50 protein-coding genes and 3 tRNA genes are annotated in these 50,173 nt (G+C 61.9%); 23 read left to right on the top strand and 30 right to left on the bottom strand.

Annotation, left to right across the window (positions count from 1 at the left end; genetic code table 11):
* Positions 1–28 precede the first annotated feature (28 nt).
* The 4 genes from VIM61_06795 to VIM61_06780 form a co-directional block, all read right to left on the bottom strand.
* Positions 29–376, bottom strand: coding sequence for a septum formation initiator family protein (locus VIM61_06795; GenBank protein ID HEY8900100.1), 348 nt, complete (start codon positions 374–376; stop codon positions 29–31).
* A 6-nt stretch (positions 377–382) separates the two neighbouring features.
* Positions 383–1,663, bottom strand: coding sequence for a phosphopyruvate hydratase (gene eno, locus VIM61_06790; GenBank protein ID HEY8900099.1), 1,281 nt, complete (start codon positions 1,661–1,663; stop codon positions 383–385).
* A gap of 58 nt (positions 1,664–1,721) precedes the next feature.
* On the bottom strand, positions 1,722–3,596 hold the full coding sequence (locus VIM61_06785; protein HEY8900098.1) for a GreA/GreB family elongation factor: 1,875 nt from the start codon (positions 3,594–3,596) through the stop codon (positions 1,722–1,724).
* Positions 3,597–3,694: 98 nt separating this feature from the next.
* The gene (locus VIM61_06780; protein HEY8900097.1) at positions 3,695–4,822 is read right to left on the bottom strand and encodes a fatty acid desaturase; all 1,128 of its coding nucleotides are present in this window, start codon (positions 4,820–4,822) and stop codon (positions 3,695–3,697) included.
* Between the two features lie 341 nt (positions 4,823–5,163).
* On the opposite strand from VIM61_06780, the gene infA reads away from it, so the two are divergent.
* Complete coding sequence (gene infA, locus VIM61_06775; protein ID HEY8900096.1) at positions 5,164–5,382, top strand: translation initiation factor IF-1; 219 nt, start codon at positions 5,164–5,166, stop codon at positions 5,380–5,382.
* A gap of 29 nt (positions 5,383–5,411) precedes the next feature.
* On the opposite strand, the gene mpl is transcribed toward infA, so the two are convergent.
* The 4 genes from mpl to VIM61_06755 form a co-directional block, all read right to left on the bottom strand.
* On the bottom strand, positions 5,412–6,785 hold the full coding sequence (mpl, locus tag VIM61_06770) for a UDP-N-acetylmuramate:L-alanyl-gamma-D-glutamyl-meso-diaminopimelate ligase (protein ID HEY8900095.1): 1,374 nt from the start codon (positions 6,783–6,785) through the stop codon (positions 5,412–5,414).
* 84 nt (positions 6,786–6,869) lie between these two features.
* Entirely contained in the window at positions 6,870–8,012 is a 1,143-nt protein-coding gene (locus VIM61_06765) for a sulfite reductase subunit alpha (GenBank protein ID HEY8900094.1), read from the bottom strand.
* 67 nt (positions 8,013–8,079) lie between these two features.
* Complete coding sequence (locus VIM61_06760) at positions 8,080–9,021, bottom strand: CNNM domain-containing protein (GenBank protein ID HEY8900093.1); 942 nt, start codon at positions 9,019–9,021, stop codon at positions 8,080–8,082.
* Between the two features lie 5 nt (positions 9,022–9,026).
* Positions 9,027–10,301, bottom strand: a complete 1,275-nt coding sequence (locus VIM61_06755) for a hemolysin family protein (protein ID HEY8900092.1) — start codon at positions 10,299–10,301, stop codon at positions 9,027–9,029.
* Between the two features lie 99 nt (positions 10,302–10,400).
* Here VIM61_06755 and VIM61_06750 point away from each other — a divergent pair, with 99 nt between their 5' ends.
* Positions 10,401–10,853 carry a DUF309 domain-containing protein gene (locus VIM61_06750; protein HEY8900091.1) on the top strand — a complete coding sequence of 151 codons (453 nt, stop codon included), beginning with the start codon at positions 10,401–10,403 and terminating at the stop codon, positions 10,851–10,853.
* On the opposite strand, the gene VIM61_06745 is transcribed toward VIM61_06750, so the two are convergent.
* Positions 10,850–11,134, bottom strand: coding sequence for a DUF2917 domain-containing protein (locus VIM61_06745; protein ID HEY8900090.1), 285 nt, complete (start codon positions 11,132–11,134; stop codon positions 10,850–10,852). The genes VIM61_06750 and VIM61_06745 overlap by 4 nt on opposite strands.
* Before the next feature lie 89 nt (positions 11,135–11,223).
* Here VIM61_06745 and VIM61_06740 point away from each other — a divergent pair, with 89 nt between their 5' ends.
* The 6 genes from VIM61_06740 to VIM61_06715 all read left to right on the top strand — a co-directional run bounded on the left by VIM61_06740 (position 11,224) and on the right by VIM61_06715 (position 17,241).
* Positions 11,224–12,654, top strand: coding sequence for a PLP-dependent aminotransferase family protein (locus tag VIM61_06740; GenBank protein ID HEY8900089.1), 1,431 nt, complete (start codon positions 11,224–11,226; stop codon positions 12,652–12,654).
* A 64-nt stretch (positions 12,655–12,718) separates the two neighbouring features.
* Positions 12,719–13,855 carry an ABC transporter substrate-binding protein gene (locus VIM61_06735; GenBank protein ID HEY8900088.1) on the top strand — a complete coding sequence of 379 codons (1,137 nt, stop codon included), beginning with the start codon at positions 12,719–12,721 and terminating at the stop codon, positions 13,853–13,855.
* Positions 13,856–13,867: 12 nt separating this feature from the next.
* The gene (locus VIM61_06730; GenBank protein ID HEY8900087.1) at positions 13,868–14,797 is read left to right on the top strand and encodes a branched-chain amino acid ABC transporter permease; all 930 of its coding nucleotides are present in this window, start codon (positions 13,868–13,870) and stop codon (positions 14,795–14,797) included.
* Positions 14,797–15,765 (top strand): branched-chain amino acid ABC transporter permease, encoded by a 969-nt coding sequence (locus VIM61_06725; protein ID HEY8900086.1) that lies wholly within the window; start codon positions 14,797–14,799, stop codon positions 15,763–15,765. Before VIM61_06730 ends, VIM61_06725 begins: the two co-directional genes overlap by 1 nt.
* Positions 15,762–16,538, top strand: a complete 777-nt coding sequence (locus tag VIM61_06720; protein ID HEY8900085.1) for an ABC transporter ATP-binding protein — start codon at positions 15,762–15,764, stop codon at positions 16,536–16,538. Before VIM61_06725 ends, VIM61_06720 begins: the two co-directional genes overlap by 4 nt.
* Entirely contained in the window at positions 16,531–17,241 is a 711-nt protein-coding gene (locus VIM61_06715; protein HEY8900084.1) for an ABC transporter ATP-binding protein, read from the top strand. Before VIM61_06720 ends, VIM61_06715 begins: the two co-directional genes overlap by 8 nt.
* Before the next feature lies 1 nt (position 17,242).
* On the opposite strand, the gene VIM61_06710 is transcribed toward VIM61_06715, so the two are convergent.
* The 6 genes from VIM61_06710 to VIM61_06685 are packed head-to-tail and all read right to left on the bottom strand — an operon-like array spanning position 17,243 to position 23,181.
* Positions 17,243–17,674, bottom strand: coding sequence for a universal stress protein (locus tag VIM61_06710; protein ID HEY8900083.1), 432 nt, complete (start codon positions 17,672–17,674; stop codon positions 17,243–17,245).
* A gap of 4 nt (positions 17,675–17,678) precedes the next feature.
* The gene (locus VIM61_06705) at positions 17,679–19,055 is read right to left on the bottom strand and encodes an Nramp family divalent metal transporter (protein HEY8900082.1); all 1,377 of its coding nucleotides are present in this window, start codon (positions 19,053–19,055) and stop codon (positions 17,679–17,681) included.
* A gap of 22 nt (positions 19,056–19,077) precedes the next feature.
* Complete coding sequence (locus VIM61_06700) at positions 19,078–20,037, bottom strand: metal ABC transporter permease (GenBank protein ID HEY8900081.1); 960 nt, start codon at positions 20,035–20,037, stop codon at positions 19,078–19,080.
* Positions 20,034–21,506: a metal ABC transporter permease gene (locus tag VIM61_06695; protein ID HEY8900080.1), complete on the bottom strand. Its 1,473-nt coding sequence runs from the start codon at positions 21,504–21,506 to the stop codon at positions 20,034–20,036. Before VIM61_06695 ends, VIM61_06700 begins: the two co-directional genes overlap by 4 nt.
* Positions 21,503–22,279 (bottom strand): metal ABC transporter ATP-binding protein, encoded by a 777-nt coding sequence (locus tag VIM61_06690; protein ID HEY8900079.1) that lies wholly within the window; start codon positions 22,277–22,279, stop codon positions 21,503–21,505. Before VIM61_06690 ends, VIM61_06695 begins: the two co-directional genes overlap by 4 nt.
* A complete protein-coding gene (locus VIM61_06685; GenBank protein HEY8900078.1) occupies positions 22,276–23,181 on the bottom strand; it encodes a zinc ABC transporter substrate-binding protein in 906 nt (301 codons plus the stop codon). The genes VIM61_06690 and VIM61_06685 overlap by 4 nt, the downstream gene beginning before the upstream one ends.
* A gap of 116 nt (positions 23,182–23,297) precedes the next feature.
* On the opposite strand from VIM61_06685, the gene metF reads away from it, so the two are divergent.
* Together metF and mntR are read left to right on the top strand one after the other, a co-directional pair.
* A complete protein-coding gene (metF, locus tag VIM61_06680; GenBank protein HEY8900077.1) occupies positions 23,298–24,179 on the top strand; it encodes a methylenetetrahydrofolate reductase [NAD(P)H] in 882 nt (293 codons plus the stop codon).
* 47 nt (positions 24,180–24,226) lie between these two features.
* A complete protein-coding gene (gene mntR / locus VIM61_06675) occupies positions 24,227–24,673 on the top strand; it encodes a transcriptional regulator MntR (protein ID HEY8900076.1) in 447 nt (148 codons plus the stop codon).
* Here the strand turns inward: mntR and VIM61_06670 are convergent.
* A complete protein-coding gene (locus VIM61_06670; protein HEY8900075.1) occupies positions 24,665–24,973 on the bottom strand; it encodes a hypothetical protein in 309 nt (102 codons plus the stop codon). The two genes, mntR and VIM61_06670, sit on opposite strands and share 9 nt — an antisense overlap.
* 171 nt (positions 24,974–25,144) lie before the next feature.
* Here VIM61_06670 and VIM61_06665 point away from each other — a divergent pair, with 171 nt between their 5' ends.
* The 4 genes from VIM61_06665 (at position 25,145) to VIM61_06650 (ending at position 28,133) form a co-directional block, all read left to right on the top strand.
* The gene (locus tag VIM61_06665; GenBank protein ID HEY8900074.1) at positions 25,145–26,149 is read left to right on the top strand and encodes a GTP-binding protein; all 1,005 of its coding nucleotides are present in this window, start codon (positions 25,145–25,147) and stop codon (positions 26,147–26,149) included.
* Between the two features lie 3 nt (positions 26,150–26,152).
* Positions 26,153–27,094, top strand: coding sequence for a permease (locus VIM61_06660; protein ID HEY8900073.1), 942 nt, complete (start codon positions 26,153–26,155; stop codon positions 27,092–27,094).
* The gene (locus VIM61_06655) at positions 27,091–27,915 is read left to right on the top strand and encodes a TIGR03943 family protein (protein HEY8900072.1); all 825 of its coding nucleotides are present in this window, start codon (positions 27,091–27,093) and stop codon (positions 27,913–27,915) included. The genes VIM61_06660 and VIM61_06655 overlap by 4 nt, the downstream gene beginning before the upstream one ends.
* A gap of 145 nt (positions 27,916–28,060) precedes the next feature.
* A tRNA-Ala gene (locus VIM61_06650) sits at positions 28,061–28,133 on the top strand.
* Positions 28,134–28,581: 448 nt separating this feature from the next.
* Here the strand turns inward: VIM61_06650 and VIM61_06645 are convergent.
* Together VIM61_06645 and surE are read right to left on the bottom strand one after the other, a co-directional pair.
* Positions 28,582–28,734: a hypothetical protein gene (locus VIM61_06645; GenBank protein ID HEY8900071.1), complete on the bottom strand. Its 153-nt coding sequence runs from the start codon at positions 28,732–28,734 to the stop codon at positions 28,582–28,584.
* 236 nt (positions 28,735–28,970) lie between these two features.
* Positions 28,971–29,873: a 5'/3'-nucleotidase SurE gene (surE, locus tag VIM61_06640; GenBank protein ID HEY8900070.1), complete on the bottom strand. Its 903-nt coding sequence runs from the start codon at positions 29,871–29,873 to the stop codon at positions 28,971–28,973.
* On the opposite strand from surE, the gene VIM61_06635 reads away from it, so the two are divergent.
* Together VIM61_06635 and VIM61_06630 are read left to right on the top strand one after the other, a co-directional pair.
* Positions 29,826–30,734: a diacylglycerol kinase family protein gene (locus VIM61_06635; protein HEY8900069.1), complete on the top strand. Its 909-nt coding sequence runs from the start codon at positions 29,826–29,828 to the stop codon at positions 30,732–30,734. The two genes, surE and VIM61_06635, sit on opposite strands and share 48 nt — an antisense overlap.
* An 88-nt stretch (positions 30,735–30,822) precedes the next feature.
* On the top strand, positions 30,823–31,488 hold the full coding sequence (locus tag VIM61_06630) for an HAD family hydrolase (GenBank protein HEY8900068.1): 666 nt from the start codon (positions 30,823–30,825) through the stop codon (positions 31,486–31,488).
* Positions 31,489–31,579: 91 nt separating this feature from the next.
* On the opposite strand, the gene VIM61_06625 is transcribed toward VIM61_06630, so the two are convergent.
* Together VIM61_06625 and VIM61_06620 are read right to left on the bottom strand one after the other, a co-directional pair.
* Positions 31,580–33,310: an EAL domain-containing protein gene (locus VIM61_06625; GenBank protein HEY8900067.1), complete on the bottom strand. Its 1,731-nt coding sequence runs from the start codon at positions 33,308–33,310 to the stop codon at positions 31,580–31,582.
* 6 nt (positions 33,311–33,316) lie between these two features.
* Entirely contained in the window at positions 33,317–34,000 is a 684-nt protein-coding gene (locus VIM61_06620) for a DUF4410 domain-containing protein (protein HEY8900066.1), read from the bottom strand.
* Positions 34,001–34,056: 56 nt separating this feature from the next.
* Here VIM61_06620 and VIM61_06615 point away from each other — a divergent pair, with 56 nt between their 5' ends.
* Together VIM61_06615 and VIM61_06610 are read left to right on the top strand one after the other, a co-directional pair.
* Entirely contained in the window at positions 34,057–35,370 is a 1,314-nt protein-coding gene (locus tag VIM61_06615) for a sodium:proton antiporter (protein ID HEY8900065.1), read from the top strand.
* A 4-nt stretch (positions 35,371–35,374) separates the two neighbouring features.
* Positions 35,375–35,968, top strand: a complete 594-nt coding sequence (locus VIM61_06610) for a riboflavin synthase (GenBank protein HEY8900064.1) — start codon at positions 35,375–35,377, stop codon at positions 35,966–35,968.
* Here VIM61_06610 and VIM61_06605 read toward each other — a convergent pair.
* Positions 35,965–36,465, bottom strand: coding sequence for an OB-fold nucleic acid binding domain-containing protein (locus tag VIM61_06605; protein HEY8900063.1), 501 nt, complete (start codon positions 36,463–36,465; stop codon positions 35,965–35,967). The two genes, VIM61_06610 and VIM61_06605, sit on opposite strands and share 4 nt — an antisense overlap.
* A 98-nt stretch (positions 36,466–36,563) precedes the next feature.
* Between VIM61_06605 and VIM61_06600 the strand changes: the two genes are divergently transcribed.
* Complete coding sequence (locus tag VIM61_06600; protein ID HEY8900062.1) at positions 36,564–37,475, top strand: adenylate/guanylate cyclase domain-containing protein; 912 nt, start codon at positions 36,564–36,566, stop codon at positions 37,473–37,475.
* Positions 37,476–37,478: 3 nt separating this feature from the next.
* On the opposite strand, the gene VIM61_06595 is transcribed toward VIM61_06600, so the two are convergent.
* The 3 genes from VIM61_06595 to VIM61_06585 all read right to left on the bottom strand — a co-directional run bounded on the left by VIM61_06595 (position 37,479) and on the right by VIM61_06585 (position 40,526).
* Positions 37,479–39,401: an ATP-binding cassette domain-containing protein gene (locus tag VIM61_06595; protein HEY8900061.1), complete on the bottom strand. Its 1,923-nt coding sequence runs from the start codon at positions 39,399–39,401 to the stop codon at positions 37,479–37,481.
* A complete protein-coding gene (locus tag VIM61_06590) occupies positions 39,383–40,045 on the bottom strand; it encodes an OmpA family protein (protein ID HEY8900060.1) in 663 nt (220 codons plus the stop codon). The genes VIM61_06595 and VIM61_06590 overlap by 19 nt, the downstream gene beginning before the upstream one ends.
* A gap of 73 nt (positions 40,046–40,118) precedes the next feature.
* Positions 40,119–40,526: a YkvA family protein gene (locus tag VIM61_06585; GenBank protein ID HEY8900059.1), complete on the bottom strand. Its 408-nt coding sequence runs from the start codon at positions 40,524–40,526 to the stop codon at positions 40,119–40,121.
* A 60-nt stretch (positions 40,527–40,586) separates the two neighbouring features.
* Between VIM61_06585 and VIM61_06580 the strand changes: the two genes are divergently transcribed.
* Positions 40,587–41,315, top strand: coding sequence for a hypothetical protein (locus tag VIM61_06580; protein HEY8900058.1), 729 nt, complete (start codon positions 40,587–40,589; stop codon positions 41,313–41,315).
* A gap of 42 nt (positions 41,316–41,357) precedes the next feature.
* Positions 41,358–41,429: transfer RNA gene (locus VIM61_06575), tRNA-Cys, on the top strand.
* A 299-nt stretch (positions 41,430–41,728) separates the two neighbouring features.
* On the opposite strand, the gene VIM61_06570 is transcribed toward VIM61_06575, so the two are convergent.
* Positions 41,729–41,819 (bottom strand) — tRNA-Glu (locus VIM61_06570).
* Between the two features lie 12 nt (positions 41,820–41,831).
* Between VIM61_06570 and VIM61_06565 the strand changes: the two genes are divergently transcribed.
* Positions 41,832–43,328: a site-specific integrase gene (locus tag VIM61_06565; protein ID HEY8900057.1), complete on the top strand. Its 1,497-nt coding sequence runs from the start codon at positions 41,832–41,834 to the stop codon at positions 43,326–43,328.
* Positions 43,329–43,852: 524 nt separating this feature from the next.
* Here the strand turns inward: VIM61_06565 and VIM61_06560 are convergent.
* Both VIM61_06560 and VIM61_06555 read right to left on the bottom strand, forming a co-directional pair.
* Complete coding sequence (locus tag VIM61_06560; GenBank protein ID HEY8900056.1) at positions 43,853–44,125, bottom strand: hypothetical protein; 273 nt, start codon at positions 44,123–44,125, stop codon at positions 43,853–43,855.
* Positions 44,126–44,805: 680 nt separating this feature from the next.
* Entirely contained in the window at positions 44,806–45,633 is an 828-nt protein-coding gene (locus tag VIM61_06555) for an endonuclease/exonuclease/phosphatase family protein (protein ID HEY8900055.1), read from the bottom strand.
* Between the two features lie 420 nt (positions 45,634–46,053).
* On the opposite strand from VIM61_06555, the gene VIM61_06550 reads away from it, so the two are divergent.
* Positions 46,054–46,377 (top strand): helix-turn-helix transcriptional regulator, encoded by a 324-nt coding sequence (locus VIM61_06550; protein ID HEY8900054.1) that lies wholly within the window; start codon positions 46,054–46,056, stop codon positions 46,375–46,377.
* Between the two features lie 355 nt (positions 46,378–46,732).
* Here the strand turns inward: VIM61_06550 and VIM61_06545 are convergent, their stop codons facing one another.
* From VIM61_06545 to VIM61_06535, 3 genes are all read right to left on the bottom strand, one after another.
* Positions 46,733–47,239: a hypothetical protein gene (locus VIM61_06545; GenBank protein HEY8900053.1), complete on the bottom strand. Its 507-nt coding sequence runs from the start codon at positions 47,237–47,239 to the stop codon at positions 46,733–46,735.
* A gap of 1 nt (position 47,240) precedes the next feature.
* Positions 47,241–49,940, bottom strand: coding sequence for a hypothetical protein (locus tag VIM61_06540; GenBank protein ID HEY8900052.1), 2,700 nt, complete (start codon positions 49,938–49,940; stop codon positions 47,241–47,243).
* Positions 49,941–49,947: 7 nt separating this feature from the next.
* Positions 49,948–50,173, bottom strand: a 226-nt coding sequence (locus VIM61_06535; GenBank protein HEY8900051.1) for a hypothetical protein, incomplete at its 5' end; no start/stop codon positions are given.

Here is a 50,173-nt window from a genome sequence, read left to right as displayed (position 1 = left end):
AGCGGCGGTCGCGGACCGCCTCAAAAAATTACTTTGCCGCGGGAGCGGGTTCCTCGAGCCGAAGGATGGTCTCGCCTTCCTTCATCACACCCAGGCGATCCCGCGCCAGCGTTTCCACGTAGGCAGGATCCTCGTTCAGCCATTTCTCCTCCCGCTGCTGCTGCAAAAGGAGGAGTTTCTGGCCTTCCAGATCCTTCTCGAGGCCGGCCAGAGTCTCGCGCATCTCGGTGATGCGGCGAAGCTCCGGCACGAAGGCCAGCACGATCATCACGATCGTGCCGAGCCCGATGAGGACGATGAGGAACCGATTGACCGCGCGCCAAAAGTCCGTCTCGCGACGTTGCCGGATCTGGGCTCTGGCGTGGGCGGTCCTCATCGAATCCTAGAACTTCCCTCCGTAAATCGCGTTGGCGCCGAGTTCCTCCTCGATGCGGAGGAGCTGGTTGTATTTCGCGACGCGATCGCTGCGGCTGGCCGAGCCGGTCTTGATCTGGCCGGCATTGGTCGCCACCGCGATGTCCGCGATGGTCGCGTCTTCGGTTTCACCCGAGCGATGGCTGATGACTGCCGTGTATTTGTTCTCCTTCGCGAGCTCGATGGCGTCGAGCGTCTCGGTGAGGGAGCCGATCTGGTTCACCTTCACGAGGATGGAGTTCGCCGTGCCGGAGTCGATGCCCTTGCGGAGGAAGTCGACGTTCGTCACGAAGAGATCGTCGCCGACGAGCTGGACCTTCGAGCCGAGCTTGTCGGTGAGCTTCTTCCAGCCAGTCCAGTCGTTCTCCGCGCAACCGTCTTCGATGGAGACGATCGGATATTTCGCCACGAGGCCCTCGTAGTAGGCCACGAGCTCATCGGCGGAGCGCTTGGAGCCGTCCGATTTCTTGAAGACGTATTTGCCGGAGGTCTTGTCGTAGAACTCGGAGGAGGCGCAGTCGAGCGCGACAAAGATGTCCTTGCCGAACTTGTAGCCCGCGGCCTTCACGGCCTTCGCGATGGAGTCGAGCGCGTCTTCCGCCGAGGTGAGCGCGGGGGCGAAGCCGCCCTCGTCACCGACCGCCGTGGAAAGGCCGCGGCCCTTGAGCACGGACTTGAGCGAATGGAAGATTTCCGCACCGGCGCGAAGCGCCTCGGAGAACGAGGCCACGCCCTTCGGGATGACCATGAATTCCTGGAAGTCGATCGGGGCGTCGGAATGCGCGCCGGCGTTCAGGATGTTCAGCATCGGAACGGGAAGAACCTTCGCGTTCGGTCCGCCAAGATACTTGTAAAGCGGCTGGCCGAGCTGGGCGGCGGCGGCCTTCGCAGTCGCCAGCGAGACGCCGAGGATGGCATTCGCGCCGAGTTTCTTTTTGTTCGTCGTGCCGTCGAGGGCGATCATCGCCTTGTCGATGGAGATCTGATCGAGGGCATCCATGCCGACGATTTCGGGAGCAATGATCTTGTGAACATTGCCGACCGCCTTGGTCACGCCCTTGCCGAGGTAGCGGGTCTTGACCGCGTCGCGCAGTTCCCAGGCCTCGTGCTCGCCGGTGCTTGCTCCGCTGGGAACCGCCGCCCGACCGAGCGCGCCTCCCAGAGTTTCGACATCGACTTCGACGGTGGGATTGCCACGGGAATCGATGATTTCACGGGCGCGGACGGAGATGATGGTGGTGTCTGACATGGGATGGTTGAAAGAGACGCGTCGGAAGCTATGGATTGGTTTCGAGGCCGAACTGCGCCTATGCCGGAGCTTGCTGGGAAGAACCCAGCAATTCAAGGTTTTTGAAGGCTTCGATGCTCTCGATCCGCATGAGTCGATCTCCCTTCTCGGTCGGCACTGCGACGGTCTCGCCGGCGGCATGGCCGATCAGCGCGACGCCGATGCCGGCCTGATACGAAACGATCCCCTTTTCGGGGGCGCCGTCCCAGGCGCCGAGGATGTGATAGGCCTCGCGCTCGCCGGTCGCGGGATCGACCAGCGCGACGGTCGTGCCGATGGCGACCTTCGAAGCGTCGACGTCCTCGAAATTCGTGCCGCGGGAGAGTTCGAGCTCGCGCTCCATCTCGGACTTCCGACGAAGAAGCACGCGCTGCTGCTCCTTCGCGCTCTTGAACTCGAAATTCTCGCGAAGATCGCCGTAATCGCGTGCGATGCTGATGTCGCGGGTGTTCTGCGGGATCTGGCGATTGATGAGATCCTCGTATTCCTCGCGGCGACGGTCGAGGCTGGCCCACGAGACCACGAGACTCGCGGTGCGTTCTTCCTCCTGCTGCTCGCCGGTGATCATCGCCTGAACGTCGGGATACAGCTTGATGATGCGCGCGAGGAGCGAGCGCTTGTTGAGATCGTCGAAGACGGTCGTGAGCTTCAGCTTGCGCACGGAATCGCGCACGACCACGGCGTCGGCATCGGCGAAGAGATCGGCGATGAGCGATTTGTCATCCATCACGAGATCGTGCAGCTTCGTGCCGCGCGTGATTTCGCTGAGAAGGACATCGTCCTCGAGCGCCGCGATGATCGCCCCAAAAAGCCCGATGTTGAAAAACTCGGGATAGCCCGCGCCGCGCTCCTTGCAGAGCCAGAGCAGGATTTCCGGCGAGATCGAGCGCTCCCGCAGCCACTTGTCGATGGCGGCGGCGAAGGCGGCCTTTTCGCTCTCGAGTTCGAACAGGCGCGAAATTTCCTGGGCAAGGCGCGGCGTGCCCTTGAGGGCGAGCGCGAGAGCGCGCTCCTGCCAGCGTTCCTCGAAGGCGGCCTTGAAGTGCGAGAGCACGCGGCGGTGTTTCGACGCCGGCAGCGCGGTGAAGAGTTCCGCAAGCCGGGACGCCTCCGTGCGGAGGATGTCCGCAATGACGGGCGCGTCGGGCCCGGGCTGCAGCGCCTCGTGGCGTTCGCAGATCTCGTCGCGAGCGAGGAGCATTTCGACCGCCTGCACGGCGTGAAGCTTCTGCCCCTTCTTCGCGGCGTCCTCGACCTGCGCGGAGAGAACCTTCATCTCTTCGACTTCCTTGACGAGATCGTCGAAGCCCTTGAGCACGGCGTCGAGCGCGAGCACCTGATCCTTCGGATGACGCGCGGCGCGGAAGCTCTCGATGAGTTTGGCGCCCTGGTTCACCGGCGCATCATGCAACTCGATCGGTTCGCCCTTCTTGCCGGGAAGATGGACGTGCGGATCGGCCTTGAGCTTCTTTCTGGCGGCGTCGAAGAATTTCTTGAAGGCCGCGGCATCCATGGCCAGCGGCACGAAATCCGCGGTGATCTGCTCGACGGTCGCCTTGCCGCCGTGATCGCGAAGGACGTCCTTCACCAGACCGGCGGGATCCTGCGCGGCGCGGGTGCGAACGGCCTCGGGATTCGACGCGGCCTGCGCGCGAACGGCATCAGGCGGAATCGCGGCGAGCGTTTGCGCCGCGTATTCGAGTTGCATCGGGTGGCCCTTCTTCGAGCCGAAATCGATGAAAACCTGGCCGGTGAGGAGATTCCACTCGGCGATGCGGCCGAAGCCCCAGCTCTTGTGCAGGCAGTAGGCGCCCGGCTGTAAATGATTCAGTTTCGCCGCGACCTCCGGCGTGATTTTTCCCGCTTCTACGACTTTCTGCAGTTCCTCGTTCATGAAAAGACTCCCAAATTAGGAGGAGCCCGGCCACTGGCGAGGAAATATTCGCCACACCATCATTCCGGGACGGCGTGGCGAAGGACAAATCCCCGAAATCAGGCCTCGTGGGCGTAGCGCAAATGGCGGAGCGCTTCGCGCAGACGCTGCGTGGCGTCGTCGAGTTCGCGCTTGAGTTCGCGGCGATGTTCGCGCGAGAGCTCGTGGCGACGCTCGGCGGCGGCGCGCCATTCGCCCATCGCTTTTTCCCAATGGGCGATAGCCTCGTGCAGACGCTCCTGCGCGCTGTGAAGCAGAGCCTGGAGCGACTCGCCGACCGGCGTGCCGCGCTTCTCGAGCTTTGCGGCGAGGCGCCGCTGCTGCTCGACGATCTGCGCCTTGAGGATCTTCTCCTCGTCGACGGTGCGGAGGTTGCGCACGAGACCGAGCTTGTTGAGCGTCCAGATCGCCCACTTGGTGGGGTCATACTGCCAGGGCTTCACGCCGTTGCGGTAGTCGTATTGGAACTCGTGGTGATAGTTGTGATAGCCCTCGCCAAAGGTGAAGAGCGCCATGAAGAAGCTGTCGCGGGCGCTGACCTTGCTCGAGTAGGGCCGGTCGCCGATCCAGTGGCAGAGCGAGTTGATGCAGAAGGTCATGTGGTGCACGGCAACCACGCGAGCGACGCCGGAGAGCAGGAACGCGCCAAGCGCGGCCGAGCCTCCCCCGACAAGATATCCAACGAGGGTCGGCAGACCGAAGCTCATGAGGAAGGCGAGCGGGACGTAGTGACGGTGCTGCCACATGGCAAGCTTGTCCTTCTGCAGGTCGCGCACCCAGGTGAGCGGCGTATCGGGACCGGTGCGGAAAAGCAGCCAGCCGATGTGGGCATGGAAAAGGCCCTTGGAGATGTCGTAGGGATCCTCGTCGTGATCGACATGCTTGTGATGTCGGCGGTGATCCGCCGACCAGGCGACCGCGGAACCTTCGAAAGCCGCGGCGCCAAAGAGGAGCGTGAAGAGTTTGACCGACCAGTTCGCCTGGAAGGTGAGGTGCGAGAAATACCGGTGGTAGCCGAGCGTGATGCTCATCCCGGTGGCAAAGAAAAAGAAGATGAACAGACAGAACTGGAAGAGATCGAGACCGTGTGTCCAGAGATACCAGGGCACCACGGTGAGGGTCGCCAGGAGGGTCGTCCCCAGAAAGAGAGTGTTTTGCCAGCGGAAGTAGCCCCAGGGAATACGCATGAAAGAAAAAAGGAGATGGAGGTTGGCAGTTGTCTTTGGTGGTTGCTTTCTCGCGAACGAACTGCCGTAAGGCGCAAGAGCGGACGCAAGGTGGTCTGTAGGGACCTTCTTGTCAATGTCGGGAACACCCCCTCCCGTTTTTCGGCAAACCCTGCGCAACAAAGCAGTTGCCAAACTGACAAAATCGGCGAGAGTGCCTGTCTCGACGGTTTGGGTCAGAGCGCTGCACATCGTGCGGCGAGGCGTTGGGGCGGGATCGCTCCTCCCGCTTTCGAAACGAATTCGACCGACCCGCGGCCACTCGGAAAAACCCTTTGGGCCGTGCCGTCGCGACATCCTCTATGGCTCAAGAACAAGCAATCGAAGTCGAAGGCAAGATTACGTCCGTCCTCGCGGGCACGATGTTTCATGTCGAACTCGCGAACAAGCACACCGTCCTCGCCCACATCTCGGGCAAGATGCGCAAGCGCTTCATCCGCCTCACGAACGGCGACCGCGTGAAGATGGAAATGTCCCCCTACGACCTCAGCAAGGCCCGCATCGTCTACCGTCTCGGGTAGTTCGTCCCGGCGGTCGGGGACCGCCGAGATTACAGGCGCTCCAGCAATTTTGCGTGGATGCCGTCGAAGCCGCCATTGCTGAAGACGACCACAACGTCGCCTTCGGCTGCCAGCGGCTTCAAGCGCGCGACAATGGCATCAGCCGTCGGTTCGTAAAACGCCGGCCGCCCCGTCGCTGCAATATCCGCCACGACCCGTTCGGGATTCAGGCGATCCGTCTCGGGAATCTGCTCGAGCCGCGCGATCTGCGCGATGAACACGCCGTCAGCCTCGACGAAGGCCGCGGGCAGGGATTCCTGGAACACGGCCCGACGCGTCGTATTCGACCGAGGCTCAAAGATCGCCCACAGGCGGGATCCCGCATAGCGCTGACGCAAGCCGGCCAGCGTCTCGCGAATGGCCGTCGGATGATGCCCGAAATCGTCGATCACGGTGATGCCGCGCACGACTCCGCGCACTTCCTGGCGCCGCTTGATGCCCGCAAACGTGCGCAACGCCTCGCGAATTTTTTCCAGCGGCACGCCGTAGAAATGCGCCGCGCTTGCGGCCATCGCGGCGTTGCGAATGTTGAAGTCGCCAAGCAGCGGAATCTCGAAGCGCTCGCCGAACAACTCGAAGATCGTGTGGGCGCCGTGGTGCTCGACGTTGCGGATCTGGTTCGCCGCGTTCGGCGAGAAGCCGACCTCGACGATCGGCGCAGGGCAGGTCCTGGCGACATCGAGGCAGTTCGGATCGTCGGCGTTGAGCAGGACCATGCCCTCGCTGGGCACGATGTTCAGCAGCCGGCGGAAGCTCGTCTTGATCTCGTCGAGATCGCGGAAGATGTCCGCGTGATCGAACTCGATGTTGTTCACGATCACGAGCTCCGGCATGTAGTGCACGAACTTCGAGCGCTTGTCGAAAAATGCGGTGTCGTATTCGTCACCCTCGATCACGAAGTATTTCGAATCGCGAAGGTTGCAGCCCGTGCCGAGATTCGCGGGAATGCCGCCGATCAGCCAGCCGGGCTCGAGGCCAGCGTGCTCGAGGATCCAGGCGAGCAGCGAGGTCGTCGTCGTCTTGCCATGCGTGCCGGTGACAACAAGGTTGTGGCGACCGCGAAGAAAATACTGCTTCAGCGTCTCGGGAAGCGAGAGGTAGCTGAGTTTGCGATTGAGGACGGCCTCGACGGCGGGCTTGCCGCGCGTCATCGCGTTTCCGACGACGACGAGATCGGCGCTGGCCGGGATGTCTTCCGGTGCGAATCCCCTGGTGATCGTGATGCCCTGTTCCTCGAGGAAGGTGGACATCGGTGGATAGACGTTGTCGTCCTGTCCGGTGACGGTGAATCCGCGCTCGCGCATTCCTGCGGCGACCGCCCCCATGGCCGTGCCGCAGATGCCGAGAAAATGAATGTGTTTCACAACTTAGACAGAATTTACGGAATTAACGGAATGCGGGGAGAGAAAACCCATTCCCTCAATTCCGTTAATTCTGTCCAAAAAAACTCAATACACGTCCTTGCGGTAACGCTTCGCTTTCTTGAGGGCGTCGATGTATTCGATCGCCTGCTCGGGCGTCTTGCCGCCGGCCTTCTGCACGACCTCGTGCAGCGCGGCGTCGACATCCTTCGCCATGCGCGACGCGTCGCCGCAGATGTAGAAGATGGCGCCCTTCTCGAACCAGTCGTAGAGCTCCTGCGCGCGCTCGAGGATGCGGTGCTGCACGTAGATCTTGAAGTCCTGATCCCGCGAGAACGCGGTGTCGAATTTCGTGAGCACACCGTCGGCCTGGTATTTCTCGAATTCGTCGCGGTAGAAGAAATCGCTCGACGAGCGCTGCTCGCCGAAGAAGAGCCAGTTCTCGCCGGTCGCGCCGGAAGCCGCGCGCTCCTGGATCATCGCGCGGAACGGCGCGATGCCCGTGCCGGGCCCGACCATGATCATGTTCGTCGCGGGATCCTCTGGCACGCGGAAGTGCTTCGCGGTGTGGTAGAAGACGGGAATCGCGCCCTCACCGTCGGAGCGTTCGGCCAGGAACGTCGAAGCCACACCGCCACGGGGACGGTTGAAGGCGTTGTAACGCACCACGGCAACGGTGAGGTGGACGTTTTCGCCGACGACCTTGCGCGACGAAGAAATCGAGTAGAGGCGCGGCTGGAGCTTGCGCAGGTAGCTCACGAATTCCAGCGGCTCGAACTTCGCCGCGGTGAACTCGAGGAGCGGATCGAGGACGTCACGGCCCCAGAGGTATTCGTCGAGATTCGTCTTGAAGGCGGGATCGAGGAGGTCCTTGAGGAACGTGGCCGAGGAATCCTTCTCCGCGATGGCGCCGAGGAGCTTCTTGTCCGGCGCGGTGATGATGTAGCTCTCGGAAAGCGCCTTCCGCAGCGGCATCTCGACCTTGTCGGCGCTCGGCACGACTTCGTCACCACTGAAACCGAGGGTCTCGAGCAGCTTCTCGACGAGCGCGGGGTCATTTTTCGGGAAAACCCCGAGGGAGTCGCCGACTTCGTAATCGAGGCCCGACCCGGCGAGCGAAATCTCGAAATGCCGCGTGTCCTTCTCCGATCCGCCCAGCGTGAGCTTGCGGTTGACCGTCATGGTGGCGGGGAAGGGATTTTTGCGCGAATAGAGACCGTCGGTGGACATGATCGGGGAGTAAATGGCAACCGCCCGCGCGAGGCAAGCCGACTCCGCCCGATTTCCGCCGGGATTTTTACCGGGCGCCGCCGAGCAAGCGCTGCACGAGGTGTTCGCTCGTCAATTCCCCGATCGGGCGGCGGGCCGCATCGAGCACCACCGCCAGGGGCAGGCGGGCCGCGCGGAGCCGCTGAAGCGCCTCCATGGCGCGCTCGTCGCGGTCGACCGTGACGACGCGGCGCATGGAGGATTGCACCCGGCCGGTGCGAACGCCGTCGAAGAGCAGATCGATCACCCGCACGATGCCGCTCACGGCGCCGTCGGGCTCGACGACGAGAAAGCGGCTGGCGTCGAGGCTCGAGGCCTGTCGCAGGAGATCCGCGACGAGCGTATCGGGGCCGACCTGCGGCACGCGATCGAGCGGCAGCATGAGATCGCCAGCCTTGAGCGGCCGGAAATCCACGATGTGCTCGATCATGAGCCGTTCCGCGGTGGAACGCAGGCCGAGCGCCTCCGTATTCTGCATCGTGCGCTTGAGAGCCTCGATGGAAACGATGCGTCCGCTCTCGGCCTCGCGGCTCGCGCGCAGGAACGGCCGGAGCAACATCATGCCCGGCTTCACCACCGGCGCGAGCAGCCAGTCGGCCACCGTGAGAATGCGAGCGAAGACGACCAGCGTCCGATACGGGAATCGCCGGAAAAACGCCTTCGGCAGGAACTCGAGTCCGAACACGAACAGGGGCAGCGCCACCAGGAGCGCGACCACGGCGCCGAGCGGCCCAAGGCCATCCGTGAGCTGCATGTAGAGCACCGTGATGGCCACGACATTCGCGCCGTTGGTGATGAGCACGACCGTCGTCATCAACCGCTCCATGTGCCGGAGCAGATCGTCGAGTTTTTGCGCCGCCTCCTCGCCGTTGAGGGCATGGTGGCGCAGCCGCACGCGATTCACCGACAACACGCCGGATTCGATGCCCGAGAAAACAAACGACACGAGCAGGCAGAGCCCGAAGATCATCCAGATCATACGCCCTCCCCTCCTCCGGCTCCCGCGGACGGAACCCGCTCGATGAGCACCTCGCGCACGCGCTTGCGGGTGGCCCGGCGCACGGTGAATCGCCAGTCCTCGACGAGGAACGACTGCCCGGGCGGCGGCACGTTTCCAAAATGCTCGACCACGAGGCCGCCCACCGTCTCGATGTCCTTTCCGCCCAGCTCGATGCCGATCTGCTCGGCGACATCGTCGATGCCCGCGCCACCTGCGGCGAGCAGGCGATCTTCGCCGAGACGCTCGATGTAAAGTTCGTTTCGCGCGCTCGGCCCAGCCTCGCCGAGCAACTCCTCGGTGAGATCCGAGAGCGTCACGAGCCCCTCGATGCCGCCATATTCATCGAGCAGGATGGCGAGGTGCTGGCGGTGATTCAGGAATCCGCGCAGCAGGTCGAGCGCCTTGGTCGTCTCCGGCACGAACGACGGCGGCAGCAGCCGCTCCGTGTAATGCGACGCGCTCGGGTGAAGCAGGAAATCCTTCACGTTCAGCAGGCCAAGGATGTCGTCCGGCGTCTCGCCACGCACCGGCACGAAGCGGTAGCGCTTGCGGCGGACCGCCTCCGCCGCCTCGGCATTGGTGAGATTGTCGGGCAGCGTGAAGGCGTCGACGCGCGGCGTCATGCAATGCCGGGCCGACTCGCCCCGGAGCTTCATCACCTCGCGCAGCAGCCGGCTCTCGACCTCGTCGAACGTTCCCTCCTCGCGCCCAATCTTCACGAGCGTCTCGAGCTCCTCGTCGGTGAGATATTTCAACGGCGCGACTTTCCGCGGCACGATGCGACGCACGACCGCCTCGCTCAGCCGCTGAAGAAAGGCTGTGGCGGGTTCCAGCGCCGGCAGCAGCGCCTTCACGAAGGGCAGGCCGAGCCGCGTCGTGCGCACCGGCGCCGCCAGCGCGACGAGTTTCGGGAGGAGATCGCACAGCACGACGACCACACCGAATCCCACGCCGAGCATGCCCCAACCCGAGAGCGTGTCCGCATACCCGAGCATCTCGACGAGCACGAGCAGGAGAACGAGCAGCGGCAGGTTCATCAGCGTGTTCGCCAGCAACAGCGTGTTCGCCAACTCGTCCGGATGCCGGATCAATTTTCCAAAAAGCTCGGCGCGACCGGCGTCGCGGAGGCGCAATTTGCGCCGGCGCTCATCGTTCATCGAGAAGATCGCCATCTCGACGGCCGACAGCCCCGCCGAGGCCACGGCGAGAAGAATTCCAAGCACAAGCACCCCCCAGGCCCAGCCATTCATGGGCGATCTCCTTGTTGCGACGCCGGGCCGCATGGAAGTTGGGAGCGAAAAGAATTCTGCAAACCCCACGAGATAGCACATACTTTGCCCCGCCGACGCATGAAAAAATTCGATCGCATGGAGGAGTTCGTCACCTCGCTGCACACCGGCGAGGCCACCGGGCTGCACCCGTGCTACGCCGGCTACTTCACCTGCTTCAATCGCGGCGAGTATTACGAAGCGCACGATGTCCTCGAGCACCTCTGGCTCCAGTGTTCGGACGAAAACGAGCTTTTCTACAAGGGCCTCATCCAGCTCGCGGGCGGCTTCGTCCACCTCCGCAAGCATTACGAGCACCCCTCCCACGCGAAGCATGGCCGCCGCCTCCCGCCGGCTTCACGGCTTTTCGATCTCGCGGCGGCAAACCTCGCCCCCTACGCCCCGCAGCATCTGCATCTCGACGTGGATACCGTGCTCGGCCTCGCCCGCGGCACCGCCGAAGCGATCCGCGCCTCCGGCTGCACCGTGAATCCCTGGAATCCCGACGCCCTCCCCGAGCTGAGGCCCGTCTAGGCCCCAAGCCGCACGCGAGAGTCTTCCAGAGCCTCCACCAGCACGCGCGAATGCCGCGCAAATTGCCGCGACTCGCCGGCGTGCAAGATGATGTCGCCCGAAACCGTATCCGCGGTCACCCAGACACATCCTTCCTGACAGCGAGCGTGTCCGCCGGCCGGGATCTCGGCATGGATCAACCCGCCCCGGGCCAGGCCGCGCGCTCCCCGGGCCACGGCCGCATGGCGCAGCGCAGCCCAGCTCCGGGTTCCCTCTTCGGTCGGCAGTTCAAAAGTGCTCATGGAACCATCCTCGTTGAAATAAAAAATAAATACAGATTCAGAATTCAGAATCTTTCATATATACAGATTTCAGATCTGAAATCTGTGCCATGCCCGGAAAACCTCGCTTCCTCCACCAATCTCTCACCGACAAGATCGGCCACATGATCGAGTCCGGCACGCTGCGCGCCGGCGAACGCGTCCCCTCCGTGAGACGCACGGCCACGGCGCACGGCGTCAGCCTCACGACCGCGGTGCGCGCCTATCTCGAGCTGGAGAACCGCGGCCTGATCGAGGCGCGGCCGAAATCCGGATTTTTCGTGCGGAATCGCTGGCAGGACCGCATTGCCCTGCCCGCGGCGACCCTGCCGGCGCTCCGCGCCAACGCCGCGGAGGACAAGAAAATCCTCAATCTCATCTTCGAGGCCGCCTCGCGGCCGGACATCATTCCGCTTGGCGCCGCCTGCCCGAGCCCGGAGCTGCTGCCGGTCGCCCGGCTCTCGCGCCTGCTTTCCCGCGCCGCCCGCGAACGTGGCGCCGAGGCGATTTCCTATGCCATGCCGCCCGGCTACGAGCCTCTTCGGCGCCACATCGCCCAGCGCAGTTCCGACTCCGGCTGCGCGCTCGGCCCAGAGGAGGTGATCATCACGAACGGCTGCATGGACGCCCTGAACCTCGCGCTCCAGGCCGTGGCGAAACCCGGCGACACCGTCGTGGTGGAGTCGCCCGTTTACTACGGCATCGTCGAGCAGCTCGCGAATCTCGGCCTGAAAGCTGTCGAAATTCCGACCGATCCGAAGACCGGCCTCGACCTCGACGCGCTCGAAACGGAGTTGAAAACCACGCGCCCCGCCGCGGTGCTCGTCGTCTCGAATTTCAGCAACCCGCTCGGCAGCTGCATGCCGGATTCGCACAAGGAGCGCCTCGTCACCCTGCTGGCGAAGCGTGAGATCCCCCTCATCGAGGACGACATCTACGGCGACCTCGTTCATCACGGCAATCGCCCCCGCACCGCGAAGAGCTACGACCGGAAGGGCCTCGTGCTGCTCTGCAGCTCGTTCTCGAAGACGCTCGCCCCCGGCTACCGCGTCGGCTGGATCTGCCCCGGCCGGTGGTTCGAGGACATCAAGCGCCGCCAGTTCGCCTCCACCGTCTCCGCCACCGCGCCCACGCAGCTGGCAATCGATTCGTTTCTCACCGAGGGCGGCTACGACCATCATTTGCGCGCCATTCGCCGCACCTATGCCTCGCAGGTCGCCCGTGTCAGCGAGGCCGTCGCCGAGTGCTTCCCCGAGGGCGTGCGCATCACCCGGCCCGAGGGCGGCTTCGTTCTCTGGGTGGAAATGGACCGCCGCGTGGACGCCGTCCGCCTGCACCGGGAATCCCTCGCCGAGAACGTCAGTATCGTGCCCGGTCCGATTTTCTCCACCGCGCGCTGCTACGGGAATTTCATCCGTCTGAGCTGCGGCTTCCCCTGGTCCCGGAAGATCGACCAGGCCATCGCCATCCTCGGGCACCTCGTCAAGCGACAGATGGGCTGAAAGTTTCCCGCCGACTGGCACTTAACCGTTGATCTGTCGCGGGCGACTTCCTACGTTCCGCGCAATGAAACAGACGTTCGTCGTCGCCACCCTCCTCGCCGCCGCGCTGCTCGCCGGCTGCAAGAAAACCGGCCCGAAAGCCCCCGCCAACGAGATCGTCGTCGGTGAATTCGCCGCCCTCACCGGCGGCACCGCCAGCTTTGGCCAGTCTTCTCACAAGGGCACGCAGATGGCCATCGACGAGATCAACGCTGCCGGCGGCCTGCTCGGCAAGAAGGTGAAACTCGTCACCGAGGACGATCAATCCAAGGCCGGCGAGCCCGCCACCGTCGTCCGCAAGATGATCTCCCGCGACGGCATTGTCGCCCTGCTCGGTGAGGTCGCGTCCTCCCGCTCGCTCGAGGCCGGCCCGATCGCCCAGCAGAACAAGATCCCCATGATCTCCCCGGCATCGACGAATCCCAAGGTCACCCAGGTCGGCGATTATATCTTCCGCATCTGCTTCATCGATCCCTTTCAGGGCACCGTGCTGGCAAAGTTCGCCCTGGCGAAAGGCTGGAAGAACGTCGCCGTCCTCACCGACGTGAAGCAGGATTACGCCGTTGGACTCGCCGAGTTCTTCAAGAAATACTTCACCGCGAACGGCGGCACGATCGTCAGCGAGCAGAGCTACAGCTCCGGCGACAAGGACTTCAAGGCGCAGCTCACCTCCATCGCCGGCACGAATCCGCAGGCCATCCTCGTCGCGGGCTATTACAACGAAGCCGGCCTCATCGCCAGCCAGGCCCGCGAGCTCGGACTCAACGTCCCGCTCCTCGGCGGCGACGGCTGGGACTCCCCCTCGCTCGTCGAGGTCGCCGGCGCCGCGATGGAAGGCAACTTCTTCTCGAACCACTTCTCCGCTGAGGACCAGTCGCCCGTCATCCAGGAATTCATCAAACGCTTCAAGGCCAGGTATAAAGAGGAACCCGACGCCATGGCCGCGCTCGGCTACGACTCCGCGATGATCCTCGCGAATGCGATCAAGACTGCCGGCACGACCGACTCGAAGCCGCTCCGCGACGCCATCGCCGCTACGAAAGATTACCCTGCGGTCACCGGCTCCATCACGCTCGACGCCGAACGCAACGCGAACAAGCCCGCCGTCATCCTCACGATCAAGGACGGCAAGTTCCGCTACGTCGAGACCGTGAAGCCCTGAGCCGAGCCGCGCGTGAACTGGGAAAATCTCGGGCAGCAACTCATCAACGGGCTTTCCCTCGGCTCCATCTACGCCCTCATCGCCCTCGGCTACACGATGGTGTATGGCGTCCTGCGCTTCATCAACTTCGCGCACGGCGACGTCTTCATGGTCGGCGCCTTCGCCGGTCTGTATTTCTTCAAATGGCTGTCCCCGCTGCTCGTCGGCGTGCCGCCAATCCTCAGCGCCCTGATCATTCTCGTCGGCGCGATGGCCGCCTGCGCCGCGCTCGGCATTCTCATCGAGAAGCTCGCGTATAAGCCGCTCCGCAGCCGCCCGCGCCTCATCGTCCTCATCACCGCCATCGGCGTCTCGCTCTTCCTCGAATACACCGCGCAGCTGGTCTTCGGCGCGGCGCCGCGCGGCTTCCCGAATCTCGTCGAGAACCGCACCTTCGGCGGCAACGGCGTGCCGGCGGTCACTGCGGAGCAACTCATCGTCCTCGGCGTCACCCTCGCGCTGCTCGTCGGCCTGCGCTTCATCGTGATGAAGACCCGCATGGGCCTCGCAATGCGCGCGCTCTCGCTCAATCCCACCGCCGCCGCGCTCATGGGCGTGAATAACAGCGTTGTCATCTCCTTCACCTTCGGCCTAGGCTCCGCCCTCGCCGGCGCGGCCGGCATTTTCTACGCGCTGCTCTACTCGGCCATCGATCCCTTCATGGGCGTGCTGCCCGGCATCAAGGCCTTCGTCGCCGCCGTGCTCGGCGGCATCGGCAACATCCCCGGCGCGGCCCTCGGCGGCATCCTCCTCGGCGTGATCGAGACGCTCTGCGTCGGCTACAGCAAGAACATCGGCATCCCGCCCGGCTACCGCGACGCCGTCGCGTTCGTCATCCTCATCCTCATCCTGCTCGTCAAACCCTCCGGCCTCCTCGGCAAGGCGGAGCGCGAAAAGGTCTGATGAAATACTGGTCCCACGCCGCACTCCTCGCCGCCATCGCCGCCAGCCTTGGCGTGTCGATGATCTCCGACCAGATCGACGACTACGCGATGAACATCCTCATGCTCATCGGGATCAACATCATCCTCGCGGTAAGCCTGAATCTCGTGAATGGCCACACCGGCCAGTTTTCGCTCGGCCACGCCGGCTTCATGGCTGTCGGCGCCTACGCATCGAGCGCCGTCACGATGTTCGCCGGCCCCCCGATCCTCCACGCGATCGGCAGCGGCACCGCAGCCATCTCCGTCCTCTTCCTGCTTGCGCTCGCGGTCGGCGGCGGCGCGGCCGCCTTCACCGGCCTCCTCGTCGGCGTCCCCTCGCTGCGGTTGCGTGGCGACTACCTCGCCATCGTCACGCTGGGCTTCGGCGAGATTATCCGCGTCGTCATCCAGAATACCGACGCCGTCGGCGGCCCGCGCGGCATCGGCGGCATTCCCGCCTATACGACGTTTTTTTGGACCTATACGCTCGCCGCCCTCACGATCTACGTGATCGCGAACCTCGTGAACTCCACCTACGGCCGCGGCTTCCTCGCAGTGCGCGACGACGAGATTGCCGCCGAGGCCATGGGCATCAACACGACCAAATACAAGGTCAACGCCTTCGTCATCGGAGCGTTCTTCGCCGGCATCGCGGGCGGCCTCTACGCACACTTCATCACCTACATCACCCCCGAGGGCTTCAATTTTCTCAAGTCCGTGGACGTCGTCGTCATGGTCATCCTCGGCGGCATGGGCAGCACCTTCGGCGTCGTGCTTGCGGCCATCCTGCTCACCATCCTCAACGAATTTCTCCGCCAGTTCGAAGAGTATCGCATGATCATCTTCTCCCTGCTGCTCATCGTCATGATGATCCTTCGCCCGCAGGGCCTGCTCGGCGGCTTCCGCCTTCCGTTCCGCCGCAAGCCGCGGCCCGCGCCCGAGACATGAGCCGGCTGCTGCAACTCGACAAGGTCACGATCCAGTTCGGCGGCCTGAAAGCCGTCACCGATCTCGATTTCACCATCGACGACGGCGAGATGGTCGGCCTCATCGGTCCCAATGGCGCCGGCAAGACCACCGCCTTCAATCTCATCACCGGCGTCTACCGACCCACCGCCGGCGCCATTTCCTTTGCCGGCCATCCCGTCGCCGGCCGCCGCCCCTACCGCATCACCTCGCGCGGCATCGCCCGCACGTTCCAGAACATCCGCCTCTTCGGCTCGCTCAGCGTCTTCGACAACGTTCGCACCGCTTTGAACATGCACCTGCGCCACGGCATCGCCCACGCGCTCGTCCGCGGCCCCGGCTTCCACCGCGAGGAGGAGGAAATCCGCGCGAAGACCATGGAGCTGCTCGGCATCTTTGGCCTCGCCGACCTCCACGATGCCCCCAGCAAGAGCCTGCCCTACGGCGACCAACGCCGATTGGAAATCGTTCGCGCCCTCGCCACCCGGCCGAAACTCCTCCTCCTCGACGAACCCGCCGCGGGAATGAACCCCACGGAAAAGGTCGAGCTCATGAACCTCATCCGTTTCGTGCAGGAAAAATTCCGCATCGCCGTCCTGCTCGTCGAACACGACATGAAAGTCGTCATGGGAATCTGCCAGCGCATCGCCGTGCTCGATTACGGCATCAAGATCGCCGAAGGCACCCCCGCGGAAATCAAAAGCAATCCGAAGGTCATCGAGGCCTACCTCGGCAAGGAAGCCAGCCATGCTTGAGATCCGCGACCTTCACGTCCACTACGGTTCCATTGCCGCCCTCCACGGCATCTCGCTCGACGTGCCCGCCGGGAAGATCGTCACGCTCATCGGCGCGAACGGCGCGGGAAAATCCACGACGCTCCGCACGATCTCCGGCCTCATCAAGGCAAAGTCCGGCAGCATCATGTTCGACGGCGTTCCGATCACGAATCTCCCGCCCCACGAAATCGTCGCCCGCGGCATCGCCCAATCCCCCGAGGGGCGCATGGTCTTTTCCAATCTCACCGTGTTGGAAAATCTCCAGATGGGCGCCTACCTCCGGCGCGACAAAAAGAATTTTCCCGCCGACCTCGACGGCATCTTCACCGTCTTTCCCCGCCTCAAGGAACGCGCCAAACAAAGCGCCGGCACGCTGAGCGGAGGCGAGCAGCAGATGCTTGCCATCGGTCGCGCGCTCATGAGCCGGCCGAAGTGCCTCATGCTCGACGAGCCCTCGCTCGGCATCGCGCCGATCCTCGTCCAGACGATCTTTTCCAAGATCGTCGAGATCAACCGGCAAACCGGCCTCACCATCCTGCTCGTCGAACAGAACGCCAACCTCGCCCTGGAAATCTCGCACTACGGCTACGTGCTCGAGACCGGCCGCATCGTGCTCCAGGACGACTGCGCCGCCCTCCGCGCGAACGACGAGATTCGCGCCGCCTACCTCGGCGCGGATTGATTCACGCCGCGTTCGGCGCCTTCAGCAACAGCACCGGCACGCTCACGAGATGCCGCACCTTGTCCGCGGTGCTGCCGTGGATGATGTCGCCCAGCAACCGATGGCCGTGCGTCGCCATTGCCACGAGATCGACGTCGTTTTCCTGCACGAACTTCACGATCTGTGCGGACGGCTCCCCCATCGCGAGCACATATTCCACCGTGAATCCCTCAGTCCGCAGTTCCTCCGCGCGGCGCTCGAGGTAGGCGCGATCGGCCTTGATCTCCTCGCTCTCGGCGAGATTGAGCTGCTGAAAGTTTCGCGCCGCCCAGCCGTCGGCGACGTGGATGAGAATAAGGTTGGCGTCGGTGAGTTTCGCGAGCGACCGCATGTGCGCGAGGATCGTTTCGTCCGCGGGTCCGTTTTCGACAGGGATGAGGATGGTGCGATACATGACCTTATTCGAGGGGGATGCCGAGCGGGCCGTAAACCGCACGGCGGACGACTTCCGGCGCGAAAAAATCGAAGAGCAGCTTGAGATTCAGCGTGATGATGATGAATGCCGTCGTCCAGCCGAGGATCTTGATCCAGAGCGGATTCACAAACTCACCCATCTTGGTCTTTGCGCCGGTGAACCGCAGCAGCGGCCACACCGCGAAGCCAAGCTGCATGCTCAGCACCACCTGGCTGGCAACAAGCAGATCGGTCGCGTGCTTCTCGCCGTAGAAGCCGATCACGCACACCGCCGGAACGATCGCAATGCCGCGAGTAACGAGCCGCCGCAGCCACGGCGTGATCCGAAAATTCAGGAAGCCCTCCATCACGATCTGGCCGGCGAGCGTGCCGGTGAGCGTCGCATTCTGGCCCGAGGCGAGCAGCGCGAGGGCGAAGAGCGTGCTCGCGATGCCGACGCCGAGCGTGGGACTGAGCAGATGATAGGCGTCCTGAATCTCCGCGACGTCCTGGTGCTCCGTGCCGTGGAAAACCGCGGCCGCGAGGATGAGGATCGCCGCGTTGATGAAGAGCGCGAACATCAGCGCAGCGGACGAATCGATCGTCGCGAACCTGATCGCCTCGCGCTTGCCCTGCGGGGTGCGCTCGAAGTTGCGCGTCTGCACGATGGACGAGTGCAGGTAGAGATTATGCGGCATCACGGTCGCGCCGAGGATGCCGATGGCCACGTAGAGCTTGCTCTGGTCCTTGAGGATGTCTGCCGACGGCACGAAGCCAAGCATCACGCCCGTCAGGCTCGGCTTTGCAAAGAACAACTCGGCGGCGAAACACGTGCCGATGGTCGCGATGAGCACGACGACAAGCGCCTCGACGTAGCGGAACCCCTTGTTCTGCAGATACAGCACCGCGAGCACATCGAGGCACGTGATGATGCAGCCCCAGACGAGCGGAATGCCAAAAAGCAGCTGCAGCGCGATCGCGGAGCCGATCACCTCGGCCAGATCGCAGGCCGCGATCGCCAGTTCGCAAAGCACCCAGAGGAGCCAGACCGTCGGCCTCGAGTAATGGTCCCGGCAGGCCTGCGCGAGGTCACGCCCGGTGGCCACGCCCAGCTTCACGCAGAGGTGCTGGAGCAGGATCGCCATCAGATTCGAGATCAGGATGACCGACAGCAGCGTGTAGCCAAACTGCGCGCCGCCCGCGAGGTCGGTCGCCCAGTTGCCGGGATCCATGTAGCCGACCGCGACGAGGAATCCCGGCCCGGCAAACGCGAGCATCTTCCGCCAGAAGGGGGCGTCACTCGGCACCACGATGCTGCGATGCACCTCCGGCAGGCTCATCGCGGCTGCCTCGCGCCGCCACGCGCGGTCATCTCGTTTCATCGCGTCCACCCGTTGTGAGTTGTCAGAATGCATGTTTGATTTGCGGCGCAGCGGCCTCGATGCGCACGAGTTTCGCGCGCACGGCAGTGCCGATCCAGGCCGCGACGAAGAGCAGGCTCCCAGCGACGACCATCGCGCCGGCGGCGGAGCAATTCAGCCAGACCGAAAGGTGTAGTCCGAGCAACGTGGAGAGCGCCGCATGGGCCACGGTCAGGAGCAGCCGGCCGGGCAGGCGCCCCGCCAGTTGCGCGGCGAACATGGGCGGCACGATCAACATCGCCACCGCCAGGATCGCGCCCACCGACTCGAACGCTCCCACCACGACGAGCGCCAGCGCCGCCATCAGGCCGTAATGCCACACGCCGGCCCGCATCCCGAGCGACTTCGCGAGCCCCGGATCGAAAGAAGTGACCAGCAGCTCCTTGTAGAAGACCAGAATGGCCGCCACCGCCGCGACGAAAAGCCCCGCCATTCGCAGCACCGACGGGGGGCCCAGCTCCCAGCCGTTCCACACCACGGGCGGTTCGAGCGAGACAAATGCGATCTCGCCATACAGCACGCAGTCCGCATCGATATGAAACGAACCACGTGACTCGAGCGCGCTCATCATCACGACGCCGATCGCGAACAGCACCGTGAAGGCGATGCAGATCGCCGCGTCGGGCTTCACTCGCGACTGCTTGTGGATGAACTCGATCAGCGCGACGGTCACCATGCCTGCCGCCAGCGCCCCGCCGAACATCGCCCAGGTTGAAGCCTCCCTGAAAATGAGGAATGCCACCACCAGGCCGGGCAGGATGCTGTGGCTGATCGCGTCGCCGACGAGCGCCATGCGCCGCAGCAGCAGGTAATTGCCGACAAGGCCGCAGGCCGCCGCGACGAGGAATCCCATCACGACGATCCAGATATTGAGCGCGAAGTCCTCACTCCAGGGCTGCACGACGACGCGATGCCAGTCGAAGGGTGGAAAGAGGCTGTTCATGAGGCGGAGGAGCCGAAGCCGGTCGCGCGGGTGCCCGTCACCGCGGCGTGGCCCCGGCGGATGTCGTTCAAGCCGGGAATCAGTTTCCCGTGCGGGTCGCGGCGCGCGTAGTTCAATCGTTTCTCGAGTTGCAGCACGCTCGCCTCGCCGAGCACATGCTCGATGATCTCCGCGTCTTCATGCACGTGGTCCGAGGCGACCTGGGCTTCGTTCGTGAGATAGAGCTCCCAAAGCCGGTGGTTGCGGACGATCTCACAGGCGCGCTGCCAGCCCTCGGGCGTGAGCGAGACGGTCTCGCCATCGGCCGAGAGCGAGGCCTGCCGGTGCGCGCCCAGCTTCGCGACCTGCCGTCGAACTTCCTCCAGCGTCTCGCGCCGGCGCTCGGCGAGAGCCTGCAGAGCGACATGCTCGGTGACGAAGTCCCCGCTTTCGAGTTCGTGATAGATGGCCTTGAGCGCATTCTCGCGCTGGATGCGGGCCGAGCGCGACCATTGCCGCCACCAGCGCGAGGCGATGCCGTGGCGCGGGCCGAAAAACAGTGCGCCGGCGAAAAGTCCCGCGGCCGCCAGCACCATGAAGGGCCCGGTGGGAAGATTGCGCCCGACAAACGAAAAGAACGCGCCGGCGCCGCCCGAGCACAGCCCGAAGATTGCAGAAAGCAGCAGCATCATGCCCAGTCGGTCCGTCAACAGGAACGCCGCCGCCGCCGGGATCACCAACATGGCCGACACCAGCACCACGCCGACCGCCTGGAGCGAGGAGACGATCGCGAAGGCCAGCATCAGCATCAGGCTGTAGTGAAAAATCTTCACCGGCAGCCCGATGGCCCGCGCAAACCCGGCATCGAAGCTCGTGAGCAGGTATTCCTTGTAGAAAACGACGATTACGCCGAGCGACAGAATTGTGACCACCGCGAGGAGCATCACGTCGCCGCCGCTCAGAGACGCCGCCTGTCCGAACATGAACTTGTCGAGGCCGCTTTTGTTTCCGCCCGGCAGATTCTGGATCATCGTGAACAGGCAGATGCCCACCGCGAAAAACGACGCCAGCACGAAGCCGAGGGCCGCGTCCTCCTTGTGTTTCGTCGTGCTGCGGATCAATTGCACCGTCCCCGCGCCGAGCAACCCCACGACGGTCGCACCGATGAAGATCGCCACCGGGTCCTTCGTCATGTTCCACAAAAACCCCAGCGCCACGCCCGGCAGCACGGCGTGCGACAGGGCATCCCCCATCAGCGCGAGCTTCCGCACGACCAGAAAGGCCCCCATCAACCCGCAGCAGATGCCGAGCAGCATCGAGCCGGCCAGGGCGTTGCGAAGGGACGGATCCTGAAACGTGAAAAACCGCACCGCCCGCTCGCCCATCGTGGATTCGGTCAGCTCGTTGATGCGCGCGGCATGAGCGGCCTCGGGCGCGAGGAGGAGGACGGCCAGCAGGCCGAGCAGAAAAATACCCCGACGCACCTTCATTCGCGCTGCGCCCCCAGCGCCTGCACCACATCGGAGAGGATGGTCAGCCTTCCTCCGTAGGTCGTCTGCAAATTCTCCGGCGTGAAAACTTCGTTCGTCGGCCCGAAGGCCACGAGCCGCATGTTCAGCAGGATGAGCATGTCGAAATACTCGCGCGCGCTGGCGAGATCGTGATGAACGACGAGCAGCGTCTTCCCCCGCGACTTCAACTCGCGCAGCAGCGTGATGATCGCCGCCTCCGTCGCCGCGTCCACCCCGACAAAGGGCTCGTCCATGAGATAAAGGTCGCTCTCCTGGGCCAGCGCCCGGGCAAGGAAGACGCGCTGCTGCTGGCCGCCGGAGAGATTCCCGATCTGGCGATTGGCGAACGGCAGCATCTTGACCTTCTCCAGGCACTCACGCGCGACTTCACGATCCGATTTCGCCGGCCGCTGCCCGAGCCGCAAACGCCCGTAGCGGCCCATGAGCACGACATCCATCACGCTCACCGGAAAATCCCAGTCCACCGATTCGCGCTGCGGCACATAACCCACGCGATGACAACTCTCGCGATAGGGGCGGTCGAAAACCTTGATCCACCCGCTCGAAGTCGGCAGCAGGCCCATGATCGCCTTGATGAGCGTCGACTTGCCCGCGCCGTTCGGCCCGACGATTCCGATCAACTGTCCCGCCGGCACCGCGAGGTCGATGCCGTAGAGCACGGGCTTGCGATGGTAGGCCACCGTGAGGTCGTGCACCTCGAGCGGCGTGGAGATGTCGTTTGTCGCGTTCATTTCAGGGCATCAACGATCGTGGTCAGATTGTAGCGCACCACGCCATCGTAGGTCCCGGTGTCGAAGCCGCCCTTCATTTCATTCGGCGCGCCGATCGCATCCGAATACAGCTCGCCGCCGATGGAAATGTTCGCATCGTCCGCCACGCGCTTGATCGCCGCGGGGTTCACGCTCGACTCCACGAAGATCGCCTTCACCTTTTGCTGGCGGATGAAGTCCACCAACCCCGCCATGTCGGCGAGCGCCGCCTCGGAAACGGTCGAGACGCCCTGCAAACCCACGACCTTGAAACCGTAGGCCCGGCCGAAATAATTATAGGCGTCGTGGCTGGTCACCAGGATGCGCTTCTCCTCGGGTAGCTGCGCGGCGGTCTCGCGACACCATTGATCGAGCTGCGCCAGGCGGGCCTGGAGCTCCGCCCCGCGCTTCTCGTATTCCGACCTTCCTTCGGGATCGACCTCGCTCAACGCCGTGACAATCGTCGGCACCGTCTGGGCCCAAAGCGCGACATCGAACCAAAGATGCGGATCATAATGACCGGCGAATTGCTCGGGCTCCAGCAGCCGGTCCTTCGGCACGGACTCGGTGATCGCATAAACCTTGCGACCGGCCCGGCCGAGCTGGGTGAACAGGTCGGCCATCCGCCCCTCGAGCATCAGTCCCGAATAGAAAATCACGTCCGATCTCGACAACCTCCCGGCGTCGCCGGCGGTGGCCTTGTAAAGGTGCGGATCGACTCCCGGGCCCATGAGCGTCGTCACCTCCACCCGGTCTCCCCCCACCTGCCCCACCAGATCCCCGACCATTCCCGTCGTCGCCGTCGCCTTGATCTTTCCTTCCGCTCCCCAGAAAGGAAGCACCAGAAAAACTCCCGCAATGACCGTTGCAAACCCCGTTTTCATAGGCCGGGATTTATCCGCTGAAATAGATTCGTCAAACTTTTTTTGTAACATCTGTCCCAAGGGCCGCACGCGGCGACTTGCGCGAAGGACCTCGCTGCGGATAATGGCGCCCCACCATGCGACTCGACGACCTGCTTGCGCAAAAAGCGCGCACCCTTTCCTTCGAATTCTTCCCACCGCGCAACGAGCGCGGCTGGCACACCCTGGAGGACACGATCGAGCAGCTCATGCCCCTTGGCCCCGATTTTGTCTCGGTGACCTACGGCGCTGGCGGCAGCACCCGCGAGAAGACCCGCGAAGTGATCGAGCACATTTCGCGCAGCGCCGCGGTGCCGGCGATGGCCCATCTCACCTGCGTGAATGCCACCAAGGCGGAGCTGCGGGGCCTGTTCGACGAATACGCCGCGCACGGCATCGAGAACCTCCTCGCGCTGCGCGGAGACCCGCCCAAGGGCCAGGTCCGCTTCACGCCGACCGACGGCGGCTGCGAATACGCAAGCGACCTCATCGACCTCATTCGCGAGGATGGCCGCTTCGCCGTGCTCTGCGCCGCCTTTCCCGAGAAACACCCCGACGCCGTCTCTCGCGAGGCCGACTGGGAGAATCTTCGCCGCAAATTCGAAAAGGGCGCCTGCGCCGCGATCACCCAGTGTTTTTTCGAGCCGCGGCTCTACGTGGAGCTGCGCGATCACCTTACGGCCTCGCTCGGTCGCGTCCCCCGTATCCTTCCCGGCGTTCTGCCGATCACCGACTGGCAGGCCGTCGTGCGCTTTTGCAAAATCTGCGGCGCTTCCGTGCCCGAATCCCTCCGTGAGCGACTGGAGCCGGTCTCTGAAGATCGGGTCGAAATGCGCAAGCGCGGCATCGCCTTCACCATCGAATTTTGTCGCGACTTGCTCGAAGCCGGCGCCCCGGGTCTTCACCTTTATGCGCTGAACCGCAGCACCGCCGCCGCCGAGATCGTCACCGCCCTTCGCGAAAGCGGCCACCTCGTCTAGCCCTTCGCCGTTGCGCCACGGGGCGGTTCGCTGCTTAAATCTGCCTCGTGCCCACTCCCGCGAAGCCCCTCACCGTCAACGCGGAGGACTACCTCGAACGCATCTACGAACTGATCGAAACGAAAGGCTATGCCCGCGTGTCGGACATCGCCGAACTCCTGGGGATCACCCGGCCGACCGTCTCCATCATGGTGCAACGGCTCAGCCGCGACGGTTACATCGCCTACGAAAAATATCGCGGACTCACCCTCACCGACCTCGGCGCCGATGTGGCGCGACGCATCCGCACGCGCCACGTCCTCCTCACGGAATTCCTCGGGATGCTCGATCTCGACCGCGCCGTCGTCTCCCGCGACGTCGAGGGCATCGAGCACCACGTGAGCCCCGAGACCCTCGAAAAGCTCGAGCGCCTCGTCGACCACTGGAAGCGTTTTCCCGCGAAACTCCGCGCCGCCCTGGCCAAGGACGCCGGGATTCGCCAGCCCTCACGATGACTCGTCGCAAATTGCGACAAGAGGCGGTTTGACAAATCGCTCCCGGTAGCCGAGCGAAGAGCAAGAATGCCGGGTGCCTGCACATCGCTGAAACGAGCCTGCGCTCTCGCGCTCATCGTCGGGCACCTGCTCGCCGTGGCGATGGCCGCGAGCCCCCGGTTGCATCATTGGGCGCACGACGATGCGAATTGTGCCGATCATGCCTGCGCAATCACCGCCATTCTTGCGGGACAGATCGACGAGCCCGGCATCCTCGCAGTTTCGCCCACTCCCCCGGCAGCCGTCGGCGCCGAACTTCATTTTTTCGCGAAGGAATGCCGCCTCGAAGGCGCGATTCCGCATTGTGGCCGGGAACGTGCTCCCCCGGTTGGATAGGTCCCATCGCAGCCACAGTCGTCCGATCCGGACGCTTCCATCCCAATTCCTCGCCCGCCGAAGATCGGCGCGCCTCCACATTTCCATTTTTCATCCATGACTCCGCTCATCCTGCTCGTCGGCTTTCTCGGCGCGGGCAAGACCACTTATCTCCGCCAGCTCCTGCCCGAACTCCGCGCGCAGGGACTCGATCCCCACGTCATCATCAACGACTACCAGAACGCCCGCGTCGACGCAGAGCTGCTGCGCGAGCTGACCAACTCGATCGTCCCCATCAGCGGCAGCTGCGTCTGCTGCGGGTCGCGCGAGGAATTGCTCGGCGCTCTGGAAAAATTCGAGGCCGCGTCCGGTCGCGTGCTCGTCGTTGAAACCAACGGCACCACCGACGCCGAGGAACTCATCGAGCTCCTCGCCCTGGAGCCCGCGCTCGAGCGATTCACGCAGCCGATCCAGCTCTCCGTCATCGACGGCAAGCGCTGGCAAAAACGATTCTGGCACAATGCGCTGGAACTCGCGCAGACCCGCACCGCGGGCTTCGTCTTCATCTCGCGCCGCGAAGAAATCGACGCCAGGCGCCTCGCCGCCGTCGTGGCCTCGCTTGCGGATCACGAAGTTCGGGCCGTTCACGCCACTCCGTCCGAGTTCGCCCTCAAGGTCACCGGCATCGCGGCCATTGTGCGCGATCTCCCGGGTCGCAGCCGGGTGGCCCACGATGCCGATTGCGATTGCGGCCACCATCACGACCATCACGACCATCACGACCATCACGACCACGCGGCGCACGCCCATTCGCACGATGACGTCCATCACTTCGCGTCGCTGCAGATCGACCTGCCGGGCATCGTTCCCCGGGGCGCCGTCGCACTTTTTCTGACCGAGCTCCCGCCCGAAGTCATCCGGGTGAAAGGCCTCGCCCGTCTGCGGGAGTTTCCCGAAGAATACCATGTCTTCCAGCGCGTGGAATCCGGCCCCGTGCAATGGCTGCCCATTGGAGCGAACTCCCGGCTCGAGCACCCATTGATGGTTCTGATCGGCGCTGGCATGGATGCGGCGTCGCTCCAGACCCGCGCCACGCAGATCTTCGGGCTCGTTTCCGCGTAGGGCATGACCGGCGCGTTTCGCTTCAGCCTTCCCGATTTCAGCTACGCCTTTCTGAGCATTCTGCTCGAGGGGGTGCCGTTCCTGCTGCTCGGCACGATGATCTCCGGGGTGATCGACCAGTTTCTGCCTGCGCGATTGATGACGCGCCTGCTGCCGCGCAATGCCTACGCGGGCGCGCTCGTCAGCGGACTTCTCGGCATCATCTTTCCCATGTGCGAATGCGGCGTCGTGCCGATCATCCGGCGTCTCATGGCCAAGGGACTGCCTCCCGCAAACGCGATCACCTACATGCTCGCAGCACCGATCGTGAATCCCATCGTCGCGCTCAGCACCTACGCGGCATTCAAGGGGCAGGCGCCACTGGACATCACCCTGCTGCGCCTCGGGATCGGCTACGTCATCGCCGTTGTCATTGGCATGGCCGTGCACAATCTTCCGTTGCGCCACGTGCTGCGGCCGCAGGTGATCGCCGACATCGCGCATCCGCAAGGGCTTAGCGGCGGCAGCTCCGCGATCGGGTTCGGGCAAAAATTGTGGGGCGCGCTCTCGGTCTGCGTCGGCGACTTCCTCAACATGACCGTCTATTTCGTGCTCGGCGCCGCCGCCGCAGCCCTCTTCAACACATCGGTCAATCAGGAGATCATCCTGCCGCTGGCGACGAACGACTGGCTCGCCACCGGGTCGTTGATGGCGCTCGCCGCCGCGCTCTGCCTGTGCAGCACGACGGACGCCTTTATCGCCGCGACGTTCGCCATGTTCCCCACCGTATCCAAACTGGCCTTCCTCGTCTTCGGGCCCATGGTCGACCTCAAGCTCATTTTCATCTACTCCTCGGTCTTCCGGAAACGCTTCGTCGTCGGCCTCGTTGTCGGCCTGTTCGTTCTGGTCGGTCTCGTCTGCATCCGCCTGCAAGTGATCTTCGGCCCCAACTTCACCATGCCATGAACTCGATCGCCCACCGCCTCCTGACCTCCGGCGTTCTCATCGTCTGGGGGGCCGTTCTTTGCGCCTTCTATTTCACCGGTCGCATCACCGCCTACCTGCACCCAACCTTCCAACCCTTCGCCCTCGCCGCGGGGTGCGTGCTCGTCGCCTTCGCCCTGCTCACCCTCCTCGCGCCCAATCTCGACGCCTCCTGCGGCGCCAGCGCCCCCCGATCGTCCGTCCACGGCGTGCTGCTGGCGCTCGTGCTCGTGGGCCCGCTGCTCTTCGCCTTCGCAAATTCGCAGGATAGCTTCGGCGCCAGCACGGTTGCGAACCGCACCTACGTGCAGGACATCGCCCAGCTCCCCGCCGCCCTCCCGCCGACGGCAGCCGACCCGGCGCTTCCCGACGATGGATCCACCACCGGCCCCGGCGACACCGCTTCGCCCGCGGACCAGCCGCCCGAATTCCCGAAAAACGCCGCCGGCGATCTCCAGGCGCAGGTCGTCGATTTTCTTTACGCGGCACAGCTCCCCGATGTGCGGAGCCAGCTCGAGGGCAAGCCCGTCGAGGTCATTGGCCAGCTCATGCCCGCGAAGTCGAACAACCCCCACGGAGATCGCTTCGATGTCATCCGGATGTTCATGACGTGCTGCGCGGCCGACGCCCAACCCCTGGCCGTCTCGATCCAGCCTCGCGAGAAATCGAAGCTCGCCGAAATGACGTGGGTGAAAATTCGCGGGCGCGCGACCTTCCCCGTCATCAGCGGCCAGCGAATGCCGCTCATTGACGAGGCCTCGATCGAAAAGACCGACCCACCCGAGGATACCTACCTCTACTAATTTGGCGGTCCCGATCCTGTCTGGAAGCTGCTCCGCGGCATATTTTTCGGCTCGTGCCCGAAACGCCATCCGCCCGAGTCGCCTCGCGAAGGACGAAATCCCCTTGAATCTCGAAATCTCCGGCGATAAGTTCGCCGTCCTCTTCGGGGAGTTAGCTCAGTTGGTAGAGCGCGTCGTTCGCAATGACGAGGTCAGGGGTTCGATCCCCCTACTCTCCAGATTTCATGCCCGTTTCTCGGCCAGTTGGCCGGCCTGACCTTCGAACGTGCCGCCTCCGGCAGTTTTCTAGGCAAACTTTTGATCGGCCATAGTGTCGGCGGCAAAAACCGAAGAAGCGGACGCCATCGCGCAAGCCACGATTTTTCAGGAATTCGCCCGAGCGCCTGTTGTTCCCAGGGCGTGAGGCTCCGTCAGAAAATCCCGAAGGACGGTCTCCAGACGAGGCATCGGCGTGCCCGCTTCCACGCGAATCTCTCGCAATTGAACGCCATGGGGTCCGAGACACCCCAGATTTCCCGGCTCTTCGGTGACGTGCACGCCACGAGTGTTCAGAAACTTCAGGAACGGATCGAACCACACTTCCTGCACGTGGAAGCTCGGCGTCGATAGCTCGTGCGTCGGGGGAATGAGAACAATAGGGGCCGTTTGCATCTTTCAATTTTTCCCCTACGCGCGCGGTTCCTCGAGCTCCGCGGACTCCCGCAAAAGATCTTCGCTGGCATCCCCGCAACGACGCCGCGCCGTGAGATATTCGATCGCCTTCACCTTGTTCGAGCGGGGCGTGACTGAATTTTCAAACATCGACTTGATCGCGCTCATACCGGAAGGAGATCGCGCTCACGCAGGCTCGAAGAGGCCGGGAGTTTCCCCGATTCCGACGTCAGGGCAATTCGTCGGATCGGCTCGCCAGATTCTCGTAAGAATGAAAAGAATCCCGATGTCGCACCCCCAGCTCAGATAAACGATCAACAACGGCAACCCACTTGTCATCCCGAGCCGATGGACCGGTTCGCCATATCGCCACGCCTCGAATACGCTCGCGCCCGTCACAGGGATCAGGCTGGAACCAGGATGGCCTGATCCGACTCGTCGACCTTCGCACCCATTCGCGCCAGAGCCGGCTCATCCGTGAGGTCAAGCCGTAGCGGGGTCATCGAGACCCAGCCATTGTCGACCGCCCAACGATCGGTGCCTTTCTCAGGATTTGTCAGCGGTTTCACCGTGAACCAATACACGCTACGCCCGTAAGGATCCGAAGCGGGAAAAATCTCGCCATCGTATTGCTGCACGGCCTGTCTCGTCCATCGAATGCCCTTTGGGTCGGCGGGGAAATTGACGTTCACGAGAGGCAGGTCCCGCTCTCCAAGAAGTGTTTCCAGCACTTTCTCCACGTAGGGAGTCAGGCGCTCGAAGTCCGGTTCGTCTTCGGTGGCCGGAGTGCTGAGCGCAACCCCGCGAGATCCGAAAAGGGCGGCCTGTTTCGCGGCCGCCAGCGTGCCGGAATGCCAGCACGAATGGCCAAGATTCGAGCCAAGGTTGATCCCCGACAGCACGAGATCGACTTTTTCCCAATTGTGGAGCCCAAGTGCCACGCAGTCGGCCGGAGTGCCATTCACTCGATACGCGTCGAACTCGCCGATCGGTGTGCGCCGGTAGCGAAGTGGCCGCGACGCCGTGATGGCGTGGCCCATCGAGGACTGCTCGACGTCCGGCGCGACGATCCGCACCGTGCCGAAGCCGGAGGCAATCCTCGCCAGCGCGGCAATGCCAGGGCTGTAAATCCCATCGTCGTTCGCAATCAGAATCCGTGTGCTCATGAGGAGGATTCGCACGCAATCGTCAATCCGGCCGACCTGAAGATGTCCTGGCACAAGCGTCCCATGCTGGTGAGAAACGATCCGCTTCCAGCCATGCGCATCACGCTTGTTCACAATCCCACCGCGGGCGTTGCCGATCATCGCCTCGAAGAAATCCTCGCCAGCCTCCGTCGGGCGGGGCATGAGGCCATCGACGGCGACCTCGAGGCCATCCATCGCAAGCCCCCTTCCTTGCAAGAGACAGATCTCGTGCTCGCAGCGGGTGGCGATGGCACCGTGCGCAAAGTGGCGCTCGCCATGGCCGGCAGCAAAGTCCCCGTGGGCGTGCTTCCTTTGGGAACAGCCAACAATCTCGCCCATTCGCTCGAACTGGAGCGGCCCGTTCCAGAAATCATCGCGAACCTCGACTCGTATCGCCCGTGCGGCTTCGACCTTGGGATCGCGATCGGTCCGTGGGGGAAATTCGTGTTCATGGAAGGCTTCGGTGCGGGACTTTTCGCCGACTACCTCTCCGCACTCGATACGCCGGGCCATCGTGATTGGATGGAAGCCCTGCGTGACGAGCAAGGTTTGCATCGCGATTATGTTTTTCTGCCTCAACTCCTCGCCGGCTACGAGTCACGCGGGTGGGACCTGCGCGTCGATGGCAACCCGATTCGTGGCGATTTCTTTCTCGTCGAAGCTCTCAACACCAAATGCATCGGTCCGTTCTCGGAACTCGCCCCGCGCGCCGATCCTGGCGACGGATTTCTCGACCTTGTCACCCTCGGCCCTGACGAAATCGAAACCTTTTGCGACCTGCTCACTGCCCATGCCGAAGGAAACGAGCAGCCATTTCCCTTCCCCGTCCGCCGATTTCGGGAACTCGAACTGCGCTCGCGCGATGAATATCTCCACTTCGACGACCACCTCTGGCCCAATGAGAATCGGCATGCGCCCTCCAGCCTTATTCGCGTGAGCGTGCAGCCATCGGCCCTGTTTTTTCTGCGCCCCCCACAGTGAAGATCGCTTTCAACGGAGACGGAGCATTGAAGAGCCCCTGGCCGCAGCGTGCGAAGAAAACAGACTCCGGAGAACCTTTCTCAAATTCATGATCAAGGCGGTGATTTTCGATGTGGATGGGACTCTCGTCGATTCCGTCGATGCCCATGCGAAATCATGGCGCGCAGCACTGGCAGATTCTGGGCACGAGATTCCCTATCCCGAAGTGCGCATGCAGATCGGCAAAGGTGGCGATCAGTTGCTGAAAGAATTTTTGTCCGAATCCGAGATCGAGGCCAAAGGCGACCAAATCGAGGAAAAGCGAAAGCAGATTTTTCGAAGCAGCTATCTCGACGGAATCGTCGGATTCCCCGCCGTTGCCGACCTCTTCAAACGTCTAACGACGGATGGCATCCTGATCGCCCTCGCATCCTCGGCTGCCGCGGACGAACTCGACATTTACAAGAATAAGGCGGGAATCGCGGATCTTGTGCGGGAGGAAACCTCGAAGGACGAGGTCAGACAATCCAAGCCCCACCCCGACATCTTCGCGGCGGCCATGGACAAGCTTGGAAATCCGTCGTTGAACCACGTTTTCGTGATCGGCGATTCGCCGTGGGATGCAATCGCCGCCCGGAAGCTGGGCCTTCGCTGCATCGGGCTGCGCTGCGGGGGATTCCCCGAGGACGCCTTACGAAGCAGCGGGTGTGCAGAGATTTTCGACGACCCGCACGACCTTCTGGTTCATTACGCGCAAATCTTTCAGCAAGCTTGAGCAACGTCCGCTTTTGCACCAGCGACCACGCGTCGCGATTGAACCCCACCATTTTGGCAGGAGATGGGGGCTTTCATCCCGCCGCCTCCAGTTACTGCGGGATGACGATTTCGCTCGCGACGTAGGGCGTTGCCCGCGGGCGACCGATGATGAAGCCCTGGGCGTAGTCGATGCCGAGTTCGCCGAGCAGATCGTATTGCTCCCGCGTCTCTACGCACTCCGCTACGGTCTTGATATTCCGAATCCGGGCCACTTCCCGAATGGCGCGCAGGATGGCCTGGTTGAAGTGATTGTTCGGCAGGTCGCGAATGAACGTGCAGTCGATCTTGAGGTGATCGACGGGAAGGTTCTTCAAATACGCCAGCGACGAGAAGCCGGCGCCGAAATCGTCGAGGGCCGTTTTGAAGCCCATGCGACTCATCTCCTTGAGGACCTCTCGAGCCTTGTCGAGATTCGACATGATCTCCGTCTCGGTGATCTCGAAAAGGAGCTGCGAGGGGTTCACCGGATTCGCGGAGAGCGCCCCCTCGAGGTGATGGATGAGTTCGTGATCGTTGAACGACGGCGCGGAAAGATTCACGCCGAGAACAAGATCGGGGTGGGCGGCGAGGATCCTGAAGGCCGCGTCGATCACGAACCGATCGAGCTTGGCGCCCTGCCCGGAACGCTGGGCGGAACTCAGGAACGCCCCCGGGCTGATGATGATCGTCTGCCCCGGTGCCATGTAACGCAGCAGCGCCTCCTGATAGAGCAGCTTACCGGTGGCGGCGGAAACAACGGGCTGGAACCAGAGCTCGAGACTGCCATCCCGCATGGCCTCGCCGATGCGCGTGGCCCAGTCGGTATCGGCGATGAGCTTGGCGATCGCGCTGTCGCTTTCGCTGTGGAGCTCGACGCGATTACGGCCGTGCGCCTTCGCCGCGTAGCAGGCGGAATCCGCCGCCACGAGGATCTCCGCGGGCGAGAGCAAGGGATTCACCGGCGCGACGCCGATGGACGCCCCCACGCGAAAACTCATTCCGGAATCGAGGAAGCGAAACTCGTCGAACTTCTCCCGCAACCGCCCGGCGACGGCCATGGCCTGCTCCACGGTCGCGTCAGTGAGAATCATGATGAACTCGTCGCCGCCGAACCGCACGAGCTCGTCCTGCGGCCGCGTGACGGTCTTGATAAGCGAGGAGAGCGTGAGCAGGAGACGATCGCCGGCGTCGTGGCCGAGCGTGTCGTTGACGACCTTGAAATTGTCGAGATCGAGGTAGAGCACCGCGGCCGGACGGCCTTCCATCGAGGCATTGATCGCGGCGGCGAGCGCGGGCTCGAGCTGGCTGCGGTTCAATAGCTTCGTGAGCGGATCGCGCGTGGCGAGGAATTTCAGCTCGCGCTCGAGCCGCTTTCTCGCGGCGATTTCCTTCACCTGTTTCTCGGCAACCGTGAGACGGACGTTCAGAAAATCGGGGTGGTAGGGCTTCGCGACGTAGTCACTGGCGCCGGCATCGAGAATGTCGCGCAGGTCCTCGGGCTTGTCGTTGCCGGTGCCGACAAGGATGTAATACTGGTCGCCGTCGGTCTGCGCACGGAGGTGCCGGCAGAGCTCGAGTCCGCTCATTCCCGGCAGCTGCACGTCGAGCAGGATGATCGGATAGAAGCGCTCGAGCAGTCGCGCGAGCGCGATCTCCGCGCTGTCGCAAAGCGTCGAGTGATGGCCGCGTTTTTTGATCTGCCGATCGAGCAAAGCCCGGGTCACCGCATCGTCTTCGACAATCAAAACGTCGATCTCCGAAAGCTGGTCGAGAGCGGAGGGGATCGGGAGGGAACTACTCATTCAGTCTTATGGCCATTGGCCGAGTTTCTTCGCACGATAGACCTTCTTCGGTGAGATGAAACCCTCCCGTGCCATATATTCAGAAAGCACAGCAACGATCTCCCGGGAAGTCCGAATCACGTCATGGCTCAGCCCCGGGCCAATTTTTACAAGCACGTCGAGACTGATCAGCCACAGATTCGGCACGATGAGCCCCGGCGCCACACCCGGGCCGGCATTCGATCCGCCCGTGGTGCGGAAACGCAGGATCTCTCGTCTCGACCGACCGTCGATCTCATAGACAACAACCTCCGTTTCCAGCTTCGTGCCGCCAAGCCCGAAGCCCAGCACGGTGCGCAGCGCGCGGCTGCCCTGGTTCACCCGCACGAAGCGTCCGGTCACGAGCCACGCGTGGCCGGACGGGATCGCCGCGGTGCGCTCGAGGGGCTTCGCGGGAACCAGTCGCCTGGTCGCCCGAAGAGCCGTCGCCCTGGCGAGCTGGGCGGCCATGTCCTGCCGGAACTTTCTCGCGTCGCGCTTGCCGCGATCGACCCGGAAGACATTTCGTGGTGCGGAGAATTCCTGCACGTAAATGACTGACGGCGCGGAAACCTTTTCCTCCGGACGATGCACCCGGTCCACGCTTACGGACGCGCATCCCGAAAGGAACGCGACGGCGACAAGAATGAGGATTGGCAGTGTGCGCAACATGAGTTTGGGGGAAGGAGCTTGTTATGCATCGACGATCTGTCCAATAAAAACGCCCGATGCAGCTCCTTCTCGCCGCGGCGGCGCACGCCTCCGACCCGAATCCCTGGATGATCCTGCCGTTTGCCGCAATGCTTCTGAGCATCGCGTTGATGCCCTTCATCCACGCGCATTGGTGGGAGCACCATTACCCGAAAGTCGCGGTCGCACTCGGCGCCGTCACCACCGTCTATTACCTCTTCGTCCTGAAGAATCCCGCGCGCATGGCCGAAGTCGCGCACGAGTATTTTAGCTTCATTTCGCTGATCGGTTCGCTGTTCATCGTCGCCGGCGGCATCCACATCACGGTCAAGGGCGAGGCGCGGCCGTGGATCAATGCCGTCTTTCTGTTCGTTGGCGCGATCATCGCGAATCTCATCGGCACCACCGGCGCGTCGATGCTCCTCATCCGCCCCTGGATCCGGATGAACAGATACCGCATCACCGCCTTCCACATCGTCTTCTTCATTTTCATCGTCAGCAATGTCGGCGGCTGCCTCACGCCGATCGGCGATCCGCCTCTGTTCCTTGGCTTTCTGAAAGGCGTCCCCTTTCTCTGGGTGCTCGAGCATTGCTGGGTCGCCTGGGCTATCGCCCTCGCCTTGCTCATCGGCATTTTTACGATTTTCGACGCGATCAACTTCCGCCGCGCGCCGGTGGATGTCCGCCAGCGCGAGACCGCTCACGAGGAATGGCGCTTCGACGGACTGCACAACATCTTCTTCCTCGTGCTCATCCTTGCCGGCGTCTTCCTCCACAAGCTGCTGCCCTTCCCGATTCCCGATCTCATCATGATCGCCGCCGCGGTGGCGTCCTACTACACGACGAAGCCCGACGTGCACGCGTCGAACCATTTCAGCTTTGCGCCCATCAAGGAGGTCGGCTGGCTCTTCATCGGCATTTTTGCGACGATGGTGCCCGCGCTCGACTACCTCTCGCTGCACTCGAAGAGCCTCGGCCTCACCGAGCCCATGCAGTTCTACTGGTTCACCGGGTTGCTCTCCGGCTTCCTCGACAACGCCCCGACCTACCTCACCTTCCTCGCCGCCGCGACTGGCGCGCAGGGCCTCGACATCAACTCTCCCGCCGACATCCTGAAATTCATCGAGACCGACAATCACTTCCTCGTCGCCATCTCGCTCGGCGCCGTTTTTTTCGGCGCGCTCACCTACATCGGCAACGGGCCAAATCTCATGGTGAAGAGCATCTCGCAGCAACTCGGCGTCCGCGTGCCCGGCTTCTTCCCCTACCTGTTCTTCTTCGCCATCCCCATCCTGATCCCCGTCTTCGCCCTCATCGCGCTCCTGTTCTTCTCCCGCTGGAGAGTCTTTTAGCCCCATGTTCACCGGCCTCGTCGAAACCACCGGATACCTCCGCAACTTTGAGAACACGCCCGCAGGCGGCCAACTCTTCATTGAAACTCCCGCGCTCGCCGCGCAGGCCGTGCTCGGCGAAAGCATCGCCACGAACGGCTGCTGCCTGACCGTCGCGGAAATTCTCGGAGACACCCTGCGCTTCGACCTGCTCGCCGAGACCCTGCGGGCGACCAACCTCGGCCGCCTCGCGCCAGATTCCCGGGTCAATCTCGAACGCGCCCTCGCCGCCAATGCCCGTCTCGGCGGCCACTTCGTGCAGGGACATGTCGATTGCACCGCTGCCGTGCTCGACGTCGACACCTCCGGGCCGGACCTCGGCCTCACCTTCGAGCTGCGGCCCGCCTTCGCCCGCTACCTCGTGGTCAAGGGCTCCATCGCCGTGAACGGCGTGTCGCTCACGGTCGGAAATCTCTCGGAAGATCGCTTCTCCATCTGGATCATTCCGCACACGCGCGCGGAAACGAATCTCGGAGATTTGTTGCCGGGCGAGCAGGTGAATCTCGAGTTCGACCTGCTCGCAAAATACGCCGAGCGCCTGCTCGCCGCGCGCGCTTAATTCACCGGGCTGATGAGGCCGCCCATCGGCGTGGCCGAAGCTTCCGGTTTCGCCGGGGCTTCAGGGGTCGCCGAAGCTTCCGGCGAAGGCGCGGCCTCCGCAGCTGCGACGACCTCGAGTTCCTTCGCCTCCCTGAGGACGATCTGCGGCGTCGTCTCCTTGTAGATAACGACCTTGCCGGTCACGCGCACGGTCTGGCCCTTGTATTTGTCGAAGCCGTCGGGGAACCCGGCGTAGTTCGACTTGTAGACGACAGCCACGAAGCCATTCGCCGGTCCCGCAAAATTCAGGAACGTGATGCCTCCCGCGGTCGTGCTGCCCACGCGCGTGATCTTGCCCATCACCGTCGCCACCTTGCCGGCCAGCGCCATCACCTCATCCTTGCTCGCGGCCTGCACGACCGGAGGTGTCCCGGCCAGCGCCGCCGGGGCGTCTTCGGCGCGGAGAATCGAGGCGGAACCCAGGAGGACAGCGGCGAGGAGGAACGGGCGAATCATTTCAAAATCGTAGCTCCGCGCCACCGCGCCGCAAGCGCGCAGCCGCGAGTTTTCTTCCTGCCCCCATCGCTGCTCTTCGTGGTAAACCTGTCGTTCCCATGCGTGCGAAGTTGAAAATCCATCCGCCGGGCGGCGAGCCCTTCGAAGTCGAGATCGCGAATACCGCGACCATCGGCCGCAGCCGGGACAACACCGTCTCGCTGCACTTCAGCCCCCACGTTTCCCGCCAGCACGCCATCATCCGCTGCCACAACGCCTACGAGTATCAGATCATGGATCTCGGCAGCCGGAACGGCACGTTCGTCGACGGACGCCGCGTCATCACACCGATCACGCTCCGGCACGGCTCCGTCATTCGTATCACGACGAACGAACTGCATTTCGAGCAGATCGAGGACGCCGCGCACGACAGCGGCTACGACGTCACCCTCGTCGGCACCGACACCGGCATGGAGGAGGCCTGCGACGTCGCCATCATGGTGTGCGACCTCCGCGGCTTCTCGACGATGAGCGAGCAACTGCCCGAGGAGACCCTCGCCCGCACGCTTGGCGAATGGTTCCGCACCGCCGGGAACCTTGTGCAGCAAAGCAATGGCACCATCGACAAGTTCATCGGCGACGCCATCCTCGCCTACTGGGTGTGCACCGGTGAACCCGGCGAAGACACCCGCGCCGCCCTCTCCGTCGGACGCAAACTTCTCGAACTCGCCGACGGCATGCGCTGGCCGCTGGATGGCGCGCCGCCCTTCCGCATCGCCGTCGCCTTGCACCATGGCACGGTCACCTGCGGAAACATCGGCCTCGTTGCGCAGCGCGACGCCACGATCATCGGCGATGCCGTGAATACCGCCTTCCGCATCGAAGGCATCATGAAGCCGCTCGGTCAGGCCCTCGTGCTCTCGAACGACTTCCTCGCGCAGCTCGCCGAGCCCGCCGAGAGTTACCTCGACCTTGGCACGCACGAGCTCAAGGGCAAGAAGGAGCACGTGCGGCTCTACGGCCTCAGGTAGCCGTCAGCCGCGCTCGCGTTTCCGCAGCGAGGCCCAGGCAATGCCGTAGGTTCCCAGCGACCACGCCAGCAGCGTCGCCAGGCCCTGCCATGCCGCCGCTCCTGCGCGAAACACCTGCCCGTTTCGCAGCGAGCGGTCGCGATTGAGATTCGAGAACGCCGACGGGTAGTCCACCCGCAACGCGCCCGCGATCTTTCGATCCCAGAACAGGCTTACGTCCATCACGCTCTGCACCGCGGCGCTCGGCATCACACGCGACACCGCATACGGCCCGACCTTCATGTCGCCCGCCGGCGGCGAGAAGCCGGAGAAGAGAATCTGCGGGATCAGCACGAGCGGCACGATCATCACCGCCTGCAGGACGGATCGCGCCAGCGCCGAGATCGCCAGACCAATACCCACCGCCGCGAAGCTCGTCGCAATCAATCCCCCGATCTGCCAGCCCACCGAACCGCCGATTCCTCCCGTGCAAGCCTGCATCACGCCATACGCCAGCAGGCTCTGCGCGACGGTCACCCGGGCGATCGACACGTATTTCGCGAGCAGGTAGGCATTCCGGCCAAGCCCGATCAAACGCTCCCGGCGAAACATCGGCAGCTCCTTCACGATTTCCTGGGCCGCATTGCCGCAGCCGAACCACAGCGTCGCGATATACGCGAAGAACAGGATGAGCGAGGCATCGCGACTCACCCACGTCACCAGCACGGCGATCAGCATCGGCTGCCCGAGCACCAGACCGAGGTTCTTCCAATCCGCGCACAGGATCGCCCACTCGCGCCGCAGCAGGATCGGCAGCGCCGGCGGTCTCCGCGACGCCTTCGCCATCTGCGCCAGGCGCGCGGGCGGCGGCTTCTCGACGAAGGGCGCGACCCAATCCGCCGCCCCCTCGCCGAGGCGCTCGTGAATCTGCGTGAGCCGCTCGACTCCGAAATGCGCCCGCGCCTCCTCCGGCGTTCCGTAGAAGGCCAGCCGGCCGGCGTGGAGGATCGCGAGCCGATCCATCAGGTAGGCATTTTCCATCACATGCGTCGTGCAGACGATCGTGCAGCCGTTCGCCGCCAGCCTTCGCAGGAGCTCCATCAGCGCGAATTCCGCCGCCGGATCGAGTCCCGACGTCGGTTCATCGAGAAACAGAAGCCGCGGCCGGCTCAGCAATTCCGCCGCCACGCTCACGCGCTTGCGCTGCCCCCCGGAAAGCTGGCCGACCCGCGTGCCCGCCCGCCCCGAGAGGCCGAGCGCCTCGATCGTCTGCGCCACGAGCCGGCGCCGTTCCGCAGACGGCGTTCCCTTCGGCAGACGCAACCGCGCGCTGTAGCCGAGCGCCGTCTCGACCGAGAGATCGAGCGGCACGATGTCGTCCTGCGGCACGTAGCCGAACTCGTCACGCAGCAGGCCGGTATTCTCGTAGAGGCTGCGGCCATCGATGAAGACGGCGCCCGCGTCGGCCGGACGCAGCGCGCAAAGCGCATCGAGCAGCGTGGATTTTCCCGCGCCGCTCGGGCCGATCACGCCAACGAACTGCCCGGGCTCGATCGCGAGCGAAATGCCATCGAGCACGCGCGTCGCCCCGGCGTTCTTCGTCAGACCGATCGCCCGAACGGCGGCTCCCGCCCCGTCCTGCGCGGGCACGAGCCGGCAGCCGTCGAAGCGAAACGCAAATGGCCCCAGCCCGATGATGTCGCCGTAAGCGAGCGGTTCGCGCTGGAAGAGGCGGCCATTGAGATAGCTGCCGCTCTTGCTGCCGAGATCCTCGACGCACCAGCCATCGCGCAGCGCGCGCAATGCCAGGTGCCGACGGGAAACCGATGGATCGGAAAGCACAATGTCCGCTTCGGCCGAACGTCCGAAAACAAGACCATCGCGCAGCGCAACCGGCCCGGGCCCCGCGACGGACTCGCCCGCCTCGCTCAAGGCAGCACGGCCCACAGCTCGACCACGCGGTTCTTGTCGAGATTCTGCGCGTCGAACATTTCCGAGCTCCCCATGCCGACGGAATGCATCACGTTCATGAGCTGGAAGCGGCTCTGCAACACGCCGAGCACGGCATTCGCCCGGGCCAGCGAGATCTCCTGGTTCTGCTTCGGATCGCCCTTCTTGTCGGCGAATCCCAGCACGACAAAAATCACCGTCGGATCATCCGTGAGCTCGCGCACCTGCGGAAGCTGGAGCTTCTCACCGATCGCCGCGATCTCCGAGGCATTCAGCGCCTTGCGCCCCGAGGGGAACGGAATCGTGATCACCTTGCCCATGGCGCGCGCGCGATCGACCTGCACGTAGAGCTTGTCCTTCGTATCGGCGCTGAGGTCCGGCATGAGGTCGATGCGCTTGAGCACTTCCTCCTTCACGCGCTGGTTTTCCACCGCTTTCGGATCGAGATCGACCTGCGCGGGAGCCTCGACGGGCTCCGTGGTCTCCACGCCCACCTCGGCAGGCGGAGGTGCGGACGGGCTCGGCGACGCGGCCGGCGCGGCCGCGACAGGAGTCGGGGAAGCAACGGCCGGCGACAGGGCAGGCTTTTTGCCGCAGGCGGTGAGCGCGAGGAGTCCGGTGAGAATCAGGAGCCGCTTCATGGGGTCCACAAATCGCAGGTTTCAGCCGGTATTGGCAATGCGCGGATGCATCGCTCCCCAAATTGCGCGGCGCCTAGGGCTCGACCGACGGCAACGGCACCGGCATGCCATTGTGGCCGGCGAATCGCGCGAACTCCGCCCGATGCCCGAGCAGGACCGCCCGCATCACTGCCGAATCGTCCTCGTAGCCGATCTCGGGAATTTCGTCGGGAATGATGTCCGTGCCCTTGTGCAGATAGATCAGCGCAAAGATGGACTCCGTGAGCGCCGCGAGATCCGCGGGCGAATAGTGATTCTCCAGGCAATCCTCCACGAAACGCACGAGGAACTGTGCCTGATCGAGGAGGTGCGGTTGCTGCGGAGGATCCGCCGTCGTGAGTTTTGCGAGCACAAGGGGCAACTCCTGCTCCAGCCGAACGATGGCGGCCGGCGTCACCCGTTGCCCGCCGCGAGTGACAAAATCCTGAATGTCGTGGCTCATAATACAGACTGCCCATGAGGCATGCTGGAAATCCTACCACCCCGCGCCTAAGTTGCGTCCATGAAATTCCCCACCGCCCCCGGAGCGACCTGGGCTACTCTTCTTGTCATCCTGGTGATCTCCGCGGGATTTTCATCGCTTCGCGCGACCCCGATCGTTCGTGAAGCCGGCGCGATCTACCTCTCCGACTTCGAGGAGAAACCGATGAAGCTGAAGGTGCTCGCCCCCGCACCGGCGTATTTCGACTTCGCCGGCACCCGCTACGTCGGCACGCTGCGCGTCCCGCAGATCGTCGAGGTGCAGGCCGTTTCCGATGTCGCCTACCGCGTGCGGGGCAAGGCGCAGCAGGGTCAGGTGCTCGGCTGGGTCGACAAAAAATATCTCCAGCCCATCGCCGAGGAAACCCTCACCGCGCTCCGAAAGGCCGAGGAACGCCGCAAGGTCGTCACCGATCTTATCGCGAGGAATCAGGTCGCCATGGGAATGACTCCCGCGGAAGTCGAGCAAAGCATCGGCAAGCCGCAGAAGCGCACCGCCCGGGCGAGCTCGGACAAGGCACCCGAGCAGATCTGGGAATACGTCAAATACGCGACCATCCCGCAGAGCACGAACGTCATTGGCCCCGGCGGCGTGGTCAGCGTCGCAACGACCTACATCAAAAAGCCGATCGGCCAGATCACCATCACGTTCAAGGACGACATCGTCGACGCGATCGATCAATCCGAGGGCACGATTCTCACCGGGAACGAAACAACTATTGTCGCCCCGCCGATCGTCGTGTATTGGTAGCCGCTCGTTTCGTGGGAAGTCTCTCACGAATCCGAAGGGAACGGCGGAGTAGCCAAGTGGTAAGGCAGAGCTCTGCAAAAGCTCCATCCACCGGTTCGATTCCGGTCTCCGCCTCCCTCTTTCAATCGTCTCGGGGGTGCCATCGGCTCTCAACGCGAGGTCGCTTTTGTGACTATGGAGTTCTCATCGAACGACACGTTCAGGATTGCGATGACTCCGTCGACTTGGCTGGATCTGCCGCAATTCGACTCGGCAGCCGGCTTCGCGCGCCAGCAGGGAATGGAGCAAAGTGACGATCGGGGCCTCGCGCCCACCGGCAGCATCTGGGAAAGTGCGGGATTGCACCGGATGACGCATCCGAAAATCACACGGGCAATGCGGAGATTTTGGAAGTCCACTCCCCGAGAGAAGAGTGGCAGCGCCTACGGGAATCGAACCCGTGCACCGGCCTTGAGAGGGCCATGATTAACAGAGTAACTGTTGATTTGCTGCCAATTTGCTGCCAACATTCGAATCATGTCGAAGGCGAAAAACGCATGGCCGAAGGTCAAAAGGACAATCAACCACGGCAAGCCAGTCTGGCTTGCTGACGCTCGAAAAAATGGCATTGGCCCACGTCAGTTCTTCCCGACGAAAAAGCAGGCAGAAGAATGGGCGGAAACTTTCCGTACGGACCTTGCCACGCATGGCACAAAGAGCTTTGAAGAACCGGCATTGGCGGCGTTCGACCTGCAACCGCGAGATGCCATCAAGTTTGCCCTCGACCTCCACGAACGCTATTTCCACGAGTTGCGGGGATACGGAAAGACCATTGCTGACGCGCTGGAAATTGGAACCGCTCACTTCCGTCGTCTTTACTCTTCGGTCCCCCTCATCGACGCGATTGCAGAGCTTGTACGCTCGAAGAGGCTGGCTGGAAAGTCAGACGACTATTGCCAGCGGCTAGCCTATCGCCCCGGACGATTGCTGACTGCCTACCCTGTCGAAGAAACGCGTACCCGTGAACAGATTTTGGATTTGAAAAAGATTTTCCCGAAGCTCGCTGTGAGCGACGACCCCGAGCAGGCGGTGAATGTGGGCAAGGCGCTTTCCGCCTACACAACGGAAGATCTTGAAAGCTTCCTCTCACAATTCGAGCAACCCGGCACTCGCAACACATTTCGCCGCGATCTGTGCACGCTTTGGAGCTTCGGCAGCGCCAACGCTCGCAAATGGTGTGACGCCTCCGTTGCAACGGACATCGAAATCGTCGAGAGCGGGGAGGAGTTCGAGGAAATTGAAATACTGGCCGTGAAGGAAGTTCAATCTCTCCTCCTCAACGGCGACGAGCATACCATTCCCGGCACGGTGATCGCAGGATTTTCCAACCTCCGGCAATCGGAACTCATCAAACGAGCGAACAAGAAACCGGGGGAAAAAACCGGGCAGCTTCTCCGGTTGGACTGGTCGGACGTCCACCTTGACGAGCGCGTTGTTGTTGTGGGTGCCAAGCTCGCGAAAACGAAAAAGCGCCGCACGGTCGAGATTCCCGAAAATGCGGTAGAGTGGCTGCTCCCCTACGCCCGCAAATCCGGCCCGGTCGTCCCTACAGATTTCCGGTATCGTTTCGACATCGCACGGGTGAAGTCCGGTTTTACGGCAACAGCACCAGGCCGACACAGCGCACAACTTCAAGCCTTGCTGCGGGACGTGTCCGAAAAAGGCATCGTGTTGAAGCCCTGGCCGAACAATGGGCTGAGGCATTCCGCTATTTCCTACAAAGTGGCGTTAACTCGTGATATTGCCAAGGTTGCCACGGAATCCGGCAATAGCCCCGCGGTAATTGCCGAGCACTATCTGAACCTCGTGATGCCTTCGGCTGCCGCAGCGTATTATGACATTCGCCCACCAGCCGTCGAAGTGAGTGCCTTCACTGTCGAGCAAATGCGTCAAATACTCAGTTTGGGGGAAAGCTCATCTGATGAAGAGGTAGAAACAGCATGGGCAAAGAGGCGGAGAAAGAGAAACCGGTAGCGTGCACAATTGCCGCTTCGGTTTTCCTCATCTCCCCCGCTGCCTTCGCCGGGAAGTGCGTCGGAAATAGTGGGCCATGTTCAGCTTGCACGAGCTGCAGCTCATGCGGTCACTGCGCGAAAAGCGGCGGCACTTGCAGCGTTTGCCGACCGTGGTAAAGCGCATGCTTTGAGGGAGATGCTGGCGAGCTACATCGATCGCAATCTCAGCTCAAAACGAGAAATGCGATTGCCGCACCTTGTGCCATTTCCGAAGAGGTCGGGACGACGGTGGCCGACCAGTCGGGCCGATGCGCTGCCAATGCGTGATCCCGGGCACTTCAGCGCCATCATGCCCGACAAACTTCACCCCCGAATAGCCGCCTTCGAAAATAACGCCCGCGCGATAAAGCCATAGAGCGCAGCGGCCGGTAGATGGGGGAGGAATTGCGGCAGAAATCCAAGCCATGCTGCTCAAGGTTCGAGGTGCCCGTCATCTTTGGACGGGTCCCTACGTCAGATACGCGGGTGCAGCGGAGTCCAAATTTAGGGGGAAGGCGTTGAATGCGCCGGTGGAATCCTCTGCCACTTCACGAGTTCTCCGAAGGCCGAAAAATCGCCTTCATCCCGAAGTTCCCAGCGATCACCAAGCCAGACACCTCCGGTGCCATTCCCCGATTCCCACCACACCTTGACCTGCTCCCCCTCCGGAGGAAGCTGTTCGGCAATCAAGTGAACCGGCTTGCGGGGATCGAGATACGCCTTCGGTCCGTCTTCACGAATGCGCCGGATTAGCTCGAGGCGAGCGGCTTTGCTCATTCTGCTCATGGTCGAGATGATAGCGCAGGACCTTGGACATCGGTGTGGCAAGGGCATCTTTGAGCGTGACGCTTTCCAGAAGAAAGACGGCGCGAGCCGAGGATTGCATGACCCGGTCGCGCCGTTCGCGTGGGGAGGAAATATGAAGTGATCGTGACTGCTTCACAGTGCCTTGCCAATCAGGCACTTCCCCGACGCGCGGCTAGGGAAGAAAAATTGTAGGCCGCCGCGACGAATGCCACGACGGCCTACTGTTCCCCCCGGAACAGAGGCAACAATGCCAGAGGTCTCCGACCTTCGCAACGGGGTTCCGGAGATATTCCTGAACGGCTAGTCGATTTCCGGGTGGCGTCGAGAATCCCCCGAAGCCGGGCGACTTCGGCCTCGTTGCCTCTCTCGCTTTCGAGCTTCTCGATTATAAGTGACGAGTGCGCTCTGAACTTGAGGGTGATCCTCGGCATACCAGTGGCCACTTCGCCCTTGGTATTCGCTGCCCGCGTCTAGCGCGCTGACGGCGAGGCGTCGTTGTCTCCTCGCCCCGTCACGGATAAAGGCCCAGTGCCCCTCCAGGAAAAGGACGAGGACCGGTGCATTGTGCAAAAGTTCGTCGGGCAGGCCGTCGTTTTCGCGACGGGCGATCCACGCAGTTTGCCCAGCCTGCAGCGCCAGCGGGCGCGTGTTCACGGATTGAATGTCGCCAGAACGGCGTTGTGATCCGAGGGAGGAACAGCTTTCACGACGGAAACGCTCGCGAGCTTGAGTCCGGAAAATAGCATGTGGTCGAAACAGTCAGCAGGATATTTCCCATTGCCGGGGATGGTGACGCGGGCGGACGGGGAAACGCCTTTCCAGACCCATTGGAGGCCAGCCTTCTGCAGCGATTCGACGCTGCGATCCTTGCCGAATCTCGGTCCGCCAATGTCGGCGTTGAAATCACCGGCAATGATGATTCTTTTTCCGCCCCGGGGCCAGTAAAGCCGCATCATTTCTTTGGCATGTTCGAGCAGCTGCTTGGCCGATTCCTCACGAGCTGCAATGTTCCTTTCGATCCCGCCTAGGTTGCTCTTCATGTGCACCGAATACGTTAGCAGGAGACCGCTTGAGGGTAGCTTGAAGGCCGCGAACGCATAACCACGCGGAGGGTTATCTGCTCCCAACGAGGGCTTCCACAGCGCATACCACCCCGAATCCGCCGGGAGCTTCGACGCAATGATGCAATTTTGCGGCCGACCGCTGAAATTGCTCGCGGCCGCCACCGTCAGGCCAGGCACAACCGAACATAGTTCCTCGGCGGCCTTGTAATCCCGGACCTCCTGCAAAAACAGGATGTCGGGGTTCAGCTTCTTGACGACCTCCTGCGCCACCTTCATTTGTGTGGCCTGAGCCTCTGCGGTGGCATTCGGCTTTCCGCCTGGAAGCCATTTCGTATTCCACGTCACGACGGTCAGCGGAGCGGCTATCGTGGATGAAATCGAAAAAAGCCAGAGGGCGAGAAGGACGAAACGCATGGGCCGAATTGGAGAGCAAGTCCCGCGCCGCATTCAGAACCCGCTGACCGCGTTCACAATGGCTAAAACAATGTTGGCGACTACACAAACCCCTACCCAAAACCACTTCTCAAACAGAGTCTCTTTCACCAGTGGGAGAAGCTCGGGATAGCTCACGATCTCTTCCGCGGTAGCCTCCTCTACGTCCGTATTGCCGTTACTTGGAACACCGCGTCGTGCCCTCTGGATTCGACCGGGGCGTGAAAACCGGCAGGTCATGTAATCAAGCCAGCGTGCGATCAGAACATACTGTTGCTGTTCGTTGGGAGAACGCTCAGCCCGCTTTCGCATGGATCGATTTTACTACTTCGAAGTCCGGTTGTATTCAAAAAAGCGTCAAGATTAAATTCTCCTTCCGCGTATGGCTATTACAATAGCCGCATGCAAGCCAGTTTTATGCTCGTCTCTTACGATGATCGCGACATAGCCCAAGCCGCATCTCATCTCAAAACTCTGCGTCAAGCCGCAGGGATTTCGCAGCGTGAACTCGCCCGATTGCTCGGCGAGCATCACTCAAATGTTGGATTCTGGGAACCCACCGGCAACCTGCCGAATTCAAAAGTGCTGGTGCCCATGTCGAAAATTCTCGGCGTCACCGTTGCCGATTTAGTCGGCGAGGTGAAGACGCGTCGAGCGCAACCCGCCGACGGCCGTTTCGGTCAGGTTTTCGACCGCGTTTCCAAACTGCCCCGCCGCCAGCAGTAGAAGGTCATCGAGATGGCCGAAGCATTTTTGACCGTGCATGAGCACGCCGCTACTGCACCCCGCGGTGGGAAGCGGTAATTTATTTTTGGGGATGTCGTGGTCGGAAGATCACACAGGCTGTCGCTGCAAAAAAGCAGAGCAGTAACGCGATGTAGTTGGGGATATTTGCCAGTGCCGTAATCGCTCCCGGCCCCTCTTGAACCGGAGTCAACGTCAGGACAGCCCAACCCGCAACGACGGCAATGGCGGTGATGCAGCAAAGCCAGATCGCTTTCCCCCGTTTGGTTTTCATTGGAGCATGCCGAGTTGACGTAGGCGAGGCCCCGGTTAAGAAGATGCGCAACGCTACGTATCTTCAGGGATTCTCTTTGAGGGCCTGCGGGATTTTTGTGGGATTAACCCATTGACTGGTGCCGACTGCATAAAGCCAATCTGTTCCCACACCCTTGGGCGGTTGTTCCAACGCCCCCGAAAGAGCGGCTTCGGAGGAGACCGGGCCGGCTCCCTTGACCTCCGTCACTCGAAACCCTTTGCCTTTATTTGCCAGTAAATTCTTAACTTCCGCTTCACGCGCTACTGTTGTGACAGCTCCGTTCTGATCTAAAGTTGCCGGCAGCCATTTGAATGGCACTGATCCTCCCCAGCCCTTTGCTGGTCTAAAAACGAATTCTCCAACAGGTGTGATCACATGCTGAAGCTTCTCTGAAATTAGGGAGCCTTTATAGAGCAAGGTTCCGCTTACATATTCGCTTCGCGTTCCAGGATTTATGACTTCGTATTGATATTCCCAGTCACCGCTTTTGCCATGTCCGCACGAAGCGCAAGCAATGATGAATGTTAATGAGAGTGTTAATAGATTCATTTTAATATGGCTTCTTGCCTATTAGATTTCCAGTTGCCGGATCTAACCATACATGAAAAAGCTTTGGTCGAAATTCCGGTCCTTTGTATGCGGTGTTTATTACGTAATGCCATGCCGGGACGAATTCACGATTAAGATCAGCTTCGCCTCCTTCGGCGACAGATTGATTTACATAACACAACTCCGCCGACAGCACTTCATATTTGTCCTGAATATCCAGCGCTGGCCTCAACTTTGACATGGCGGCGGACATGCAAACTCGAGCATCCATCGGTTGGGCAATGTCATTGCCGAGGGATGCAGTATTGGCAACTCCCGTTCCACTTACATTGTAAGCACGGAAGCTGATTCCGTCCACGCTATTGCCGTTAATAGTGACATTCACATAGCTATCGAAAATTGGAAGGTCATCCTTCATTAACGAAAATTGAACCAAATATCCGTTCGTCCAAGATTTCCTTTTTCCATCTTTTTGCCATGTTCCGCTGACCCGAGAGCTAACTTCCTTCAGTTGAATCTGCGTTGCGAGTTCGGGGAACTGCGCACTAATGTAGTTCTCGGCTAATTTTGCCGCTTCTTCCTGCGCTAAGCTGGATTTAATACTCGCAGTTTCAATGGTTGTCCGCCCAATAAAGTCCTGACGGCCGCCCGGAGTGCGAGGCATCATTTTTCCAATGGCGGATGTCCTGGGCTTCAGCGGATTTCTTGGCAGGGACAAATGCAATCCCTTCCGCACAACTCGCCCTTGAACAGAGGGTATATCTGTTCTAAGTAGTCCTCGTCCGCCGTCAATAACCTGTGTGAATGGGCCGTTTTCTGCGCCGGCACGTCCACAAATGGAAGTTGCATCCAAATAACTGAATTGAACTACTTGGTTTCTGTCACGCGTGAGTTCTTTCAGCCTATCTTTCATATTTGATGAGACGGCTACGTATGCCCAAGGCTCCGGGTTGCTTCCTGAACCCAATGCCTTGGTATATGCGTCAATAATATATGCTCGGTTGTCACGAAGGTCTGTCCAGAAGTCGGTCAGCCGAGAACGCAAATCGCCGGAAAAGGGTTTATATGCTCCTAGAATGGCATGTATGCGGCGGGGGTTTCCATAGAGAGCATCATCCCAGTTTCCGCTGCCACCGCCTGCCGGATTTAGTTGCAAGCATGATAAAAGCATTACCCACTCGACATCGTTATTCCAGTCCGCGGAGTTGCTAATGTCACTAGGGCTGATGATTCTTCCGCCACCAAAGGTGTCTCCATGCGTGAATGTAAGATTGCCGATCGTGCAGGTATTCCCTGTGTATGTATGTGAGTTATTGGAGTCATTGTCTCCTAAATCGCCACTCGGTTCGCCATGACTGCTAACACTTAATAGATCAGCTTCTTTATTCTCTGCCTTATTTTCACCGGCATTCTTGATAAAGGTCTTCATCGCGTTGCCTTGGGCAACGACATTGTCGGGATAATTTCCATCGCCGACATCGAACAATTTTGTATTCGTGATCGCTTGCGTGCGCATCGTTGTCCTATCGCCCGTTGAATTGCCATAAAATACATTGATACCGCAGGATGCAAATTCGCCGCGATCTACCATCACATCAGCGAATTTGCCAGTATCCACTCCGTTAAATATAAGCGTAAACGTCAGTACCTCTTCATCCACCACTTTGATGGTAACGCAATCGGATTTGGTTTCTGTCTTGTCTCCCAATCTCAGCGGTTTGGCTGGCGATTTATTGATATAAACTCCCGATGATGCTTCCGCTAAGTCGAAAGTAATCCCCGACGTATCGCTCTCGCTGGTGACCTTCACCTTAATTTTGTCATTACCCATCCCCTGCGGTCCTGTCACTCTCACGAAGATGTTATCATCTTGCGCAAATAGATACTTAGGCGACCTTGGCTCAGGCCCGGATTCCGGCCAATCATCCAACTTAGTCTTTAGATCATCGTCGTCAGTTCGCAATGCGTCGTCGCGAATCAATTCAACCGGAATCAACTCATACTGTCCATTGGTGTCCGCTTTTCTAGAATCTGGGTCCACAGTCCAGACTTGAGACTCTGTTGTTTGTCCATTCCACTGAACCGACTCTAAAACTTCAGGCTTTTCGCTTTCATCGATGTCATGCGTTTTGGGGTCATCTTGAGGAGTAAACACCAACAGATAAGTAATTGGATGCCGCTGTTCTGGCGACACTTCCCCGTGCCATTTAAACTTGAACTGCACCTTCTGATAGAAAAACATCAGTTCGTCGGGGCATATAGAGCGATAAGCAAATACTTGACCGGGGGTAAAGTCATCCTCGAATGATTCAAGAAGACTTTTACCATTACTCACAAGTTTCTTCGTGGTGTTTTCGTTAGATAACAGTGAGGTAGTTCTCATCGTGCCATCATCGCCCTCTTTATTTGGCGGATCATCAAAGCTGCTCAAATGGACAGTTCCAGTTTTCCTGGTCGGGGAAACCGGATCTCCACCTCCCGAGACATAGCTTTGACCTGTACTAGTCGACTGGCCTGTTTTAGGATCAATAGTCGTCTTTCGCGTCCCATTGACCCCGTTAGGGCCACTTTCCGCATTTCCGCCAACATATTGATTGGTGATTGTTTCAACTAAGAACCGCTTGGGAGGTTTTTCTGGATCAGGATCCGGCTGATAAGGCTCGAATCCATATTTAGAAAACGCTACGGATTCGGTCTCCACCAAAATGTCATAATCCTCCGGCGAAGACGATGTCACTTTCGGCAAAGGTGCCGAGCAACCGTTCGGAGACGGGGTCGGAGTCGGGGTCGGAGTCGGAGTCGGAGTCGGAGTCGGAGTCGGAGTCGGAGTCGGAGTCGGAGTCGGAGTCGGAGCAGTGGGTGGAGTGGCGGGTCCAATGGCCGTTCTGGTCGGAAGAGACTGACCGTTGGAATTGGTGGCAATCAGCTGATATT

Source organism: Chthoniobacterales bacterium, assembly GCA_036569045.1.
Lineage (GTDB): Bacteria > Verrucomicrobiota > Verrucomicrobiia > Chthoniobacterales > JAATET01 > JAATET01.
This window is presented reverse-complemented; position numbering and strand designations above follow the sequence as displayed.

Bases quoted from the DNA above. Each gene is read 5' to 3' on its own strand.
- VIM61_06795 (HEY8900100.1), bottom strand. From the start codon at position 376: ATGAGGACCGCCCACGCCAGAGCCCAGATCCGGCAACGTCGCGAGACG.
- eno (HEY8900099.1), bottom strand. From the start codon at position 1,663: ATGTCAGACACCACCATCATCTCCGTCCGCGCCCGTGAAATCATCGAT.
- VIM61_06785 (HEY8900098.1), bottom strand. From the start codon at position 3,596: ATGAACGAGGAACTGCAGAAAGTCGTAGAAGCGGGAAAAATCACGCCG.
- VIM61_06780 (HEY8900097.1), bottom strand. From the start codon at position 4,822: ATGCGTATTCCCTGGGGCTACTTCCGCTGGCAAAACACTCTCTTTCTG.
- infA (HEY8900096.1), top strand. From the start codon at position 5,164: ATGGCTCAAGAACAAGCAATCGAAGTCGAAGGCAAGATTACGTCCGTC.
- VIM61_06765 (HEY8900094.1), bottom strand. From the start codon at position 8,012: ATGTCCACCGACGGTCTCTATTCGCGCAAAAATCCCTTCCCCGCCACC.
- VIM61_06760 (HEY8900093.1), bottom strand. From the start codon at position 9,021: ATGATCTTCGGGCTCTGCCTGCTCGTGTCGTTTGTTTTCTCGGGCATC.
- VIM61_06755 (HEY8900092.1), bottom strand. From the start codon at position 10,301: ATGAATGGCTGGGCCTGGGGGGTGCTTGTGCTTGGAATTCTTCTCGCC.
- VIM61_06750 (HEY8900091.1), top strand. From the start codon at position 10,401: ATGAAAAAATTCGATCGCATGGAGGAGTTCGTCACCTCGCTGCACACC.
- VIM61_06745 (HEY8900090.1), bottom strand. From the start codon at position 11,134: ATGAGCACTTTTGAACTGCCGACCGAAGAGGGAACCCGGAGCTGGGCT.
- VIM61_06740 (HEY8900089.1), top strand. From the start codon at position 11,224: ATGCCCGGAAAACCTCGCTTCCTCCACCAATCTCTCACCGACAAGATC.
- VIM61_06735 (HEY8900088.1), top strand. From the start codon at position 12,719: ATGAAACAGACGTTCGTCGTCGCCACCCTCCTCGCCGCCGCGCTGCTC.
- VIM61_06725 (HEY8900086.1), top strand. From the start codon at position 14,797: ATGAAATACTGGTCCCACGCCGCACTCCTCGCCGCCATCGCCGCCAGC.
- VIM61_06720 (HEY8900085.1), top strand. From the start codon at position 15,762: ATGAGCCGGCTGCTGCAACTCGACAAGGTCACGATCCAGTTCGGCGGC.
- VIM61_06715 (HEY8900084.1), top strand. From the start codon at position 16,531: ATGCTTGAGATCCGCGACCTTCACGTCCACTACGGTTCCATTGCCGCC.
- VIM61_06710 (HEY8900083.1), bottom strand. From the start codon at position 17,674: ATGTATCGCACCATCCTCATCCCTGTCGAAAACGGACCCGCGGACGAA.
- VIM61_06705 (HEY8900082.1), bottom strand. From the start codon at position 19,055: ATGAAACGAGATGACCGCGCGTGGCGGCGCGAGGCAGCCGCGATGAGC.
- VIM61_06700 (HEY8900081.1), bottom strand. From the start codon at position 20,037: ATGAACAGCCTCTTTCCACCCTTCGACTGGCATCGCGTCGTCGTGCAG.
- VIM61_06695 (HEY8900080.1), bottom strand. From the start codon at position 21,506: ATGAAGGTGCGTCGGGGTATTTTTCTGCTCGGCCTGCTGGCCGTCCTC.
- VIM61_06690 (HEY8900079.1), bottom strand. From the start codon at position 22,279: ATGAACGCGACAAACGACATCTCCACGCCGCTCGAGGTGCACGACCTC.
- VIM61_06685 (HEY8900078.1), bottom strand. From the start codon at position 23,181: ATGAAAACGGGGTTTGCAACGGTCATTGCGGGAGTTTTTCTGGTGCTT.
- metF (HEY8900077.1), top strand. From the start codon at position 23,298: ATGCGACTCGACGACCTGCTTGCGCAAAAAGCGCGCACCCTTTCCTTC.
- VIM61_06670 (HEY8900075.1), bottom strand. From the start codon at position 24,973: ATGAAGTTCGGCGCCGACGGCTGCCGGGGGAGTGGGCGAAACTGCGAG.
- VIM61_06665 (HEY8900074.1), top strand. From the start codon at position 25,145: ATGACTCCGCTCATCCTGCTCGTCGGCTTTCTCGGCGCGGGCAAGACC.
- VIM61_06660 (HEY8900073.1), top strand. From the start codon at position 26,153: ATGACCGGCGCGTTTCGCTTCAGCCTTCCCGATTTCAGCTACGCCTTT.
- VIM61_06655 (HEY8900072.1), top strand. From the start codon at position 27,091: ATGAACTCGATCGCCCACCGCCTCCTGACCTCCGGCGTTCTCATCGTC.
- VIM61_06645 (HEY8900071.1), bottom strand. From the start codon at position 28,734: ATGAGCGCGATCAAGTCGATGTTTGAAAATTCAGTCACGCCCCGCTCG.
- VIM61_06635 (HEY8900069.1), top strand. From the start codon at position 29,826: ATGCGCATCACGCTTGTTCACAATCCCACCGCGGGCGTTGCCGATCAT.
- surE (HEY8900070.1), bottom strand. From the start codon at position 29,873: ATGATCGGCAACGCCCGCGGTGGGATTGTGAACAAGCGTGATGCGCAT.
- VIM61_06630 (HEY8900068.1), top strand. From the start codon at position 30,823: ATGATCAAGGCGGTGATTTTCGATGTGGATGGGACTCTCGTCGATTCC.
- VIM61_06625 (HEY8900067.1), bottom strand. From the start codon at position 33,310: ATGAGTAGTTCCCTCCCGATCCCCTCCGCTCTCGACCAGCTTTCGGAG.
- VIM61_06620 (HEY8900066.1), bottom strand. From the start codon at position 34,000: ATGTTGCGCACACTGCCAATCCTCATTCTTGTCGCCGTCGCGTTCCTT.
- VIM61_06615 (HEY8900065.1), top strand. From the start codon at position 34,057: ATGCAGCTCCTTCTCGCCGCGGCGGCGCACGCCTCCGACCCGAATCCC.
- VIM61_06610 (HEY8900064.1), top strand. From the start codon at position 35,375: ATGTTCACCGGCCTCGTCGAAACCACCGGATACCTCCGCAACTTTGAG.
- VIM61_06605 (HEY8900063.1), bottom strand. From the start codon at position 36,465: ATGATTCGCCCGTTCCTCCTCGCCGCTGTCCTCCTGGGTTCCGCCTCG.
- VIM61_06600 (HEY8900062.1), top strand. From the start codon at position 36,564: ATGCGTGCGAAGTTGAAAATCCATCCGCCGGGCGGCGAGCCCTTCGAA.
- VIM61_06590 (HEY8900060.1), bottom strand. From the start codon at position 40,045: ATGAAGCGGCTCCTGATTCTCACCGGACTCCTCGCGCTCACCGCCTGC.
- VIM61_06585 (HEY8900059.1), bottom strand. From the start codon at position 40,526: ATGAGCCACGACATTCAGGATTTTGTCACTCGCGGCGGGCAACGGGTG.
- VIM61_06580 (HEY8900058.1), top strand. From the start codon at position 40,587: ATGAAATTCCCCACCGCCCCCGGAGCGACCTGGGCTACTCTTCTTGTC.
- VIM61_06565 (HEY8900057.1), top strand. From the start codon at position 41,832: ATGTCGAAGGCGAAAAACGCATGGCCGAAGGTCAAAAGGACAATCAAC.
- VIM61_06560 (HEY8900056.1), bottom strand. From the start codon at position 44,125: ATGAGCAAAGCCGCTCGCCTCGAGCTAATCCGGCGCATTCGTGAAGAC.
- VIM61_06555 (HEY8900055.1), bottom strand. From the start codon at position 45,633: ATGCGTTTCGTCCTTCTCGCCCTCTGGCTTTTTTCGATTTCATCCACG.
- VIM61_06550 (HEY8900054.1), top strand. From the start codon at position 46,054: ATGCAAGCCAGTTTTATGCTCGTCTCTTACGATGATCGCGACATAGCC.
- VIM61_06545 (HEY8900053.1), bottom strand. From the start codon at position 47,239: ATGAATCTATTAACACTCTCATTAACATTCATCATTGCTTGCGCTTCG.